A 56,580-nucleotide genomic window follows, 5' to 3' on the forward strand; every position below is an offset into this window, starting at 1 on the left:
TCGATCGTCGTGCCCATGATCGCCTCCCGCTTCGGCGACCAGCGTCCCACCGTGGTCGCGCTCGTCGCCTTCTACGTGGTCGGCTTCCTCGGGTTGTGGCTGGCGCCCGCCTCCACGGCGATGGTCTGGGTGGTGTTCGTGGCCGTGGGCATGGGCTCGTTCCCGCTGGCGCTGATGATGCTGGCGCTGCGCACCCGTACGCCGCAGGTCACGGCCGCGCTGTCGGCCTTCGGCCAGAGCATCGGGTACCTCATCTCGGGCGCGGGCCCGCTGCTGGTCGGCGTGCTGCGGGAGACGACCGGCGGGTGGGCGGTGCCGTACACGCTGATCTTCGTGGTGCTCGTCGCGCAACTCCTCACCGGCCTGTACGCGGGCCGCGACCGCTACCTGGAGGACGAGCGGGGGGCCGCTGCCAGAATGACCGGGTGAAGTCCACCCTTGTCACCTTTCCCAGCGGCCTGACCAGCGGCCGCTCGCAGATCGTCGGGGTCGTGCCGGTGGGGGACCGGCACGGGCTCGTCGTGGCGGAGACGCCTTTCCATCCCCTCGACCACACCTGGCCCGACCAGCCCGCGGACCGCGGCACGATCGGCGGGCTGCCGGTCGTCGACTGCTTGACGGGGGCGCGGTCGGCGGCCGGCGAGGTCTTTCTCGGCGCGGACATCCCGGCGCGGCGCGGCGCCGAGGACTGGGACTGGCTGGTGGTCCACGTGACGCCGGAACCGCTGCCCGTGGGGTCCGAGGTGGACCTGGAGGTCGATGCCGGTTTCCGTGCGGCGCTCTCGGCCGGTCACACCGCCTGTCACCTGGCCGCGCTCGCGCTCAACGCCGCGCTGGCCGATCGCTGGCGCAAGGAGGTCAGGGCCGACGCGCTCGGGAGCCCCGACTTCGACCAGGCGGCGATCACCTCCTCCCGCATCGGCCCGCACCACAGCCAGGACGTCTACCGGCTGGGCAAGTCGCTGCGCAAGAAGGGGTTCGCCGCCGACGGCCTGGACCCGGCGGTGGTCGCCCGGCGGGTGAACGAGCAACTGGCGGAGTGGGTGGCGGCCGACGCCCCGGTCCGGGTGGAGGTGCCGGACGCGGGACTGACCGCCCGCCGTACATGGCACTGCTCGTTGCCCGGGGGTGAGGCGTCCATCCCGTGCGGTGGGACCCACGTGAGCGGCACGGCGGAGCTGGCCGGGATCGGGGTCGAGCTGTCGTTGTCGCCGGAGGAGGACACCCTGACGATGCGGACTGCCGTCAGCATGTGTTGACAAGCGGGTGCTTGTCAGCACATGCTGACACCATGGAAGTCACCAAGCTGGCCGAGGCGGCGGCCGACCGCGACCCCGGGGTGGGGTTGCAGGCGGTGGCCGCGCTCAGGGCCCTGCTGGAGGAGCTGGAGGCGGTGCACGTGTCCAACGCCCGCGCCCAGGGCTGGTCATGGGAGCAGATCGCCGACGCGCTGGGAGTCAGGCGCCAGTCGGCCCACCGCAAGCACGCGCGCAGGACGGGGAGGTAGGAGCGGGTGATGTTCGACAGGTTCACGCGGGAGGCCCGCCGGGCCGTGGTCAAGGCGGGAATCCACGCGCTCGACGCGGGCAGGCCCGCGCTCGACGCCGGCCTGTTGCTGCTGGGCGTGGCGGAGGTGCGGCCGTTCACGCTGCCGGCCTTCACCGCCTCCGCGGCCGACGTGCGCGAGCGCGTGGGGGCGGACGACCGGCGCGCGCTGCTGGCCACGCTCGGGATCGACCTCGACGAGGTACGCCGCCGCACCCGGATCGGCGTGGACGACCCCGCGTCCTGGACCCTGCGCCGCTCCCGCCTGCGCCCCCTGAGGGTGGTCCTGTACGGGCCCGTGGGCGAGATCCCGCTGGCCATGCACGCCAGGAAGGTGATCGAGGTGGCGAGGTGGAAGCCCGGTCCCGTCACCGGCGAGCGGCTGCTGTGGGGGCTGCTCGCCGACGGCGGAAACGGCGTGGGCAGAATCCTGCGCGACACCGGGGTGAACCTGCGGGAACTGGTCCACGAGGCCGGCATCCCCGTCCACCGCCGCGCCGCCTGATCACGGCATGGCGGGATCCGGGGCCGGCCGCGCCGCCTGATCACGGGCTCGCGGTCCGCGGCGCCGGCCCTTCACGGGTTCACACGCTCACGGGTTCACGCGCTCACGGGTTCACGCGCTCACGGGTTCACGCGCTCACGGGTTCACGCGCTCACGGGTTCACACGCTCACGGGCTCGCGGGCGCCAGGTGGCCGATCTTGTCCGGGTTGGCCACCAGGTAGATCTCCTCGATCTTCCCCTCGTTGATCAGCAGCGAGACGACGGCGACCACCCGGCCGCCGGAGGCGAGCACCATAGCGGGGGAGTTGTTCAGCGTCGTCATCCCGAACGACAACTCCGCGTCCTGCGCCATGCCGATCGAGATCATGAAGCGGGCGATGTTCTCCGGCGAGTTGATCGACAACAGGTAGCGGCCGACGTTCTCCGCGCCGGTGATGGCCCGCAGCGCCGCCCTGGCCTTGCCGCCGCCGTCGGAGACCATCGTGACCTGGTCCGCGAGCAGCCCGATCAGCGCGTCGAGGTCGCCGACGGCCGAGGCGCTCATGAACCGTTCGGTGACGCGCCTGCGTTCCTCCGCGTCCACGTCGAAGCGGGGACGCTTGTCCCGCACGTGCTCGCGGGCCCGCCTGGCCAGCTGCCTGGTCGCCGGCTCGGCCCGCCCGATGATCTCCGCGATCTCGGAGAACGGCAGGTCGAACGCCTCACGCAACACGAACACGGCCCGCTCGAGCGGCGACAGCGTCTCCAGCACGATCAGCATCGCCATCTCCACGGTGTCGGCCAGTTCGGCGCGTTCGGCGGCGTCGGGGGCGGTGCTGATCGGCTCGGGCAACCACGGGCCGACGTACGACTCCCGCCGCGACCTCGCCCACCGCAGCCGGTCGATGGCCAGCCGCGAGGTCACCGTGACCAGGTACCCCTTGGGGTCCGCGACCGTCGACTCATCCACCCCCGACCAGCGCAGCCACGCCTCCTGGACGCAGTCCTCGGCGTCGGCGACGCTGCCGAGAATGCGATAGGCGACCGCGATCAGCAGGCTTCGGTGCTCCTCAAAGACCGGCATGAAACCCATGAAATACCACGGGGGTCCGGCGTGACACGGGTGCTCCGGAAGTCCGTTACACTTGTTGATCAGCAAGGGGCTATGGCGCAGTTGGTAGCGCGCCTCCATGGCATGGAGGAGGTCTGGGGTTCGAATCCCCATAGCTCCACCCCTAAAGCTCGCGCGGCGGGCGATGCACTCCCAGCGCCAGCCAGCGATCACCGGTGCGGGCCATCAGGCGCAGCGCGTGACATTCGGCCAGGAACGCGCGGACCTCGTCGGGCTCGGCGCCCGCGGCGGTGCCCGCCTCGATGGCCGCCCGCTCCGCGGTGACCCGGTCGCACCTGTCGTACACCGCCGCCCGCCAGCCCGTCAGACGGTGCGAGACCGTCGCCTCCTCCCGGGCATCGACCAGCACGAAACCGCCCTCGGCGTGCGGCACGAGGCTGAGCGAGCCGCGCGGGCCCCGCTCGACCCACGCGCGCACCGGCTCCACGGCCGTGGCCACGTACGCGTCGGGACGGCGGCCGTCGGCGTGGTCGTAGTCGAAGTAGTAGGCGATGCGCCGCAGCGGCGCCGGGGGGAAGGGATACAGGTACCGGTAGACCTCCATCGGGCGCACGTTCGTCAGGCCGAAGGCGGCCGGGTCGGAGTGGAAGGGGCTGAACCGGTCGAGCCGCACCGGGTCCAGGCCGGAGGGCGGCGCGCAGAAGCCGATCGCGTCCACCAGTTCCCGCGTCTGCTCGTAGTCCTCGGCGCGCTCGCCGGGGAACCCGTACAGGAGGTTCCACTCGGGGCGGACACCGAACTCCGCGCACCACTTGAGCAGCTGCACGTTCTGCAGGGCAGTGGTGCCCTTGCGCATCAGGGCCAGCACGTGGTCGCTGAGGCTCTCGACGCCCGGCTGGATCCTCGACACGCCGGCCCTGGCGAGCAGGCGTACCTGCGCGGCGCTGAGATTGGCCTTGACCTCGTAGAACAGGCGCACGGGCGCGCCCGCGGCGGCGAGCGCGGGCAGCACGGTGGTGAAGTAGCGCATGTCGAGGATGTTGTCGACGACGCCGACCGCCTTGGCGTCGTGCCGCCGGACCAGGCCGTCGATCTCGGCCAGCACCCGCTCGGGGCTCTTGCTGCGAAAGGCCATCGAGCCGCCGTTGAGGCCGCAGAACGTGCAGTGGTGCCTGGCCCCCCACCAGCAGCCCCGCGAGGTCTCCAGCAGCAGCGTGGGCGGGATGCCGGCGGCCGGCGGGCAGCCGGCCAGGTCGGCGAGGTAGTCGTCGAAGCAGGGGACGGGCAGCGAGTCCAGGTCCGCGATCGGGGCCGCCCGCCCGGTGCGCACGCTCGCCCCCGCGCGGCGCACGACCAGGCCGGGCACGTCGCCGCCGTCCCGCCCATCGCGCAGGCCGCGCAGGAAGGCGGGGAAGGACACGTCGGCCTCGCCCGAGCAGACCACGTCCACGAAGGGGAAACGCGCGTGCAGCTCGTGACCCATCTCCTCCTCCCAGTTCGCGCCGCCGAAGACCACCGTGATCTCCGGGCGCAGGAGCTTGATCCGCCGGGCGAGCGCCAGCGAGGCGAGGTTCTGCTCGAAGGTGGAGGTGAAGCCGACCACGTCGTAGTCGTCCCAGCGGATCGAGGCGACGCACTCGTCCACGAACGCCTCGCACCGGGCCCGCAGTCCCCGCAACCGGTCGATCGTCTCCTCCGGCTGGTTCCAGGCGCGGCGCAACACCCGGTCGGCGTACTGCTCGTCGGCGTCCGGGCGGGGGCCGTACAGCGCGGAGGTGAACAGCCACTCCCCGGCGAACGCGAGGTGCGGCAGCTCGTTCTCGACCCAGCGGTAGTCGCGCGCGCCGATGGCCGCGCATAGCGGGAAGCCGAGATAACGCACCTCGCACGGCACGCCGTCGCGCCGCAGCGCGGCCCGCAGCAGGCTCAGGCCGAGCGAGGGACGCTCCAGCGCGTGCCACGGCAGGCTGAGCAGCAACACGCGCGGCCGGTCCGCCATCATGTCCCGCTCAGAACCTGATCGACTTGTACGCGTACGCGGCGGCCGCCGTCGACTGCCCCGCGTCCAGCAGCCCGCCGCCGGTGGCCAGGTCGGGGCGGTCCTGCATGGCCAGGTTGTTCATGCCCTTACGGTCGTGGCCCTGCCCCTGGGCGACGTTGCGCGCATGATCGGTCAGGAACCTCTTCACCTCGGACGGCAACATCGGCGAGTACACCTGCTTGAGCAGCGCGCACGCGCCGGCGACCTGAGGCGCGGCGGCCGAGGTGCCGCCGAGCACCGCCCACCCGTCGTCGGGGGCCGTCCCGTCGCCGTCGGGAGGGGCCGCGCCGCCGTGGTGCCGCTCCCGATCGATCCGGGAGCCCGGAGGCACCGGCAGCATGAGGTACGCGGCCCGCGGCATGAGTCCCACCAGCCCAGCGAGATCGGGCACCCGCCGCCCGGGATAGATCTTGCTCTCGAAACCGCTGGCGTAGTCGGAAGCCTGAACGGCGCCCTGCTCGTCCAGGTAGGCGCCGCCCACGGAGATGACGTCGGGGTGCTGGGCGGGGAAGCCGAAGTCGCCGTTGCCGGCGGCGAACACGACGACGGTGTTCTTCCCGGTCGCCCGCGCGATCGCCGAGGCCAGCACGGAGTCCGCGCCGCTGAGCACCCCCGACTTCTTGTCCCCGCCCCAGCCGCAGCTGATGATGTCGTAGCTCCCGCTCGCCGCCACGTTGAAGGCGGCCGTCGTGTTCACGTGGCTCATCTTCACCATGGTGAGCTCGGCCCTGGGCGCGATCGAAAAGAGGTTGGCGGCCATGGCGGTGCCGTGCCCGACCTCGTCCTCCTCCGGGCGGGCCGCTCCCGGGCCCAGCACGACGGGCGCCACGGGATAATGCCGGTGACGGAAGAAGGCGTGGTCGTAGAACCCGGTGTCGACCATGGCGACGCGCACGCCCCGGCCGTCGTAGGCGTTGCGGTGCGCCAGGTCGGCGTTGCATCCGGTACGCACGCGGTCCGGGACGCTCAGATGCCAGTAGCCCACCGACGGCGGGAAGGCGCTCTCGAACAGGAGGCGGGGCTCCTCGATCGCCACCCCTTCGATGAGGTCGAGGTCGGAGGAGGTGGAGGCGATCTCGATGAGGCCGGGGCGCCGGGCGTGCAGGCACTCCACGAATTTGCCGTCGTCCCCGTCGCGCTGCTCCGGGCGCAGCGCGTGCGGCTCCGTGGTGAGCCGGCAGTCGAAGACGTCCTGGTAGAGGTCGGGCGCGCCGGCGATGTTGATCGTCGTGTCCGACACCTGAAGGATCTGGAAACCCATGCGGCGGAGCTGGTTGACGGTGTCGGTGATCACCTGTGGCTCGGAGACGATGGCCAGGGAGGAGTCGGCGGTGATGGAGTCGTACTCGAACAGCGACCGGCCGCCGCGCGACTTCGGTGAGACCTGGGCGTAGACGAGGCTCGGCAGCGGCCGGCTGGGTACGGACGTGGACATGGCGGAGCTCCTTCTGGAAGGGGTCGGGGAAGGCCATAACGGACGGTAGACGAGCCACTCCGGCCGCGCCCCCGTGAGTGGCCAGGGGAAAACCCTGGGACGGCGCGGGGAAGATCGGGCCGGGCGAGTGAGGCGGGCGGCCGGGCCGGGCGGGGATGTGCCGGGTGTGCTGGGGTCAGGGCAAACCCCTGGTCGTACTCCGAGGCGCGGTCCGCCGGGCGGGGCCTATCTTCGCCGTACACGGCCGGATGTGGGGGTGATCTCGTGGACGGCAAGGTCACGGCGGCGCTGCGCGAAGTCCTCGATCGGCTGGGGCCGGAGGAGGAGGCGGAGGCGATCGTCTACCCGGCGCGGTCGCTGGAGAGCCTCGCGGCGCGGCTGGCGGCGGGCCAGGAGACGGGGCGGCTGCGGTTCACCGTGCTCGCCCTGGCCGGATGCGCCGCGGTGCGGGCCGGGCGCGCGGTGCTGGAGGCTCTGGCCGAGTGCGACGACGTACGCCTCATGACCGCCAACCCCACGTTCGGGCACGACACCGCGGAGGAGAGTCATGTCAGATGAGAAGCTCAGTGACGCCTACAGACAGGTGGTCGCACGGGCGGCGGATGACGAGGTCATCACCGCCCTGATCCGTACGAAGCCGGCGGACCCGAACGGGGAGAGCAGGGAACGGGCCCTGGCCCAGCTCGCCGGCGAGCGCCTGGCCACCCGCAGATCGGAGCTGCTGTCGCTGGTCGGCGAGCGCTACGCGGCCGGCAAGGACTACCAGCGCCGGGCGATGGAGGTGCCCAAGAGGGATGAGGCGGTCATCTCGGCCGCGCCGTCGGCGCACCGGCTGTGGCTGGCCGATGCCATCGCGGTGTCGGGCACCCCGGGCGAACTGGCCGACCTCGCCACGCACGAAAACGTCACCGAGGTGTTCGCCAACCCCCGCTACAGCGTCCCCCGGGTGTTACAGACTCCGCTGGAGGACAGCCCGGAGTCGGTGGACGGCAGCACGTGGGGCGTGGCCAGGATCGGCGCGCCCGAGGTCTGGGCCGGGCTCGGCCGGGGGGACGGAGTGCTGATCGGACACCTGGACACGGGCGTGGACAACAGCCATCCGGCACTCACCGGCAAGGTGTCGGCCTTCCAGGAGTTCAACTCGCTCGGCGGCCTGGTGGTCTCCACGCCGCACGATTCCGGCTCCCACGGCACGCACACGGCGGGCACCCTCGTCGGCAGGACCGTGCGCGGCCTGAACATCGGCGTCGCGCCGGAGGCACGGCTGCTCTCGGCGCTGGTGCTGCCCGGCGGCTCGGGGACGTTCGCGCAGATCGTCGCCGGCATGGAATGGGCGATCAGGCAGGGCGCGCACGTCATCAACATGTCGCTCGGCGGCGACGGCTACAGCCAGGCGTGGAACGTGCCAATCAGGAAGACCGTGTTGTCGGGGGTGGTCGTGGTGGCCTCCATCGGCAACTCGGGGCACGGCACCAGCGGCGGTCCCGGCAACGACCCGCTGTGCGTCGGGGTCGGCGCCACGCATGCCCAGGACCAGGTGGCCGGCTTCAGCGGCGGGCAGTCGTTGTCGGTGCAGTGGTTCGACGAACGGCTCCAGTACATCAAGCCGGACATCAGCGCGCCCGGCGTGCGGGTGGTGTCGTCCGTGCCCGGCGGCGGGCTGGCCGCGTTCAACGGCACCTCGATGGCGGCGCCGCACGTGGCGGGGGCCGTGGCGCTGCTGCAGTCCACGGAGAAGGCGCTGCGGGGCGACCCGTTCGCCACCCGCGCCATCCTGCTGGGCACCGTGGAGGACCATGGCGAGGCCGGTCGGGACCAGCGCTTCGGGTTCGGCAGGCTGGACGCCCAGTCGTCCGCGGAGCAGGCCGTGGCCTTCCTCTGACCCGTGGCCTTCCGCTGACCCTGACCGGAAGACTGACCCTGACTGGAAGACCGGCCCTGACCGGGAAGACTGGCCCTGACCGGGAAGACTGGCCCTGACCGGGAAGACTGGCCCTGACCGGGAAGACTGGCCCTGACCGGGAAGACTGACCTTCACTGGAAGACCGGCGGGTCCGCGTCCGCGCCCGCCGGTCATGGTGAGTTGAGGCGCAGAACCAGCTGGGTCCGGGAGCGGACCCGTAGCTTCAGGTAGACGTTGCCCAGGTGGTATTCGACCGTTTTCACGCTCAGCGCCAGCTCGCGGGCGATCTGCCGGTTGGTGAGCCCGCGGGCGGCGCGGGCGGCGATGGCGGACTCCTGCGTGGTCAGACCCGCGACGACGGGACTCGACTCGCGCGACCCCACTCCGCACGCCGCCAGCTCATGGACGCACCGCCGCAGGTACGCCCGCGCGCCGAACCCCTCGAAGGCGGCGTACGCGCGTTCGAGGCGCTCGGCCGCCAGCCCCCGCTTGCCCGAGCGCCGCAGGCAGGCGCCGTGGTCCAGCTCGGTCTGCGCCAGCGCGAACGACATGCCCAGCCGGTCGAGCAGGGCGGCCGACCGTTCGAAGCAGGCCCTGGCCCGCTCCGGCTGCCGACGGGCCGCGTGCAGGTTCCCGCGCGCCCGCGCCGCCGCCGCGATCTGCGAGGGACGCCGGGCGGCGGCCTCCCAGCGGTCCAGCCGCTCCTCCGCCTCCTCCAGCCGCCCCGTCGCGGTCAGGGCGTCGATGAGCATGTCCGCCCACGGGATGAGGTCCTGCCCGGGAGCCGGGCACGCGAGGACCGCCTCGAAGTCGCCGCGCGCGGTGGCCAGCCGCATGGCCGCGACCTCGGCGTGCGATCGAATCAGCGCGCCGCCGGAATGCGGGGTGCTCTCCCGTGCCAGGCGCAGGTGCGCCTCGGCCGCCTCCCACTCGCCGCGCCCGGCCAGCACCTGCGCGAGGCCGGCGTGGAAGACCGGCGCCAGCAGGACGTGCCCGGCCTCGTCGGCGAGTTTGGCGGCCTCCTGGCAGTGGGCCAGCGAGCCGTCCCAGTCTCCGCGGTGGTAGTCGATCTCGGCGAGCGTCGTGTGGGCGAGCAGGTGCGGCCGCAACGGCAGCCGGGCGCTGGCGGCCAGGATGCCGTGCAGGTCCAGCGCGGCGGCGGGCAGGTCGTCCAGCCAGAGCCGCAGCATCGCCCGGCCAAGCAGCGCCTCCAGTTCGGCGACGGAGGCCGAGGCGGGGGCGGGCAGGTCGGGCAGCCGGGCCAGCGCGTCGCCCGCCCGGCCGGCCAGCCCCAGCGTGTACGCCGACAGGCAACTCGCCAGATCCAGCCCCACCGGCAGGTCCGCCGGCTCCCTGGCCCGGTCGTTCCACGCCGCCGCGGCCCGTACGTCCCCGTTCAGCATGCGCAGCAACGCCTGCTGGGTGGCCACCTTGGCCGCCAGCACGGGGTCGGCCCCGTCCGCCTGCCGCCAGGACTCCTCCAGCAGGGTCCCGGCCTCGTCCGTACGTCCCGACTCCAGCATCAGCAGCGCCAGCACGTAGGCCCGCCACGCCGACGGGGGCAGGCCGCGCACCTGTGACAGCAGCGCTCCCGCGCCGGCGTGCCCCATGATGATCCGGCCCTCCGCCGCCTCCAGGACGAGCCGGTGGCGTTCGCCGGCAGTGGTAGCCAGGCGGGTGGCCGCGCCCAGGTGCGTGGCCGCCTCGCTCCAGGCGCCCTCCGCCGCCCGCTCGCGGCCCAGCTCCGCCAGCTCGGCCGCCAGTTTCCCGTCCGGGCCGACCGAGCCCAGGCAGTGGTGCCGCAGGGCCGCGGGCCTTTCCTGCGTGAGCGCCGCGGCCCTGCGGTGCAGTTCGGTGCGCCGGGACGGGCCGAGATGGTCCTGGTACACGGCCGTACGCACCATCGGGCACGGGAACGCCACCTCACCCGCGCCGATCACTTCCAGCAGCAGCCCCGCCGAGATCGCCTCCTCCAGCGCGGGCAGCGGATCGTCCAGGCGCGCGACCTCGGCGGCGGCGTGCAGGGAGCAGCGCTGGCCGAGCACCGCGGCCGCGGCGACCAGTTCCCTGCCCGCGGGACCGCAGGTGGCGAGGTCGGCCAGCACCCTCAGGGTGAGCGCGGCCGGCGCGGGGAGCGGGGTGTCGAGGTCTTCCAGGGCGGCGTTCGCGAGCCGGCCGAGCAGCGCGCGGATGTGCTGGGGGTTGCCGCCCGTGTGCAGGCTCAGCCGGATGGCGGCGGGCTTCGACGGCCGGCGTCCGGTCAGCTCGGCGCAGAGGTCGGCCACCGCCGCCGTGCCCAGCCCGGCCAGCAGCACCCGCAGGGTGCCCGCCGCGTTGAACAGGCGGTGCACGGCGGGAGGTAGCGCCGGGTCGTGCAGGTCGCGGACGACCATCACCACGACGAGCCTGACCTCCTGCGGCCGCCGCAGGACGAAGGAGACCGCCTCCAGGGAGGCGTGATCCGCCCACTGGACGTCGTCGGCCACGATGACGACCGGCTCCTCGCCTTCGGCGCCCGTCAGCTCGCCGGCCAGCGCCGCCCCGGCCGTCATCGTGTCCCGGGGAGCGGGAGCCCGTGCCGTCAACTGGGTGAGCAGCCCGTACGGGAGCCCGGACTCGGTCTCCGCGCCGGCCGCGCGCAGCACGCGGGGCAGCGTGGCCACCGCCCGCTCGATCAGCGCGGTCTTGCCGATTCCCGCCTGGCCGCTCACGACCATCAGCCTCGGCCTGCCGGGGGCCGGCTTGCGCAGCGCCCGGTCGAGGACCAGGAGCTCTTCCGCGCGGTCCACGAAGACCTCGTCGTGTTCGGCCAGGAGCCGTCCGCTCATGTCATCATCCCCCATCGGCCCTGCCGGTGATCCGTTCCTTCGCCCTCTTGGCGGCGTGCCGCACGGAGGGGTGTTTGTGCTTCTTCGTGGCGTAGGTGAGGGCGTCCAGCGCGTTCGCCGCCGCGCTGTCGGGGGCGTCCGGCGGGGGAGTCTGGGCCAGCACGCTCATCGCGCCGACCATCTCCAGGGCGACCTGCTCGTCGGCCTCCCCTTGCAGGACGTCCCTGAGCGAACCCATGTCTCCGCCGCCTGCTCCTTCGCCGGCGTCGGCCGCTGCTGAGTCCGTCCGCACGGACGTCTCCGCCAAGGCCGCCCACGCGGCCGTGTCCGTCCGCACAGGCGCGCCTGCCGTGTCCGTCCGCACGGGCGCGCCTGCCGTGTCGGTCCCCTCGGGCGCGCCTGCCAGGGCCGTCCACACGAGTGTGTCCGCCGTGCCCGTCCGCACGGGCGTTTCTTCCGGGGCCGTCCGCACGGGGGCGGCCCCTCTGCGGCTCTCCCCCCGCCACAGGTACTTCAGCGCCCGCACCGAGCTGCCGCGCAACTCCGGGTCGGGGGAGTGGACCAGGCTCACCAGCGTGTGCGCCGCCTCCTTGCACCCGAGCGACCCCAGGCACAGCGCCGCGGTCCCGCGTAACGCCGGCTTCTGCTCCTCGTCGTCGAGCAGCCGCCGGGCGATGGCGGTGACCTGCGGGTCGCCGGTGTCACCGAGGGTGCTCAGGGCGGTCAGGACGGGAACGCGTGTGGCGTCGTCCCGTACCGTGTCGAAGAAGCGCAGGAGCGGGCCGATGGCCGCCGGGTCGTGCAGCTCGACGAGCGCCTGCAGGATGATCCGGATGTCGGTCGGCGAGGAGAACTCGCGCGACTTGGTCAGCATCTCGACCAGCCTCGGCACGATGGACCGGCCGAGCGCCGTCAGTTCGAGGGCCAGGCGGCCGGGGGCGGGCGTCAGGCCGACGATGGTGCCGGCGCGGTCCTCCATGACGGAGGCGGCCATCCTGTACAGGTGCCCGTGCATGAGCCAGCCCAGCAGGATCCCGGCGTTCGTGGCGGTCTCGGGATCGGAGCTCGATGCCTTGCGCCGCAGGCCGACCCGGACGACGGGGTCGTCCGGCGTGCTCAGGATCGTCTCCCTGGCGGCCACGTACGCGGACCCGGACTCTCGCACGCAGGAGGCGAACAGCTCCTCGAACTCCTCAACGGTCATGATCGTTCCTTCCGGTGTGGCGGTCGGTGGTCGCCTCCCGCGGCGTGCGCATGACGTTGGTGCCGCAGTGCACCTCACCCTCGTTGAGGTGGAAGGGCGCCCAGGTGTCGATGAAGTACGCGGTCAGGCCGCGCCGGGCCAGAGCACTCGCCGTGTACGCCTCGAACACGTCCACGTCGCCGCCCGGGATCCGGATCCGCGTCCAGCGCGCCGGAGTCTCCTCGTTCGCGTCGAACTGACCGGTGGCCAGCAACGCCTCCTTGGACACCCCGAAGGCGCCGGCCAGATCCCCGGCCCAGGTACGCGAGGTCGCCCAGTGCCGCTGGTCCGTCAGCCGTCCCAGCTGCTCGCCGGTCAGCGCGGGGAGGCGGGGGTCGAGGTCGCGCAGCACCAGGGCGACGCCGTCGGGCCGCATCCGCGGTCCGAGCGCGTGCGGAAGGAAGACGTTGCGGTCGCTCACCAGCGCGTTGACCAGGTTCGGGGTGCGCGCGGTGGCCCGCAGGCGGCCGACGTCGGGCAGCTCGAACTCGTCCGGCTGCCGTTTGACGTCCGTGACGAACAGGACGGGAAGCCGGATCAGATCGTCGTCGCTCAGGGCGAGCCCCTGCATCAGCCGCTGCTCGATCGCGTTGATCACCTTCTCGTCCAGCTCGCCGTTCAGGTCCTCGGCGCTCCTGAGCACCGTGGCCGGATCGGTCAGCTCGAAGGGCAGCCCCTGGCCGCGCAGCATCTGCGTGAGCCCGAACCCCTGCGCCGTCTCGCGGGACAGGGCCAGCTCCAGCAGCCTCAGCGCGCGCTCCGGGGAGGCCAGGAGCAGCCGGAAGGGCGCGGAGGCGTCGCCGGGCACCACGCTCAGCAACTCATCGACGTGCCCGACGTGCAACCAGGAGGTGTCCAGCGGCAGGATCGGCTGCACGCCGCCCTGGGCCTCCAGGAAGGCGCGGTAGGCGGGGCTGACGGAGCGCGTGTAGTGAACTTCCAGACCGTGCGGCTCGGCGACGATCTCGAAGACCCAGGACGCCGGCCACCGGTGGTCCGTCGAGCGGTCCTCCACCAGCCACCGCCGGCCCGCGCGGAGCACGGTGACGCGCATCGTCCTGCGCAGCCCGAACTTGTGGTCCTCGAAGGCCCACCACACTCGCGCCGAGCCGCCCCCGTCGAGGTCCGGCGCGAGTGCGGAGGGCAGGGTGAAGACGTGCCGCCGGCACTCACCGAGCAGGATCTTGCCGTGCGGCGCGACGCCGTGTTCCGGCACCCGGGGTCCGGCGATCCCCGCCTCCTGCTCCGGGGTGACGGACATGACCGGCCCGCTCACCTCAAGGTTGCCGCCGTAGTCCGTCGAGTCGATCGGCAGCGGCGCCGCGAGATCGCCGAACAGGCCCACACCGTGCCTGGGCAACTCGGTACGCACCCAGTCGCGCAGCCCGTCGCCCTTGTTGCGCGGATTGTGCACCGCCACCCGCATGCCCACGGAGCCGGTGCCGCAATAACCGATCTCGAACTCGTCCTGCGGGAAGAAGTCGGGAAACCGGAACCTGCCGCCGTCGATCAGGTGGAGGCGGCCGTTCTCGCCCGGCGTGAAGCCGTCGGCGGACTCCCTGGGCACGGCGTCCTCGCCGTAGGCGAGCCTGAGGGCCTCGGCGAGGTCCGCCACCATGGGATGGGTGCCCTCATTCGTCTGCCTGGCGTAGTAGACGACGTAGATCCGCTCGACCGGGTCCAGGTTCGACAGCAGGAAGAAGGGCGCGATCCTGAGCCGTACCGAGTCGCCGCCGGCGTCGGCGCCGTTGGTGACCCGTACCTCGACCTCGGCGGGGGACCCGTTCAGCCCCGGAGCCCCGCGCAGGGTGACGGCCTCCATCCTGAGCTCGGCCCCGCCCGAGTCGTCGAGCGGGAGGGGGATCCTGACGCTCTCCCCGGCCGGATCCGCGGCGGCGCCCACGGCGCGGACCCAGCCGCCGTCGCCGTCGGAGCGGAAGAGACGGACGCGCCTGGCGTCCCCCGGAGCGATCTGCAGGTAGAGGCTCTGGCCCGGCGACGTCGGATGGACGGCCAGCCGGATCAGGTCGGACAGGTCCCCCGGGCCGTCGATCACGTCGTTGAGCCCGTCCAGCAGGCGGGTGAGGTCGGTGCCCCGAGGGGGCAGGCCGCCGTCGATGTCGAGGTTGGCGAGCAGGACCTCCCCATCGGTCTCGATCCTGGCGAACCGCGCCGGCGCGACGATTTCTTCGCTATGGGACATGAGGCATCCTCCAGCTTCTTGGGCATGGTGAGGATTCGGCGCTTCCCAGCATGGAGGGGCCCGTTGGAGGAACCACTGGACTGGCCACTGGAGTGCCTGTGCCCGTCGGCTATGGGCCGGTGCGGCTCGGCGGTCTATCTTTACCTGAGGATGCGCCAATCGGCTGGAGACGGGATGGGCGACCAGGGGCCACAGACCGTCAGGTTCACGGTCCTGGGAGCACTGCGAGCCTGGCTGGGGGACGACGAGTTGGTGCTCGGCTCCCTCCAGCAGCGTACGCTCCTGGCCGTGCTGCTGCTGCGCGCCAACCGGCCGATGAGTCGCGAGCAGCTCATCGACGCCGTGTGGGGTCCGTCGCCGCCCGCGTACGCGGTGAACCTGGTGCAGAAGCACGTGTCGGCCCTGCGCCGCGTCCTGGAGCCGCACCGTTCGCCCAGGGCGCCGTCCAGGACGCTGACCTGGACCGACATCGGCTACCTGCTCAGCGTGCCCAAGGACCTGCTGGACCTGCACTTGTTCGAGTCGGAGGTGGAGCGGGCGCGCGCCGCCAGGTCGGAGGGCGACCTCGCGCTGGCCGCCCGCATCCTGGCCGCCGCGCTGGAGTTGTGGCACGGTCCAGCCTGTGACGGCCTGAGCTGTCCCCTGATCGACGCGGAACGGGCCCGCCTCGACGAGCGCCACGCCGACGTCATGGAGGACCGCATCGACCTCGACCTCACCCTCGGCCGCGATTTCGAGCTGGTCGGCGAGTTGCGCACGCTCGTGGCCCAGTACCCGTGGCGGGAGCGGCTGCGCGTGCTGCTCATGCTGGCGCTGTACCGGTCCGGCCGTCAGGCCGAGGCGCTGGCCGCCTACCAGGAGGCGCGCAGGCATCTCAACGAGGAGCTCGGCATCGATCCCGGCCCGCAGTTGCGCCGGATGCACGAGCAGATCCTCGCCGCCGATCCCAGCCTGACCCCGGCTCCCGCCGGTCCCGCTCCCGCCGCCAGGTTGCCGGCGCCGGCGCAGCTTCCGTACGGGATGCCGGACTTCGTCGGCCGTGACGCCGAACTCAGCCGCCTGGACGACCTCTGCCCGTCCGGGAGCGTGGGCGCGTTCCGGCCCATCGTCATCAGCGCGCTGGCCGGCATGGCCGGCGTCGGCAAGACGACGCTCGCCGTCAACTGGGCGCACCGCGTCCGCAAGTGGTTCCCCGACGGGCAGCTGTACGTGAACCTGCGCGGCTTCGACCCGAGCGGTTCCGCGATGAAGCCCGCGGAGGCCATCAGGGGCTTCCTGGACGCGTTCGCGGTGCCGCCGCCGCAGATCCCGGTCAGCCTGGAGGCGCAGGCGGCGCTGTACCGCAGCCTGCTGGCCGACCAGCGGATGTTGCTCATCCTGGACAACGCGGAGAACGCCGAGCAGGTCCGTCCCCTCCTGCCGGGCGCGCCCGGCTGCCAGGTCCTGGTCACGAGCCGGGACCAGCTCGCGGGCCTGGTGGCCGCGGAGGGCGCGCGGCTGATGACGGTGGACACGCTGTCGCCGGAGGAGGCGCGGGAGCTGCTGGCCCGCCGCCTGGGCGCCGGGCGGGTACGCGCGGAGCCCGAGGCGGTCGATGAGATCATCGCGCTGTGCGGGCTGCTCCCGCTCGCGCTGGCCCTGGTCGCCGCGCGGGCGGCCACCCACCCCGGCTTCCCCCTGACCCAGCTCGCGGCGGAACTGCGGGTGGCCGACGGCAGGCTGGACGCCTTCCACAGCTCCGACATCTCCACCGACATCCGCTCGGTGTTCTCCTGGTCCCTGCAGCGCATCGGCCATCTCGCGCAGCGGCTGTTCCGGCTGCTCGGGCTGCACCCGGGCCCCGACATCACGTTGTACGCCGCCGCCAGCCTGGCCGGCGTGCGCCCGGCCGACGCGCGTGCCGCGCTGTCCGAGCTGACCAGGGCGAACCTGCTGATCGAGCACGCGGCCGGTCGCTACACCTTCCACGACCTGCTGCGCGCCTACGCCGGGGAGCTGGCCCGCAACGTGGAGAGCGCCGCGTCCCGCAGGGCCGCCGTGCACCGGGACTGCGACTTCCACCTGCAGACGGCCTTCCCCGCCGAACGGCTGCTCAACACCCTGCGCGACCCGCCCGAGGTGGCCGCGCCGAGACCGGGCGTCACCGTGGTGGACATCACCACCCCCGAGGAGGCGATGCGATGGTTCGAGGCCGAGCACCGCGTCCTGCTCGACGTGGTCGCCCAGGCCGCCGAGCTGCGGCTGGACGTGTGCTGCTGGCAGCTGGCCTGGGCGTCGGGCACCTACCTCGACAGGCAGGGGCACTGGCGCGACCTCGCCGACGTCGCCAACACCGGCCTGGCCTCCGCCGAGCGGTGCAAGGACCGGCTCGGGCAGGCCCTGGCCCACCGCGACGTGGCGCGCGCCGCGCTGCGGCTGGCCGACCATGACGCCGCCGACCGGCACCTGCGGGCGGCGCTGCGGCTGTTCGACGAACTGGGCGACCTGGCCGGCCAGGCGTACACCCACCGCAACCTGGCGGCGACCCTCGAACCCCAGGGGCGGGACGTGGAGGCGCTGCACCACGCCCAGCGGGCCCTGGAGCTCTACCGCGCCGTGGACCACGAGGCGGGCACGGCCGACTGCCTCAACGCGGTCGGCTGGTTCCACATCCGGGTCGGCGATCACGAGCAGGGGCTCCTGTGCTGCCAGGAGGCGCTCGTCCTGCACGAGAAGCTCGGCGACGTGGGCGGCAGGGCGGAGACCTGGGACAGCCTCGGCCTGGTACACCACCGGCTCGGCGATCACCGGCAGGCGGTCGCCTGCTACGAGCAGGCACTCCAGCTCTTCCGCGAGCTGGCCGACCGCTACAACGAGGCGTGCACGCTCACCCGGCTCGGCGAGAGCCACGACGCGATGGGCGCGATCGAGGCCGCCGACCGCGCCTGGCACGAGGCGCTGGGCATCTTCACCGAGATCAGGCACGCCGAGGCGCAGCGCACCAGGGCCCGGCTGGAACGCCGCCGCAAGGGCGAGCCCCGTCCGGGCCGATCCGCTCCCTGAGAATCGCCCCGGATACAGTCGTCCGGATGGTGACCCTTGCGCATGAGAGCTCGTTTGACGAGGCCGAGATCTTCAAGCTGTACGACTCCGTCGGGTGGGACGTCTGGACCCGGGACGTCGCCAAGGTCTGCCGGGCACTGGCCGGCTCGCATCTCGTCGTCACCGCCAGGGACGACGACGGGCGGCTGCTCGGGCTGGCGCGGACGGTGTCCGATGATGAGGTGATCTGTTACGTACAGGAATTGCTGGTCGACAAGGAGTTCCACGGGCGGGGCATTGGGCGGCGGCTGCTTGAGCACCTCATGGAACGTTACGCGCACTGCCGCTACTTCATGGTGACCACCGACCACGAGTCCACCTCTGAAGGGCCCGCGAACCACGCCTTCTACCGGCGGCTCGGCATGATCGAGCATCGAGAGCAAGGGCTGTCGGCGTTCGGGCTGCGGGTGCGGAACCCCTGACAGCCGGGGCCGGGCGCAGGGGGCTCTGACAGCCAGGGGCTCTGGTGGTCAGGGGGCTCTGGCGGTCAGGGGGCGAGCAGGCGGGCGAGTGCCTCGGGGAGGTCGTCGCGGTTCTGCGGGGTCACGGTGATCAGCTCGGCGTCCACGCGCGCCTGGAGCGAGGGATGGGTGCGCTGGTGGACCGTGGCCACGATTGGGACGCCGGCCTCGAAGAGCGCCACGCAGCGCGGCAGGAACGCGGGTGAGAGCAGCTCCATGGGGCCGAGCTCGTCGATGAGCGTCACCGTGCCCCGCGCGGCCTGCGCCTGCCGGATGGCCGGCAGCGCGATGCGCTCGAACGCGGGCACGTTGACGCCGTACCTGCCGATTCGCGGGCCCGTGACCCACGAGAGGTGGGCCATCACGGCCCGGCGGCCGGTGAAGTCCTCGACGAAGAAGCCCGCCCGACGGCCGTGTTCGAGTATCTCGTCGCTGAGGAAGCCGCAGATCGGCACGCCCGCGGCCCGCAGGAGGGCGGCGAGACGGCGGACGACGGTGGTCTTCCCCGTACGGGGCGGGGCGGTGAGCAGGATGCGCGGCCTGGACACCGCTCCAGGATCGCAGAAGCGCCACCCGCGGAGAACAGCGGGAGACGAACAGCCGGTGGCGAACGGCGGGAGGCGGGTACTGAGGGCGGGCACTGAGGGCGGGCACTGAGGGCGGGCGCTGGGGGTGGGCGCTGGGGGTGGGAGGCGTTGAAGTGCTCAGCCGGTGAGCGCTTTGGCGGGGATGATGGAGGGCATGCGAGCCGATCGACTGGTGGCCGCGCTGCTCCTCATGCAGGCGCGCGGCCGGGTGACCGCGGCGGAGCTGGCCGAGCGGCTGGAGGTCTCCGTGGCGACCGCGCGCCGCGACCTCGAAGCCCTGTCCGCGGCCGGCATCCCCGTCTACCCCCAGCAGGGGCGCGGCGGCGGGTGGCAACTGGTGGGCGGCGCGCGCACCGACCTCAGCGGGCTCACCGCACAGGAGGCCCGCGCGCTGTTCCTGCTGGCGGGACCGGCCGCGCCGGCCGCCCCCGAGGTCAAGTCCGCGCTGCGCAAGCTGATGCGGGCGCTGCCCCACACGTTCAGGGCCGACGCGGAGGCCGCCGCGGACGCGGTCGTGATCGACCCCGCCCGCTGGGGCGAGCCGGACAAGGAACGCCCCGAGCTGGTCCGGGTTTTGCAGGACGCCACCGTACGGCGGCGCAGGGTCAGGCTCGTGTACGAGGGCCGCCGCGACCACCCACGCACGGAACGCCTGGTGGACCCCTGGGGCCTGGTGGACAAGGACGACATCTGGTACCTGCTGGCCGGGACCGAGCGCGGTCAGCGCACCTTCCGGGTGGACCGGATCGTCGAGGCCGTGGTGACGGAGGCGGAGTTCGAGCGGCCCGGCGACTTCGAGCTGTCACGGGCGTGGGAGCGGGTCGTGGCGGAGATGGAGCGGCGGCGCTCGACGGTCTCCGCGACCGTGCTCATCTCCGTCCGGCTCCTGCCCATCCTGCGCGACCACTTCGGGCGGCACTGCGAGACCCTGGGGGAGACGGCGGACGGGCGGGTCAGGGCGCGGGTGGCCGCGCCGATGGCCCTGACGATCGCCGAGCAGCTCGCCGGGTGGGGCGCGCGGGTGGAGGTCGAGGAGCCGGACGAGGTGAGGGCAGAACTGGCCAGGATCGGCGCAGAACTCCTCGCCCGCTACGGATGACGATCATGGGAGCGTGGCCGACAGGGCGGCGTGTTCCCGGCGGATCTGCTCCCAGGCCCGCTCCACGTGTTGCCGCTCCGTCGCCGCCGTCCCGATGGCCATCCGCAACAGCACCCGGCCGGACACCTTCGTGTGCGTCAGGTACATCGACCCGCTCGCGTTGAGCAGTTCCATCAGCCGCAACGTGGCCCGGTCCGACTCGGCCGCCGGCAGCCCCCGCCACACCGGGCGGAAGCACACCAGGCCCAGGGGATGCGGCTCGTGCAGCCTGAACCCCGGATCGGCGGCGATCCACCCCGCCAGCTCCCGGGCCAGCGCGACGCCCTTGCGGATGTGCTCGCGCAGCCCCTCGGCGCCGTACCAGCGGATCACCGACCACAACTTCAGCGCCCTGAACCGCCGGCCGAGCGGCACCTGCCAGTCCCGGTAGTCCACGACGGAGCCGGTCGTGGTGGCGGCGTTCCTGAGGTACTCGGGCAGGATCGACAACGCGCCGAGCAGCGGGGCGCGGTCGGCCGTCCAGAGCACGGTGCAGTCGAAGTTGGTCAGCAGCCACTTGTGCGGATTGGTGGAGTACGAGTCCGCGTACGCGGCCACCCCGTCGTTCAGCCACCGCAGTTCCGGGCAGACCGCGGCCACCCCCGCGTAGGCGGCGTCCACGTGCAGCCAGACCCCGCGCTCCCGGCACACCTCGCCGATGGCGGGCACCGGGTCGATGGCCGTGGTGGAGGTGGTGCCCACGGTGGCGCACACCATCGCCGGCACGGCGCCGGCGGCCTCGTCCTCGGCCAGCAGGGTACGCAGGTGGCCGGGGTCCATCGCCAGCGTGCCGGGATCGACGTCCACGCCCCGTACGGCCGCCGCCCCCAGGCCCGCGATCCGCGCCGCCTTCTCCAGCGACGAGTGCGTCTGGGACGTCACGTACAGCGTGTAGCGCCGGTCGACGCCCTCGGCGGCGACCCGCCCGCCGCCCGCCCGGTGCAGTGCCGCCAGCAGCGCGACCAGGCAGGCGCTCGACGCCGAGTCCTGGATGACGCCGCCGCCGGCCGCGTCGGTGCGGAAGTGCTCGGGCAGCCCGAGCAGTTCGGCCAGCCAGTCCACCACCACGGTCTCCAGCTCCGTGCAGGCCGGGCTGGTGACCCAGAGCATGCCCTGCACGCCCAGCCCGCTGGAGAGCAGGTCGCCCAGGATGGCCGGGCCGCTGGCGTTGGAGGGGAAGTAGGCGAAGAAGCCCGGATGTTGCCAGTGCGTGATGCCGGGCAGCAGGACGCGTTCGAGGTCGGCCAGCACGTTCTCGAACGGCTCCCCCTCCTCGGGCGGGCGCGACGGCAGGGCGGCGCGGATCTCGCCCGGCTTGACCTGGGACATGACGGGATAGGAGGAGATTCCGGCGAGGTAGTCCGCGATCCAGTCGACGACCTGCTTGCCGTGCCGGCGGAACTCCTCAGGCGACATGTGAGGGCTCATCCGACCACTCTGCATGGGAGCGGCAGGGTCGCGAAAGGGCACGAAAAGGGCGGGGCGGGGTCGCGAAAGGGTGCGAAAAGGGCGCGGCCCGGTCGCGAAAAGGCGCGAAAGGGCGTGAAAGGGCGGGGCGGGATCGCGGAGGGGTGCGAAAAGTGGACGGGCCGGAGGCTTTCGCCCCCGGCCCGTTCTATCTCAAGCGGTCGTGAGACCGCCGAGTGTCAGTAGCGATAATGCCGGTGGCGCTTGCCACCGAAGCTCTTGGCGAGATGGAACCCGCCGGGCAGGTGCACCGAGACGTGCCGCCGGCCGTCGGGCGTGGTCGAGACGTGGAAGCGCCGGTTACCGTAGCTGTGGCCGACGCCGTGCCGTGACAGGTTGATCCGGAACGGCCCCAGTTTGATTGACTTGCGGTAGTGCCAGCCCATGTCCCTCCTCCGCCATTGTGATCCGCACCATCTGCTCATCCAGAACAACGGCCGGGATGGCAGCCGGGTTCCCGGGCCGGTAGGACAAGAACAGGAAGGACCGCGTTCATGATCGTGATCGCTCACCTGAGCGACATCCACATCGGCGCCACGCCCGAGAGCGTGCCCCGCGCCGCCGCCGTCATGCGCTATCTCGACGCGCTGCCCGGCGACCTCGACGCGGTGCTCGTCACCGGCGACATCGCCGACCATGGCGCGGCCGAGGAGTACGAGACGGCCGGCAAGCTGCTCAGCTCGCGCCACCCGGTCCTGGCCGGCCCCGGCAACCACGACGTCAGAGCCGAGTTCCGCCGGGTGCTGCTGGGCGGCGAGCCGTCCGGCGAGCCGATCAACCAGGTGCTGCGCACCGACCGGGCCATCTACGCGATGTGCGACTCCTCCATCCCCGGCGAGGACGCGGGACACCTGGAGGAGGAGACGCTCGACTGGCTGGAGGGCGTGCTGGACGGCGCGGACCTGCCCGTCTTCGTGGCCTTCCACCACCCGCCGGTAACGCTGCACACCCCGCCGGTGGACGGCATCAGGCTGCACGAGACCGGGCGGCTCGAAGCGCTGCTGACCGGCCGCGCCAACGTGCCCGCCGTGCTGGCCGGCCATGCCCACGTGGCCGCCGCGACCACGTTCGCCGGGCTGCCGCTGCTGGTCGGCGGGGGCGTCGTGTCCACCATCACGCTGCCATGGGAGGGCGGCACGAGCTTCGGGAACTGCGTCGACTACGACCTGCCGCCGGTGATCGCCTTCCATGTGCTCGACGACGAGGGACGGATGACCACCCACTACCGCGTGATCCCGTAGAAGAGGGGCGGGCCGCGAAAGGGCCCGCCCCCTCGGGGTCACCGCTCGGTGAGTTCGATGAACGTCACCGAGTACGCGGGGAAGTCGTAGGTGAAGGACGAGGAGAATCCGTTCACCTGCCGCCGCTCCGGCGCGATCCGTTCCGGTTCGGAGATCGAGTTCACGTCCGACGGCGCGCCGGTCAGCGAGGTCACCGTGGCGGCCGGCCGGAACCGCGCGGAGCCGAGGTCCACGCTGCTGCGCACGGCGGTGTCCTGCGCGTTGACGACCTTGAGCGTCACCTTCTTGCCGTCCCTTCCGACCACCTGGTACAGCGGCTCCACCCGGGCGCTGTCCACGAAGTCGTTGATCTGCTGCCCGTCCAGCCAGGTCGTGATCCTGCGCCCCTCGACCCGTACCTTCAGGTGGTAGTCGCGGCCGGTCTGGACCGTGGTGGCGGAGGTGGCGATCGAGGCCTTGCCGCCGTTGACGGCCTTCTCGATGGCGGACTGCGTGTTGCCCCAGCCGCCGACGTTCCACCAGTAGAAGTTGCCGGTGTCACGCACGCCGAACATCACCAGGAAGCCCTCCGCGCCCGCCGTCTTGCGGCCGGTCACCTCCATCGTGTAATTCGACCAGTCGGCCGATCCCGCCGTTGACCTGGCGTCCTCGACCTGCGCCGTCTGCGCGTACGCGCCGTCCCGCACGGCCCAGGTGCCCAGCCCCGGCGTCCACTTCCCGGCCCCCGCGGAGAAGTCGTCGGCCAGCAGCACGGTCCCGTCCGCGGCGGTGACCTTGACGTCGTCGTAGCTGACCGCGGTGTTCCACGCGCCCAGCCCGACCGCGCCCTTGATGTCCTCGACGGGCTTGACCTCGCCCTCGAACGTGCTCGGCACGACGCGCTCGCCCACGTTGGTGGAGAACAGCCGCTGGACGTGGTAACTCGGCGAGCCGTACGCCTGGTCGTTGTCGAACCAGATCAGGTCCGGCGCCCAGTCCACGTAGTCCACGTTGGCCAGCAGCGGCGCGTAGGAGGACAGTTCCACCACGTCGGAGTTGCGCTCGATGCCCGTCAGGTACGACGCCTCCGCCAGGGCGTTGAAGAACGTGTTGCCCCTGGAGGCGTACTCGCCCACGAAGACCTTCGGCCCCTTACGGTCGTAGGAGTCGTAGCGCTTGTTGTTGGCCAGGAACCAGTCGGTGTTGTTGTAGTAGTGCTCATCGACCAGGTCGGCCTTCTGGTCGCGGGCGAACTGCCACATCCGGTCGAACCAGGGCCCCTGCGACGTCTGCCCCGAGTTCGTGATGATCTTGATGTCGGGGTACTTCGCCCTGATCGCGTCCGCGAACTTCGGATAGTTCGCGAAGAACTCCTCGTAGATCTCCTCGTTCCCGAGCCCGATGTACTCCAGCCCGAACGGCCTGGGATGCCCCATCTGCGCCCGCTTCTTGCCCCAGGTCGAGGTGACCGGCCCGTTGGCGAACTCGATCAGGTCGAGAGTGTCCTGCACCCATCGGGCCAGCTTGGCCTCGTCCGTCAGCGGCCGGTTCTCGCCGCAGCCGTTCACGCCCACCGACAACACCGGCAGCGCCTCGGCGCCGATGTCCTCGGCGAACTGGAAGTACTCGTAGTAGCCGATGCCGTAGCTCTGGTTGTAGCCCCAGAAGTTGAAGTTCGTCGGCCGCTCCTCGACCGGGCCGATCGTCTCCTTCCACTGGTAGATGCGGCGCCGGTCGCCGGTCTCCGCGTACGGGTCGTACGTGCCGACGTTGGTCACGCAGCCGCCGGGGAACCGCAGGAACCGCGGCTCCAGATCGGCGATCATCTCGGCCAGGTCGGTCCGCATGCCGTGCCCCTTGAAGGTGTCACGGGGGAACAACGAGACCATGTCCAGGTCGGTACGCCCGGCGGGAGCCTGCACGATCAGGCGGCCCGCGTCGGTGGTGGCCGAGGCGGTGAACGACGCCCTGTACTTGGCCCAGCCGCCCGCCTTGACCCGCACGGTGGCCCTGCCGAGCACACTCGTGCCGTCCTCGACGGTGACGGTCAGCGGCGCGGCCTCCGCGCGCCTGGCCCAGAGCGACAGGTCGTAGCGCTTGCCCTTGACGAGCGGCAGCCCCCGGTTGAACCCGGCGTTGGCCGCCCCGGCCGTGCCCTCACCGGCCACCTCCAGCCGCAGGTAGTTGCGGTTGTTGGAGTTGAGCGGCTCCTCGCCGGTGACGGTCAGGGTGGCGGTGGCGCCGCGCTCGGCCTTGCTCCACGCGGTCAGGCCCGTGTAGGAGGGCTCGTCGGTCGCGTTGAACTCGAACGAGCGGTTCTGCACCAGTTCGGCGTAGAGCCCGCCGTCGGCCGCGTGGTTGATGTCCTCGTAGAAGACGCCGTACAGGTCGGGGCTGACCTTCGTGCCCTTCGCCCTGGTGTCCACGCTCATCTTGCCCGAGGTGTAGTCCTCGATCCGGAACTTGGTGGCCTCCGTGCCCATGACCAGCCTGCCGTCGCTGATCGACAGTTCCCGGCCGCCGGAGGAGACCGTGACCCTGCCGCCGCCGGCGTCCTTGAGCTGGAAGGGCGTGGCCTGCGCGCCGAGCCGGACGGGGGTGGTGGCCTGCAGGTAGGTGCCGCTTTCGAGGTCCTTGAGCGCGCCGCCGGGCTCGGCGGTGAGCACCAGCCCGGTCATGGACGCCTTCGCCGAGGCCCGCACGACCCCCGAGCGGTCGGCCGTCAGGTACGGCAGCGCCGCCGCCCGCAACGTGAACGGCCCCTCCGGCACCACGGCCGCGCCCTCGGCCGCCTTGATCGCGAAGTAGTCGAAGCCGGCCCGCATGGAGGTGCCGTTCTGCGCCGACAACCCGAACAGCCCCACCTGCCCGATCTTGAGCGCGGCGGTCATCCTGGACGCCTGCACCCAGGCCGTGCCGTCCCAGTAGGAGGAGGTGAACTCGTCGCCGGTCCTGGCCAGCTTGAGAATCTCGGCGGCGGAGCCCGGCCTGGCCGCGAAGGCCGAGGTGAAGGCCGCGCCGACCTCGGTGGCCGTCTCGACCACCGGCCCGCCGGCGAACCCGACGTGGGCCAGCCCGGCGCGTACGTAGTTGTCCCAGTCCTGCCAGGCCAGCAGGCCCGCGCTCTGGTAGTCCAGCGCGACGGGGGCGGCGAGCTTGGTGACCACCTCGAAGTCGCCGTCGGGGACGTCCACGAGGAAGAGGTTCCTGGCGTTGTTGGTGGCCTGGTGGGTGTCGCCGGTCAGCGTGTCCAGGCGCAGGGCGCCGTCCGACAGGCTCCAGCGGGAGTCGTCCGGCGAGAGCACCGTCCAGTCCTGCCCGAGCGTGGTGCCGTCGAACTGGTCCACGACGGCCCCTTCGGGGATGGGGTCCGCCGCCGCGACGGCCGGTGGTGCGGTGAGCAGACCGGCCAAGAGCAGGGCGGATAACGCGATTCGCAACATGAGTGGGGGGCTCCTCAGGGGTTGTTAGCGTTAACAATCAAGTGAGCGTTAACAACTGCGAATGGCGACAAGGTAAGGAGCGCTTGCCCTGGTCGTCAAGACCTTTCCCTGTAACCCGACCGTAATGTCGCGAGCTATTGACGACATCCGTTGTTAGCGTTCACAGTCGGGCCAAGCCAGGAAAGGAGCACGGCCGTGGGATCCACCCTGGGGCGCCGACTGCCGGTCATGGCCGACGTGGCCAAGGAGGCGGGCGTGTCGCATCAGACGGTCTCCCGCGTGCTCAACGATCATCCGAACGTGCGCAGCGAAACCCGTACGCGGGTGCTCGAAGCGATCGACAAGCTCGGCTACCGCCGCAACCTCGTCGCCCGCGCCCTGGTCACCAAGCACTCCAGAACACTCGGAGTGGTCAGCTTCGACACCACCCTGTACGGCCCGGCCAGCACCGTCTACGGCATCGAGCGGGCGGCCAGGGCGGCGGGCTACTTCGTCAGCATCGTCAGCCTCAAGTCGATCGACCGGGCCGGTGTCCGCGACGCCCTCGACTACCTGGCCGACCAGGGCGTGGACGGCATCGTGGTGGTCGCGCCGCAGCGCTCGGCCGCCCAGGCGCTGGCCGACCTGCCGCTCGGCGTGCCCACCGTCGCCGTCGAGGGCGGGCAGGCGGGCGGGGTGTCGGTGGTCTGCGTGGACCAGGTCGCGGGAGGCAGGCTCGCCACGGAGCACCTGCTGTCGCTGGGACACCGGACGGTGTGGCACGTCAGCGGGCCCTCCGACTGGCTGGAGGCCGAAGGGCGCGTGGCCGGGTGGCGGGCCGCGCTGGAGCAGGCGGGCCGCGAGGCCCCGAGACCGCTCGCCGGTGACTGGAGCCCGCGCTCGGGATACGAGGCGGGCCGCAGCCTGGCGAGCATGAGGAACGTGACCGCGGTGTTCGTCGCCAACGACCAGATGGCGCTCGGCGTGCTGCGGGCGTTCACCGAGCAGGGGGTGAGAGTGCCCGAGCAGGTGAGCGTGGTCGGCTTCGACGACATTCCCGAGTCGGAGTTCTTCTCGCCGCCGCTCACGACCATCAGGCAGGACTTCGACGCGGTGGGCAGGCACAGCATCGAGGTGCTCGTACGGCAGCTCGAAGGCGGTCCGCAGGAGCGGGAGCGGCTCGTGGTGCCGCCCACGTTCGTGTCCAGGGTCAGCACGGCCCCGGTCTAGAGCCGTACCCGAAGGCAAGGACGCGCTGGCGCCCGACCTGGGTTGTTAGCGTTCACACCAGGAAGGAACCCCCCACGTGTTAAAGAGGATCTCGGCTCTGGTGCTCGCCGGGCTCACCGCGATGTCGGTGGCGGCGTGCGGCGGTGGCGGCGGTACCACCACCGCCGGTACGGGCGGCGGCGGGAACGACGCGATCACCATGGGCTTCTCCCAGGTGGGCGCGGAGAGCGGCTGGCGCACCGCGAACACCAAGTCCGTGCAGGACTCGGCCAAGAACGCGGGCATCACGCTCAAGTTCTCCGACGCCCAGCAGAAGCAGGAGAACCAGATCAAGGCCATCCGCTCCTACATCCAGCAGAAGGTGGACATCATCGCCTTCTCGCCGGTGGTGGAGTCCGGCTGGGACACGGTGCTGAAGGAGGCGCAGAACGCGAAGATCCCGGTCATCCTGACCGACCGCGCGGTCGACTCCAAGGACACCACCCTCTACAAGACCTTCCTCGGCTCGGACTTCATCGAGGAGGGCAAGAAGGCCGGCACCTGGCTGGTGGAGGAGTACAAGGACACCAAGGATCCGGTGAACATCGTCGAGTTGCAGGGCACGACGGGTTCGGCGCCGGCCAACGACCGCAAGGCCGGTTTCGCCGAGGTCATCGCGGCCGACACCAAGTTCAAGATCGTCGCCTCGCAGACCGGTGACTTCACCCGGGCCAAGGGCAAGGAGGTCATGGAGGCCTTCCTGAAGTCCACCCCGGACATCGACGTGCTGTACGCGCACAACGACGACATGGGCCTGGGCGCGATCGAGGCCATCGAGGGTGCGGGCAAGGTGCCCGGCAAGGACATCAAGATCATCACCGTCGACGCGGTCAAGGACGGCATGCAGGCGCTCGCCGACGGAAAGATCAACTTCATCGTCGAGTGCTCCCCGCTGCTCGGCCCGCAGCTCATGGACCTGGCCAAGAAGGTCGTCAAGGGCGAGCAGGTGCCCGCCCGCGTGGTGACCGAGGAGACCACGTTCACCCAGGAGCAGGCCAAGCAGGTCCTGGCCGACCGCCAGTACTGAGACACCGGGCGGCCCGGCGACACAGCCGGGCCGCCTGCGAGGGAGTGCCGTCGCCTGGAGGAGCGCCGGGAGCGTAGCGACCAGAGCGGGGGAAGGCGGCGGCATATGGCGACCGAGCCCGCCTCACGGAGTGAGGCCATTAGACGCAGAAGGGGAAGCGAATGGCTGTACCCGCGCCGGTCCTGACGATGAGCGGGATCGGCAAACAGTTTCCGGGGGTGAGGGCCCTGGACGGCGTGGACCTGCGGCTGCTGCCCGGCGAGGTGCACGCGCTCATGGGAGAGAACGGCGCGGGCAAATCCACCTTGATCAAGGTGCTCACCGGCGTTTACCCCGCCGACGGGGGCACCATCGAGCTGGGCGGCGAGCCCGTCGCGTTCGCCAGCCCCCTGGAGGCGCAGCAGGCCGGGATCAGCACCGTCTACCAGGAGGTCAACCTCTGCCCGAACCTCTCGGTCGCCGAGAACATCCTGCTCGGGCGCGAGCCGCGGCGCCTGGGGCGGATCGACTGGAAACGCATGCGGGCCAGGGCCGGTGAGCTGCTGTCGCGGCTGGAGCTGAGCCTGGAGGTGTCCGCGCCGCTGTCGGCGTACTCGCTGGCCATCCAGCAGATGGTGGCCATCGCGCGGGCCATCGACATCGACGCCAGAGTGCTGATCCTCGACGAGCCGACCTCCAGCCTGGACGCCGACGAGGTCCGGCAGTTGTTCAGGGTGATGCGGCGGCTGAAGGAGGAGGGCATCGCGATCCTGTTCGTCTCCCACTTCCTCGACCAGGTCTACGAGATCTCCGACCGCATGACGATCCTGCGCAACGGGCGGCTCGTGGGGGAGTACCCGACCAGGGAGCTGCCGCAGGTCGAGCTGGTCGCCAAGATGATCGGCCAGGAGCTGGCCGCGCTGGAGCGGATCCACGGCGAGGCCAAGGTGTTCGACCGGCCACTGGTGGAGGCGCGCGAGCTGGGCCGTACCGGGGCGATCGAGCCGTTCAGCCTGACCATCCACGAGGGCGAGGTGGTGGGCCTGGCGGGGCTGCTCGGCTCCGGCCGTACGGAGATCGCCAGGTTGTTGTTCGGCGCCGACCACGCCAGCACGGGAGAGATCGCGGTCGGCGGCGCGCCGGCGTCGTTACGCACGCCCCGCGCGGCGATGACGCAGAAGATCGCGTTCTGCTCGGAGGACCGCAAGGCCGACGGGCTCATCCCGGACCTGACCGTGCGCGAGAACATCATCCTGGCCCTGCAGGCCACCAGGGGCTGGACCAGGCCGGTGCCGCGCGAGCAGCAGGACGAGCTGGTGGACAGGTACGTCAAGGCACTGAAGATCAGCCCGCCCAACCCCGAGCACCTGGTGAGCAACCTCAGCGGCGGCAACCAGCAGAAGGTGCTGCTGGCCAGGTGGCTGATCCTGGAGCCCAGGCTGCTCATCCTGGACGAGCCCACCCGGGGCATCGACGTGGGCACCAAGACCGAGATCCAGCGGCTGGTCGCCGAGTTGTCGGACGGCGGCGTGGCGGTGTTGTTCATCTCCGCCGAGCTGGAGGAGGTGCTGCGGCTCAGCCACAAGGTGCAGGTGCTGCGCGACCGGCGGCTGGTGGCCGAACTGCCCAACGACGACCGGCTGACCAGCGACGTGCTGATGGAGACCATCGCGAGCGGCGGGCGGGCGGATGCGACCCCGAGCGGAGAGCGAGTCCCATGAGACGTCTGCTGTGGCCCCTCGTGGTCCTGGTGCTGCTGCTGGCGCTGAACGTGTTCTTCACGCCCAGCTTCTTCTCGATCGAGGTCAAGGACGGCCACCTGTACGGCAGCCTGATCGACATCCTGCGCTTCGGCGCCCCGCTGATCCTGGTCTCGCTCGGGATGACGCTGGTCATCGCGACCGGCGGCATCGACCTGTCGGTCGGCTCGGTGGTGGCGATCTCGGGTGCGCTGGCCTGCCTGCAGATCAGCCAGGACCAGGGCCTGTTCACGGCCGTGGCGCTGGCGCTCGGGTTGTGCCTGGTGCTGGGGGCCTGGAACGGGTTCCTGGTCGCCGGCATCGGGATCCAGCCGATCATCGCCACGCTCATCCTCATGGTGGCCGGGCGCGGCCTGGCCCAGCTCATCACCGACGGCCAGATCATCACCGTCAACAGCCCCGAGTACAAGGTGATCGGCGGCGGCTACTGGCTGACCGTGCCGGTCGGCATCCTCATCGTGCTCGGCGTGCTGGCCATCACCGCGTTCCTGACCAGGCGGCTGGCGCTGGGCATGCTGATCGAGTCCGTCGGCGTCAACGCCGAGGCCGCCAGGCTGGCGGGCATCAGGGCGCGCGGGATCATCATCATGGCGTACGTGTTCGCCGCCCTGTGCGCGGGCGTGGCCGGGCTGATGATCAGCTCGAACGTCTCCAGCGCCGACGGCAACAACGCCGGCCTGTGGATCGAGCTGGACGCGATCCTGGCCGTGGTGATCGGCGGAACGTCGCTGGCCGGTGGCCGCTTCTCGCTCGGCGGGACCGTGCTGGGCGCGCTCATCATCCAGACCCTGACCACCACGATCTACTCGATCGGCGTGCCGCCGGAGACCACGCTGCTGTTCAAGGCGCTGGTCGTGACGGCGGTCTGCCTCATCCAGTCCCCGTCGTTCCGCGAGAAGGTGTTCCGCCGGCGCACGGCTTCCCCAGAGAAAGTGCGGGTGACCACCGCGTGACCACCATGACGATCGGGCGGGTCGGCGTGCCCGCGAAGTACCTGCCGGTCCTGGTGACCGGCTGCCTGTTCGTGGCCATGTTCGTGGTGGGCGGGATCCGCTACGAGGGGTTCGCCAGCGGGCAGGTCATCCTGAACGTCTTCATCGACAACGGCTTCCTGCTGGTGGTGGCGGTCGGGATGACGTTCGTGATCCTCACCGGGGGCATCGACCTGTCGGTGGGTTCCGTGGTGGCGCTGTCCACGATGATCTCGGCCAGTCTGATGGCGGGCCCCGGGTGGCCGCCGTACCTGGTGGTGCCGCTGGTGCTGGCCATCGGGGCCGGGCTGGGGCTGGTGATGGGCTACATCGTGCACGCCTTCGACATCCAGCCGTTCATCGTGACGCTGGCGGGGATGTTCCTGGCGCGGGGGCTCTGCTACACGATCGGGACCGACTCGATCCCGATCGAGGACCCGACGTTCACGGCGTTCGCGCAGACCAGGATAGACCTGTTCGCCGACATGTGGATCTCACCGAGCGTGATCATCGCGCTGGTGGTCGTGGTGGTGGCGGCGTACGTGCTGCACTACACGCGCTTCGGCCGCTCGGTCTACGCCACCGGCGGCAACGAGCAGTCGGCGTTGCTCATGGGGCTGCCCGTGGGCCGGACCAAGATCACCGTTTACACGATCAGCGGCTTCTGCTCGGCGCTCGGCGGCGTGCTGCTGTCGTTCTACATGTTGTCCGGTTACGGGCTGCACGCCTCGGGAATGGAGCTGGACGCGATCGCGGCGGTGGTCATCGGCGGCACGCTGCTGACCGGCGGCAGCGGTTTCCTGCTCGGGACCGTGCTCGGCGTGCTCGTGCTCGGACTGATTCAGACGATCATCAGCTTTGAGGGGACGCTGCTGTCCTGGTGGACCAAGATCTTCATCGGAATGTTGCTCTTCGTCTTCATCCTGTTGCAGTGGCTGTTCACGGGCCGCTCACGTCGCTGACCTGCATGAATGTTACAGGAAAGTTTCCGTCCAGTTATGTCCGAGCGTTGACATGAACGTTGTTAGCGATAACAATCAGCGGTAACGGGTGCGAACTTTGTTCTAATTCGTCACGTTCGGTGATCGAATTTCGCCACTAAACAACCGGCAGTAGCCGCGTCCAGCGCTGCCGCGACCCCCAATGAAAGGGATGCACATGAGGTTGGGACGGATCGGGGGCGTGGTGTCCGCCATCGCGCTCGCCGCGACCATGACGGCCTGTGGCTCCAGCCAGAAGACTGTCGACGCCGAGGCATCCTCCTCGGCCGCGGCCGGTAACGCGGGCGCCCTCATCGGCGTCACCATGCCCACCAAGTCCTCCGAGCGCTGGATCCACGACGGCGACAACGTCAAGCAGCAGCTCGAGAAGCTCGGCTACAAGGTCGACCTCCAGTATGCCGAGAACGACATCCCGACGCAGGCCAACCAGATCGAGAACCAGATCACCAAGGGCGCCAAGCTCCTGATCATCGCCTCGATCGACGGCACCGCGATCACCTCGCAGCTCCAGCAGGCGGCCGATGCCAAGATCCCGGTCATCGCCTACGACCGGCTGATCCGCAACAGCCCGAACGTCGACTACTACGCCACCTTCGACAACTTCAAGGTCGGCGTGCAGCAGGCGACCTCGCTGCTGAAGGGCCTCGGCGTCGAGGACGGCAAGAAGGGCCCGTTCAACGTCGAGCTGTTCGGCGGCTCGCCCGACGACAACAACGCCACGTTCTTCTGGAACGGCGCGATGTCGGTGCTGAAGCCGAAGATCGACGACGGCACCCTCGTGGTCAAGAGCGGTCAGACGGACTTCAAGCAGGCCGCCATCCTGCGGTGGGACCCCGCCACGGCGCAAAAGCGCATGGAGGACATCATCACCAAGACCTACACGGGCAACACCAAGATCCAGGGTGTGCTGTCCCCGTACGACGGTCTGTCCATCGGCATCCTGTCGGCGCTGAAGAGCTCCGGCTACGGCAAGCCGTACCCGATCGTGTCCGGGCAGGACGCCGAGCTGCAGTCGGTCAAGTCGATCATCTCCGACGAGCAGTACTCCACCATCTTCAAGGACACCCGCAAGCTCGCCGAGCAGACGGTGAAGATGGCCGACGCCGTGCTCAAGGGCGGCAAGCCCGAGGTGAACAACACCAAGGACTACGACAACGGCAACAAGGTCGTGCCCTCGTACCTGCTCGACCCGGTGATCGTCGACAAGACCAACTACAAGGAAGTCATCGTCGGCGGCAACTACTACACCGAGGACCAGCTCAAGTAGGGCCTGCGCCCCGGGGACGCGTTCCCCGGGGCCTCGCCTGAGCGAGGACAATATGACCGAGCACATCTTGCGGATGAGCGGGATCACCAAGACCTTCCCCGGCGTCAAGGCGCTCCAGGACGTCAACCTGTCGGTCCGGAGAGGCGAGATCCACGCCATCTGCGGCGAGAACGGCGCCGGGAAGTCGACCCTGATGAAGGTGCTGTCCGGGGTCTACCCCCACGGCGACTACGAGGGCGAGATCACCTTCGAGGGCAAGGCCTGCGAGTTCGGCGGCATCCGCGACAGCGAGCACGCCGGCATCGTGATCATTCACCAGGAACTCGCGCTCAGCCCCCAGCTGTCGATCGCGGAGAACATCTTCCTCGGCAACGAGCGCGCCAAGCGCGGTTTCATCGACTGGAACCGCACCAACTACGAGGCCGACGCGCTGATGAAGCGCGTCGGGCTGCGGGAGAACCCCACGACGGCCATCTCCGAGATCGGCGTCGGCAAGCAGCAACTCGTCGAGATCGCCAAGGCGTTGTCGAAGGAGGTGCGGCTGCTCATCCTCGACGAGCCGACCGCCGCCCTCAACGACGACGACTCCGCGCACCTGCTCGACCTGCTGCGCGGCCTGCGGGACGAGGGCATCACCTGCGTGATCATCTCCCACAAGCTCAACGAGGTGACCGCGATCGCCGACTCCGTCACGATCATCCGTGACGGGCGCACGATCGAGACCCTCGACATGGCCGCCGACCACGTCACGGAGGACCGCATCATCTCCGGCATGGTCGGCCGGGCACTGGACAACCGCTTCCCGCCGCACGAGTCGACGGTCGGCGAGGAGGCACTGCGGATCGAGGACTGGACGGTCTACAGCCCCAGCCAGCCCGACCGCAAGGTGGTCGACCGGGCCGCGCTCACGCTGCGGCGCGGTGAGATCGTCGGGCTCGCGGGGCTGATGGGCGCCGGGCGTACCGAACTGGCGATGAGCGTGTTCGGGCGCACGTACGGGGTGCACATCTCCGGCAAGGTCTTCAAGGACGGCAAGCCGATCGAGATCCGCAACGTGCAGGACGCGATCAGGCACGGCATCGCCTATGCCTCCGAGGACCGCAAGCGGTACGGGCTCAACCTCATCGAGGACATCAAGCGCAACATCAGCGCCGCCGGGCTCAAGGGCCTGGCCAAGCGCGGCGTGGTCAACGAGAACGAGGAGTACCGGATCGCCGAGGAGTTCCACCGGAGCATGAACATCAAGGCCCCCAGCGTCAACAGCGTGGTGGGCCAGCTCAGCGGCGGCAACCAGCAGAAGGTCGTGCTGTCCAAGTGGATCATGACTGAGCCGGACGTGCTCATCCTCGACGAGCCCACCAGAGGCATCGACGTCGGCGCCAAGTACGAGATCTACACGATCATCAACCGCCTCGCCGACCAGGGCAAGGCCGTGCTGGTGATCTCATCTGAGCTGCCTGAGCTGCTCGGCCTGTGCGACCGCATCTACGCGCTCTCAGAAGGCCGCGTGACCGGCGAGGTGCCCCGCCAGGAGGCTACCCAGGAGAACCTCATGCATCTCATGACCAAGGGACAGGAGTAGTTGAGATGAGCAGCGTCACGCCCGCCGACATGAAGGTCGGCGCCACGGGCGACGGAGGAGCGCCACGGCAGCCGGGCCGGGTGTCGCTCGGCGGCATCTCGCTCAACCTGCGGGCCAGCGGTATCTACATCGCCTTCGCACTGATCATCCTGCTGTTCTCGGTCCTGACCGACGGCGCGCTGCTCACGCCGCAGAACATCTCGAACATCATCGTGCAGAACTCCTACATCCTGATCCTCGCGATCGGGATGATCCTGATCATCATCGCCGGGCACATCGACCTGTCGGTCGGCTCGGTGGTGGCGGTCACGGGAGCGCTGGCCGCGGTGCTCATGGTGAACATGGGCTGGCCGTGGCCGCTGGCGCTGCTGGCCACGCTGGTCGCCGGCGCCCTCATCGGGGCCTGGCAGGGCTACTGGATCGCCTACTTCGGCATCCCGGCGTTCATCGTGACGCTGGCCGGCATGTTGCTGTTCCGCGCGCTGACGCTGACCGTCCTGGGCAACCAGGGCATCGGCCCGTTCCCCGACCAGGTCCGTACCCTGGCCAACGGCTTCACCAGCGGCTACCTCGGCAACATCGGCCTCGGCCCGCTGGGCGGCGCCGACCTGTTCAGCCTGCTGATCGGCGTCGTCGCGGTGGTCGGCATGATCACCGCCCAGTGGCGCACCAGGGGCGCGCGCAAGGGTTACGGCCAGTCGGTCGAGCCGATGGCGCTGTTCGTGGTGAAGATGGCCGCGGGCGCCGCGCTGATCATGTTCCTGGTCATCCAGCTCGCCCGGTTCAAGAACCTGCCGTGGGTGCTGGTGCTGCTGGCGATCCTCGTGCTGGCGTACTCGATGATGGCCAACCGCACGGTCTTCGGCCGGCAGATCTACGCCATCGGCGGCAACCTCCAGGCGGCCGTCATGTCCGGCGTGAAGGTCAAGTCGGTCGTGTTCTGGATCTTCGTGAACATGGGCGTGTTGTCGGCCATCGCCGGCATCATCTTCGCCGGCCGGCTCAACCAGGCGGGCCCGACCGCCGGCAACAGCTTCGAGCTGGACGCCATCGCGGCGGCCTTCATCGGCGGCGCGGCCGTGCAGGGCGGCGTCGGCAAGGTCGTGGGCGCCATCACCGGCGGCCTGATCATGGCGGTGATCAACAACGGCATGTCGCTGATCGGCTCGCCCAGCGAAAGGGTCATGCTGGTCAAGGGCATCGTGCTGCTCGCGGCGGTGGCGTTCGACGTGTGGACCAAGCGCAGGGCAGGGGCCGGTCGTTAGTAGGATCCCCGGAGCTCAGGAAAAGGAGAGACCGTGACGACACCCAAGCGCCGCCCGCCGGTCATGGCCGACGTGGCCAGGGAGGCCGGCGTGTCGCACCAGACGGTCTCCCGGGTGCTCAACGACCATCCCAACGTCCGGGCCGACACCCGCGCCCGGGTCGAGGCGGCGATCACCCAGCTGGGCTACAGGCGCAACCTGGTAGCCCGCGCCCTGGTCACCAAGCGTTCGAGGACCCTCGGCGTGGTGAGTTTCGACACCACGCTGTACGGCCCCGCCAGCACCATCTACGGCATCGAGCAGGCGGCCAGGACCGCGGGCTACTTCGTCAGCATCGTGAGCCTGAAGTCGATCGACGCGGACAACGTGCGCAACGCCATCGAGTACCTCGCCGAGCAGGGCGTGGACGGCGTCGTCGTGGTCGCGCCGCAGCGCTCGGCCGCGCGCGCCCTGGAGAGCCTGCCCGTGGGGCTGCCGGCGGTCGCGGTCGAGGGCACGCAGCGCACCGACGTGTCCGTGGTCTGCATCGACCAGCGGGAGGGCGCCAGGCTCGCCACGCGCCACCTGCTCGCCCAGGGCCACGAGACGGTCTGGCACGTGACAGGCCCGCAGGACTGGCCGGAGACCGAAGGCCGGCTTGAGGGCTGGCGCGCCGCCCTGGAGGAGGCGGGCCGGCCGGTCCCCGATCCGCTGGCGGGCGACTGGAGCCCGCGGGCCGGCTACGAGGCGGGCAAGAGCCTGGCCGCGATGGACGGAGTCACCGCCGTCTTCGCGGCCAACGACCAGATGGCGCTCGGCGTGCTGCGGGCCCTGTCCGAGAAGGGGGTGCGGGTTCCCGACCAGATCAGCGTGGTCGGCTTCGACGACATCCCCGAGTCGGAGTTCTTCTCGCCGCCGCTGACCACGGTCAGGCAGGACTTCGACGTGGTGGGCAGACACTGCATCGAGGTGCTGCTGCGGCAGATCGGCCTGCAGATCGACGGCGGGCCCACCGCGTACGAGCGGCTGGTGGTGCGGCCCAGCTTCGTCGTGAGGTCGAGCACGGCTCCTGTCAGATGATTGCGTCAGGTAGATGATGAGGATGCCCCCGGAAATCCCCTGGAGTTCAATGTGAACGCTAACAAATACGTGGTAGGAGTTGACTTCGGCACCCTGTCAGGGCGTGCCGTCGTCGTGCGTGTGAGCGACGGCGCCGAGTTGGGCAGCGCCGTCCACGAGTACGAGCACCGCGTCATCGAGCACAGCCTGCCCGGCAGCGATGTGCGTCTGGGCCCTGACTGGGCGCTGCAGTCGCCGCAGGACTGGATCGACGTGCTGAGGATCGCCGTTCCGGCCGCGGTCGCCGCCGCCGGCGTACCGGCCGAGGAGATCGTCGGCATCGGCACCGACTTCACCGCCTGCACCGTCATGCCCACCAGGGCCGACGGCACGCCGCTGTGCTTCGAGACGCCCGCCGAGCCGCATGCCTGGCCCAAGCTGTGGAAGCACCACGCCGCCCAGCCGCACGCCGACCGGATCAACGAGCTGGCCGCCCGCCGGGGCGAGAGCTGGCTGCCGCGCTACGGCGGCAAGATCTCCTCGGAGTGGGAGTTCGCCAAGGGCCTGCAACTGCTCGAAGAGGCCCCCGAGGTGTACGCCAGGACCGAGCGCTGGATCGAGGCCGCCGACTGGATCATCTGGCAGCTCACCGGCGCCGAGAGCCGCAACATCTGCACCGTCGGCTACAAGGGCGTCTTCCAGGACGGAAGCTACCCCTCGCGCGACTACCTCGCCGAGCTCAACCCGGGCTTCGCCGACTTCGCGGCCAAGCTCGCCACCGGCGAGGTCGGCGACACGACCGGTGAGGTCACGCTGGCCCCGCTGGGCGGCCTGGCCGGCCGCCTGACCGCGCAGGCCGCGCAGTGGACCGGCCTGCCCGAGGGCGCCGCCGTGGCCGTCGGCAACGTGGACGCCCACGTCACGGCCGCCGCCGCGGACGCCGTGCGGCCCGGCCAGATGGTGGCCATCATGGGCACCTCCACCTGCCACATCATGCCCAGCGACCAGCTCGCCGAGGTGCCCGGCATGTGCGGCGTCGTCCAGGACGGCATCGTGCCGGGCCTGTGGGGCTATGAGGCCGGGCAGTCGGCGGTCGGCGACATCTTCGCCTGGTTCGTCGAGAACTTCGGCACCGACGGCCACGAGCGCCTGACCGAGCTGGCCGAGAAGCAGGCCGTGGGCCAGCACGGGCTGGTCGCGCTCGACTGGTTCGGCGGCAACCGCTCGGTGCTGGTGGACCACAACCTGTCCGGCGTGATCGTCGGCCAGACCCTGGCGACCAAGCCCGAGGACGTCTACCGGGCGCTCATCGAGTCCACGGCGTTCGGCGCGCGGATGATCGTGGAGACGTTCGAGAAGTCGGGCGTGCCGGTCGAGGAGTTCATCGTGGCCGGCGGGCTGCTGAAGAACCGCTTCCTCATGCAGGTCTACAGCGACGTGCTGCGCCGCCCGCTGTCGGTCATCGGTTCAGACCAGGGGCCCGCGCTCGGTTCGGCGATCCACGCGGCCGTGGCGGCGGGGGAGTACGCCGGCATCGAGGCGGCCGCGGCGGCCATGGGCAAGCGCACCGAGAACGCGTACGTGCCCGACGAGGCCCGCGCCGACGCCTACGACCGGCTCTACGCCGAATACCGCAGGCTCCACGACTTCTTCGGAGACGGACAGATGTTGCACGCGCTGCGCGCGATCAGGAACGAGGCCCACGCATGATCGATGTCATCAGGAAGACCGTCGCCGACCTGCACGCCGAGCTGGTCCGTTACAACCTGGTGGTCTGGACGGCGGGCAACGTCTCCGGCCGGGTCCCCGGTGAGGACCTGTTCGTGATCAAGCCGTCCGGCGTCTCCTACGACGAGCTGACCCCGGCCAACATGGTCGTGTGCGACCTGGACGGCAACCTGGTGGAGGGCGAGCACTCGCCGTCCAGCGACACCGCCGCGCACGCCTACGTCTACCGCAACATGCCCGACGTGGGCGGGGTCGTGCACACCCACTCGACCTACGCCTCGGCCTGGGCCGCCAGGGGCGAGGCCATCCCCTGCGTGCTGACCGCGATGGCCGACGAGTTCGGCGGCGAGATCCCGCTCGGGCCGTTCGCCCTGATCGGCGACGACTCGATCGGCCAGGGCATCGTCGAGACGCTGAAGGGCCACCGCTCCAAGGCGGTCCTGATGCAGAACCACGGCGTCTTCAGCATCGGCAAGGACGCCAAGGCGGCCGTGAAGGCCGCCGTGATGTGCGAGGACGTGGCCCGTACGGTCCACGTGGCCCGCCAGCTCGGCGACCCGCTGCCCATCGCGCAGGACGACATCGACAGCCTCTACGACCGCTACCAGAACGTCTACGGACAGAGGAGCCCGCGTTGAACATCTGGTTTCTGACCGGCAGCCAGGGACTTTACGGCGAGGACACGCTGCGCCAGGTGGCCGAGCAGTCCCAGCGCATCGCCGAGCAGCTGCCCATGCCGGTGGAGTGGAAGCCCGTCCTGACCGACGCGGCCGCCATCCGGCGGATCATGCTGGAGGCCAACGCCGACGACTCGTGCGCCGGCGTGATCGCGTGGATGCACACCTTCTCCCCGGCCAAGATGTGGATCTCCGGGCTGGACGCGCTGCGCAAGCCGCTGCTGCACCTGCACACGCAGGCCAACGTCGAGCTGCCGTGGGCGAGCATCGACATGGACTTCATGAACCTCAACCAGGCCGCGCACGGCGACCGCGAGTTCGGGCACATCCAGACCCGGCTCGGGGTGCCGCGCAAGACCGTGGCCGGGCACGTGTCCGACCCGGCCGTGGGCGAGCGCATCCTCACCTGGCTGCGCGCCGCCAAGGGCCTGGCCGAGGTGCGCACGCTCAAGCTGGCCCGCTTCGGCGACAACATGCGCGACGTGGCGGTCACCGAGGGCGACAAGGTCGAGGCGCAGCTCCGCTTCGGCGTCTCGGTGAACACCTACGGCGTCAACGACCTGGTGGAGGTCGTGGACGCGGCCTCCGACGCCGACGTGACGGCGCTGGTCAAGGAGTACGCCGAGCAGTACGCCGTGGCCCCCGAACTGCTCGGCGAGCGCAACGAGTCGCTGCGCTACGCCGCCAGGATCGAGCTGGGCATGCGGAGCTTCCTGGAGTCGGGCGGGTTCAAGGCGTTCACCACGAACTTCGAGGACCTCGGCGGCCTGCGCCAGCTGCCCGGCCTGGCCGTACAGCGGCTCATGGCCGACGGGTACGGCTTCGGCGGCGAAGGCGACTGGAAGACCTCGGTCCTGCTGCGCACCCTGAAGGCCATGGCCCCGGGCGGGACCTCCTTCATGGAGGACTACACCTACGACATGACGCCAGGCCAGGAGCTCATCCTGGGCGCGCACATGCTGGAGGTCTGCCCGTCCATCGCCTCGGGCACACCGTCGTGCGAGATCCACCCGCTGGGCATCGGCGGCCGGGAGGACCCGGTGCGGCTCGTGTTCGACGCCGAGCCCGGCCCCGGCATCGTGGTGGGCCTGGCCGACATGGGTGACCGCTTCCGCCTGGTCGCCAATGAGATCGACCTGGTCGCGCCGCCCCAGCCGCTGCCCAAGCTGCCGGTGGCCCGCGCGGTGTGGAGGCCGCGGCCGAACCTGCGTACCTCCACCGAGTCGTGGCTCACCGCGGGCGCGCCGCACCACACGGTGTTGTCGAAGGTGGTCGGCCGCGAGGAGCTGACGGACCTGGCCGACATGCTGGGCGTGGAGCTGGTCGTCATCGACGCCGGCACCACGACCGAGCGCTTCACCAAGGAGCTGCGCTGGAACCAGGCGTACTACCGCCTGGCCCAGGGCTTCTAACCCTCCTCGGAGGGTTTCTTGGGGGCGTTCCTGCGCTGCTCCTCGGCACGTTCGCGGCAGCGGCGCAGGAACTCCTCGTCGTCGTCGGGGCTGGAGGCGGCGAAGCGGCCCGGGCGGTCGTACTCGGGGAACGCGCTGGGCTGCGTGACGGCCCCCGAGGACCGCTCCGGCCTGCCCGCCACCAGCCAGGCGACCGACCCGATCAGCGGGAACAGCAACACGATCACCACCCAGAAGATCTTGGGCAGGTTGCGGCAGAGCTCGTTCGGCGTGGTGATCGCGTCGAAGAGGCAGTAAAGCCAGAGCACGAGCGTGGCCAGGCCGAGAGCCTGGGACAAATAGAGCACGGCACACCTCTGGTTTCCAGCGTCAGCGGCACCTGAAACTAGCGGTACCCGGCCGGGCTGACAAGGCAACGTTGTGGGAGGGTAAGGCCGTGACGCTGACCAACTGGGCCGGGAACACCACTTTCCAGGCGAAGAACGTGCACCATCCGACCTCGCTCGACGAGCTTCAGGGGCTCGTCGCGGCCGCCGCCAAGGTGCGGGCCCTGGGCAGCGGGCATTCCTTCAACCACGTCGCCGACACCACCGGCGACCTCGTGGTGCTGGACCAGGTGCCGGAGCAGGTGGAGATCGACAGCGCGACGGCCACGGTGCGGGTCGGGGCGCGCATGACGTACGCGCAGCTCGCGCCGCGCCTGCACCAGGCCGGGTTCGCGCTGGCCAACCTGGCCTCGCTGCCGCACATCTCCGTGGGAGGCTCGGTCGCGACGGGCACGCACGGCTCCGGCGTCGCCCGGCCGAGCCTGTCCGCCGCCGTGTCCGGGATCGACCTCGTCACCGCCGACGGCTCGCTGCTGTCGCTCTCGCGCGGCGACGCCGACTTCCCCGGCGCGGTGGTCTCGGTCGGCGCGCTCGGCGTGGTCACCTCGCTGACCCTCGACCTGGTGCCCGCCTTCGAGCTGCGCCAGTACGTACGCGAGGGCCTGTCCCAGGAAGCCCTCACGCACTTCGACGAGATCATGGCCAGCGGCTACAGCGTCAGCCTGTTCACCGACTTCCGCGACACCCGCGTCTGGCTCAAGCGCGAGGAGGAGCTGACCACCCCCGACTGGTACGGCACCACCGCGGCCACCGGCCCCCGCCACCCCCTGCCCGACATGCCGGCCGACACCTGCACGCCGCAACTGGGCGTGCCCGGCCCCTGGTACGAGCGGCTGCCGCACTTCCGCGCCGACTCCCCGCCCAGCGGCGCGGGCGACGAGCTGCAGTCGGAGCTGCTGGTGCCCAGGGAGCACGCGGTCAAGGCGCTGCGCGAGCTGTTCGCCATCGGCGACCGCATCCGCCCGGCCCTGCAGATCTCCGAGGTGCGCTCGATCGCCGCCGACGACCTGTGGCTGAGCCCCTTCCACGGCCGCGACTGCGTGGGCATCCACTTCACCTGGGTCAGGGACGTGGCCACCGTGATGCCGGTGCTGGAGCTGGTGGAGGAGACGCTGGCGCCCTTCGAGCCGATCCCGCACTGGGGCAAGCTGTTCACCCGGTGGCCCGCCTGCCCCGAGCGGTTCCGCTCGCTGGTGGGCCGGCTCGACCCGACCGGCAAGTTCGGCAACGAGTTCACCGGGGCACTTCTCGCCGCGGGTACCTGACACAACCTGACAGGTACGCCTGTCAGGCTCTTCCCCATGACGGCAAAGGGAACCTTCGACACCGCCGGCTGGAGCCCCCAGCCGCCCTTCGACGACCGCGACGGCGTCACGCTCGGGCTCGTGACGCTGACCAAGACCTTCCACGGCGACCTCACCGGCACCAGCGTCGTCACCATGATGGTGGCGACCACGCCGGTGGAGGACTCGCGCTCGTACGTGGCGCTGGAACGCATCGAGGCGACCCTCGACGGGCGCGAGGGCTCTTTCGTCGTCCAGCACGACGCCACGAGTGACCGGGGAGAGCAGGGCCTGCGCGTCAGGATCGTCGCCGACTCGGGAACCGGCGGGCTGCAGGGGATCAGGGGCGAGATGGGCATCACCATCGCCCCGGACGGCATACACTCCTACACCCTCGACTACACGCTCTGACCGTTTTGCGCTCCTTCGGCTAATGTACCGACCAGCCGGTACGTAGTGGAGGTGCGACGTGTGGGACCCCGAACTCGCCGAACTGAAGCGCCGCAAAGAGCTGGCCGAGCGCATGGGAGGCGCGGAACGGGTCGCCCGCCAGCACGCCACGGGCCGCCTGACCATCCGCGAACGGCTCGCCGCGCTCACCGACTCCTGGCAGGAGGTCGGCGCCCTCACCGGCCGTACCTCCGCCGACGGCTTCACCCCCTCGAACGTGATCATCGGCCGGGCCCGGGTGTCCGGCCGGCGGGTCGTGGTGGCGGGTGACGACTTCACCGTGCGCGGCGGGGCGGCCGACGCCGCCATCCACGACAAGCAGGTGCTGGCCGAGCGGATGGCGGGCGAGATGCGGGTGCCGCTCGTCAGGCTCATCGACGGCACCGGGGGCGGGGGCAGCGTCAAGCAGCTTGAGGATCATGGGCGTACGTACGTGCCGCACAACCCCGGCTGGGACCAGGTGGTGGCGAACCTGGGCAGGATCCCGGTGATCGCGCTGGCCCTCGGACCCGTCGCCGGGCTCGGCGCCGCCCGGCTGGTCACCTCCCACGTCTCGATCATGGTGAAAGGGCTGTCGCAGGTGTTCATCGCGGGGCCGGCGGTGGTGGAGGCGGGGATGGGGGAGAGCGTCGGCAAGGAGGAGCTGGGCGGCTGGCGCACGGTCTCGGCGGCCGGCACGGTGGACCTGGTGGCCGATTCGGAGCTTGAGGCGTTCGAGCTGGTCAGGAGGGTGATGGCGTACCTGCCGCAGAGCGCCTGGCAACCGCCGCCGCGCACAGACCCCGCCGACGATCCCGGCAGGACCGCGCCTGAGCTGCGGGAGATCGTCCCAAGGGACCGCCGCCGACCCTACGACATGCGGGCGATCCTGAACCTGGTCTTCGACACGGGCTCGGTCATGGAGCTGGGCCGCCGGTTCGCCCCCTCGGTGATCACCGCCCTGGCCCGCCTGGACGGCTGCCCGGTGGCGGTCCTGGCTTCGGACCCGCACGTGTACGGCGGTGGCATGACGGCCGGCGGCGCCGACAAGACGGCCCGCTTCGTCGATCTGGCCGAGACGTTCCACCTGCCGGTGGTGCACCTGGTGGACCAGCCCGGTTTCGTCATCGGCACGGCGGCGGAACGGGCGGGCACGATCAGGCGGGGCGCACGGGCGCTGGCGGCCGTCTACCAGTCCACGATCCCGTGGGCCTCGGTGCTCGTCCGCCGCGTCTTCGGCGTCGCCGGCGCCGCCCACCGCCCTCATGACCGCTACGGCCTGCGCGTGGCATGGCCGTCGGGCGACTGGGGCTCGCTGCCGATCGAGGGCGGGCTGGAGGTGGCCTTCAAACGCATGCTGGCCGAGGCGGGGCCGGACGCCGTCACGCTGAAGGCCGAGATCGCCGAGCGGCTGGAGGCGGTCAGGTCGCCGTTCAGGACGGCGGAGGCGTTCCTGGTGGAGGACATCATCGACCCGGCCTCGACGCGCCCGGCCCTGACGGACTGGATCCACGACGCCTACGCCGTCCTGACCCCGGGCCCGCACCCCACGGCCCGCCCGTAGCCGTACTCGAAGGCCGTCACTCCATGGCGCTGATCGCCGCCTGGACGGTCGCCAGATCGCCGAGGATCACCTCGTGCCGGTCACGGCCGGCGTGCAGGCTCCAGTGGGTCTCGGCCACGATCTCGGGCGCGGCGGGGGAGCCGGGCGCGACCGCGGCGGCGATGGGCACGTGGCCGACGTGCACACCCCGGCCGGCCAGGACCTCCGCCAGGGACAACACGTAGTTGCGCAGAGCCGCCCCCGCCATGCCGACATTGCCCAGGAACGGCAGCGGGTGCACGGCCGAGATGCCCGAGGTGAACAGCAGGGTGCCGGAGCCGCGCGCCAGCATGCCGGGCAGGACGGCCCTGACCGCCGTGACCGCGCCCAGCACCGCCCCGTCGAAGGCTTCCCTGGCGCTCTCCCTGGTGACCTCCAGGGCGGGAGTGAGCGTCCCGCCGGCGCCCACGCCGTTGCAGAGCAGGACGTCCACCTGGCCGACGCCGTCGAGCGCGCCGGTCAGCGAGGTCTCGTCCGCCAGGTCGCCCACGTGCGCCGTGGCAGTGACGCCCGCGCCCGCCAGGGTCTCGATCAGCGGCGTCAGATGATCCCGGTTCCTGGACACCAGCGCGACCTCGAAGCCCTCCCTGCCGAAGCGGCGGGCCGTCGCCAGGCCGACGCCGGGACCTGCGCCGAGGATAACGATCTTCATGTCACGTGCTCCTTTAAGTCGAGGGATGGCCTCAGGTTAACACGAATATGAGGGTGATCCTCACCTTTACTAGAATGGAGGTATGGACCGTCCTCTCCGCCGCGACGCGCAGCGCAACCGCGACGCCCTCGTGGCCGCGGCCAAGGAGGTGCTGGCCGAGCGTGGGCTGCAGGCACCGCTCGACGCCGTGGCCAAACGGGCAGGTCTGGCGATCGGCACCCTCTACCGGCACTTCCCCGAGCGGGGCGACCTGATCGACGAGATCATGGACGGCAAGGTGACGCGCTGGGCCGAGCTGGCCGGGAAGGCGCTGGAGGCGGAGGACGCGTGGGAAGGGCTCGTACGCTTCCTGGAGCACACGTGTGAGATGCAGGCGCGCGACCGGGCCTTCACCGAGCTGGCCTGCCTGGTCCACCTGGAGGACAAGGCCGAGGTCCGCGGCATGGTGGAACGGCTGGTGGAGCGGGCCCAGCGGGCCGGGGCACTGCGGGCCGACATCGACCACACGGATCTGGCGCTCTTCGTGATGGCCAACTCACGGGTGGCCGAGGTCGCTCCCGGCCAGTGGCGCCGTCACTTCCACCTCATGATCGACGCCCTGCGCGCCCGGGCCGCAGGCGACCCGGGCGCGGACGGCGCCGCCGTCAGGCGACCGACTTCGCCTGGTTGATGAGCGTGACCAGCTCGGAGACCATCGGGTCCTCGGACGCGCTGGCCAGCCGGCCGGCGTGCTCGCCGAGCGCGGACAGGTCCATCCCGTACGCCTCGCGGTCGCGCAGGTAGACCGCGAACGCGGCCACCACGACGTCCACCTGCAGCCGCACCGGCGTCTTGTCGTCCCAGACCGAGTCGGCCAGCTCGTCGGAGCGCAGCGACTCGCTCTCCTCCGAGGCGGCCCTGGTGTCGGGGTCCTGCCAGCGCACCGAGGCCTGGGCGAGCTGGCCGTCCGCGCCGGCCTTGAGCTTGAGCGAGTACAGCGCGGTGACCGAGTGGCCCGGGCCGATCTCGCCGCCGTCGCGGCTGTCGTCGCGGAACTCCTCGGCGGTCAGCGCGCGGTTGTCGTACCCGATGAGGCGGTAGCTCTCGACCACCGCCGGGTTGAAGACCACCTGTGCCTTGGCGTCGCGGGCGCGCAGCTCGATGTTGGCGGTGAGGTGGGTGGTGAACGCCTTGGTGGCCTCCTCGTGGCTGCTGACGTAGACGGCCATGCCGTCGCCGTTGTCGGCGAGCTGCTCCATCAGCTCATCGCCGTAGTCCCTGCCGACGCCGACCGTGAGCAGCGTGACCTGCTTGCCCGCGTACTCCTTGACCCGGTTGAGTATGCCCTGCCACTCCGTGCTGCCCTGGTTGGCCAGGCCGTCGGAGAGCAGGATGACCCGGTTCGTGGCGGCCGGGCGGAAGGCGCCCGCCGCCTCCTGGTAACCGGCCACCACCCCGGCCTCCAGGTCCGTGCCGCCGCCGATGCCGAGCTGCTCCACCGCCGCGTTCAGCTCGCTCCTGGCGGTCAGCGGGGTCATCGAGGCCAGCACCCTGGCCTCGTCGCTGAAGGAGACGATCGAGACCTGGTCGCCCGGCGCGAGCTGGTCGAGCAGCGTCCGCAGTCCCGACTTGACCAGGTCGAGCCGGCCGTCGTCGGCCATCGAGCCGGAGGTGTCCACCACGAACGTGAGGTTGGCCGGCCGCCGCTCGGCCGCCTCGGAGGCACGCGTCTGCAGGCCGACCCGCAGCACGGCCTCGTCGCGGTCGGGCAGCTTCGCGCCGTCCACCTGCACGCTGAACCCGTCGCCTGACGGCTGCGGGTAGTCCTGCCTGAACGCGTTGACCCACTCCTCCGGGCGGATCTCGCCTGGCGAGGGCCAGCGGCCCTCCTGGAGGGTACGGCGGGCGTAGCCGTACGAGGCGGTGTCCACGTCCAGGGCGAACGTGGAGATCTGCGCCGTCGTCGTGTCCTTCTCGCTGTCGCTCTTCTGCTCTTCGGCTTCGGCCCGCTCCTTGGGCATGGCGGACGCCGACGTCCTCGACCCGCCCGACCCCTGGTCCCTGGCGACATTGGGGGCACTTTCCCCGGCCGAGGATCCCGGGCCGCCGCCGCAGGCCGCCAGACCGAGGAGCGCGACAAGACCTGCACCGGCCAGCAATGGACGAAATTTCATCTCAACCACCTCCGAGTCCTACGACGGAAGGCGGTTCGCCTCTGGCCTGGTCGGTGACGTAAGCGAGCGCAAACCGCGATCAACACGTGATCGCTTGTGGCGAATGGGGTAATTGAGGTATGCCTTAACGGCATGCGTATCTATTTAGGCTTGGCCACAAAGGCCCAGGACATTCCCGCATTTGTATTAGGTAGAGTTCGTTCCGGTATCGACATCGCCTTTCCCGTGCCCTCCGACGTCATTCGCGGCCGGGAATGGCACGGCCGTGGCGTCTCGTTGCTCGCCTGGACCAACGAGCCCGACGACTCCCGGCAGCCGCCGCTGATCTCCGGGCACGGCGACCGCGCCATCGGGCTGAACGGCCACCTCGCCGACCCCGCCGACGTGACGAAGCTGCCCGACGACTCGGTGGGCGGCTGCTTCTCGGCCTGGTACGCCCGCGACGGCGAGCTGGGCGCGAGCACCGCGATCAACCGGGTCTGCCCCGTCTTCCACGCCGAGACGCCGGAGCTGCACATCGTCGGCAGCCGGGCCCTGCTCGTGCACCTCGCGGCCCAGACCGGCGACCGCGTCGACTACGACGTGCTCGCACTCCAGACGATGGTCAGGCAGGGGTTCTTCCTGTCGGACGAGACGCCGTACCAGGGGGTCTCCGCGCTGCGGCCCAGCTCACGGCTGGTGGTGCGGGACGGCGTGCGCACGATCACCGAGACCCCGCTGCCGGAGGCGGCTCCCGCGCCCGCCTCGGCGCGGCGCGGGCGGGCGGCGATCGGCGAGCTGGCCGACGCGCTGCTGGCCACCGTCGCCCCGCTGCGCGACCTGGGCGAGCCGGTGAACCTGGCGCTGACCGGCGGGCGCGACACCCGCATCCTGGCGGCGCTGCTGCACGCGGCGCGGGTGCCGTTCCGGGCGACGACGAACGGGCTCGGCACGCATCCCGACGTGATCATCGCGGGCATGATCGCGGACCGGCTGGGCGTCGAGCACAAGGTCATCGCGCCGCCGCAGACCGCCGCCAAGGACGCGGTGCTGGTCGAGCATCCGCTGAGCCGGGCCTGGGAGACGCTGCGCACCTGCGAGGGGATGACCTCGGCGTACGAGTCGATCGTGGGTTATCTGCCCTACTCCGGCAAACCCACCATGTCCGGGCAGAGCGGCGAGACGTTGCGCGCGGGCAGCCTGAACCTGCTGCAGACCGACCTGAGCGACAAGGCGCTGCGACGGCGCATCGGCATCACCTTCTCGAAGGACGCGAAGCTGTTCACCGCGCAGGCGAACGAGCACGCCCGCGAGCTGGCCGAGCCCTGGCTGGCGCGGCCGAACCCGCTGGCGGCGCTGGATCACCTCTACATCTGGTACAAGGTGGGGCGCTGGCAGGCCGGCGCCAGGGCGGGCGCGCTGCGGCGCGGTGACCCCGTACGTCCGTTCCTGGACAACCGGGTGGTACGGGCGGCGCTGAGCCTGGATCAGGGCTGGCGACTCTCCGAAGAGGTCATTTATGCGCTGATATTACGGTTGGCGCCGAAATTATGTGATGTACCGATCGAAGGAAAGCCGTGGCGATTCGCCGCGAGCATGACCAAAAGCAGGTTCCGATGGCCAGGAAGATGGCTGGGTGGTGCGCTGGGACGCCTGCCCGTGCCGCCCGAGCACCTGCCCACGGCCAGGACCGGAGGCGGGTGGAGCTGGCGGACCAGCCCGGGACCCGCGCTCACGGACGTGCTGCGGGAACAGGTGCTCGGCGGCCTCGACGCGCTGGCCCCCATCGTGAACCCGGACGAGGTGCGCGCCCTCTTCGCCGGACCCGTCGTACAGAAGCCCGCCCTGGCCTGGCACCTCTACACGGTCAGCACGCTGCTGACCGGTCTCTATCCGGGCAAACGCCCCGAGGGCCTGCCGGAGATCACGGTCGCCAGGCCGGATCCCGCCCGATGACCCCGAGGAAACGGTCCATCGTGGGCGCGTCGTCCGGCACCGGCACCTCCGCGCCGAACACGCCCCGCTCGCGAGCCGTGGGCGCCGTCTGCTCGGCGAACGCCAGCAGCGCGGCGGCCGTCTCCTCATCCACCTCGTACTCCAGGCCCGTGGCCTTGGACAGGTCCCAGCCGTGCGCCACGAAGTCGGTCAGCGCCATGTTCGCGAGCACGGCCTTGGGCAGGCCGCCCATGGCCTCGCTCTCGCCCTGCCACGCCTCGGGCTGCTCGTAGACGGCCAGCAGGCGCTCGATCCGCTCGGGAAGGTCGCCGGTGTACTCCGCCTTCGGCGGCACGAACTCGCCGCCGAGCGAGACGGACTCGAACAGGGACGCGCCCCACTCCAGGTGGTTGAGCAGGCCCTTGACGTCGTACTCGCTGCACGGCGTGGGCAGGTCGAGCTGGTCTTCCTTTATGTCCTGCACGAGGGCCGTCATCCGCGCGGCGGAGGTCCGCATCTGGGTCAGTGTCGTTTCGTTCACGCGTTCCATTTTGTCAGTGCGGCGTCCTCGGCATGTATACGAACCGTGAGAAGCGCCGCATTCGCCACCGTGAACACCACGGCCGTCAGCCAGGCCGTGTGCACCAGGGGCAGCGCGATTCCCTCGGCGACCACGGCGACGTAGTTGGGGTGCCGCGACCATCGGTACGGCCCCCGGTCCACCGGCGGCATTCCCGGCACCACGACCACGCGCGTGTTCCACCTTCTGCCCAGCGTGCCGATGCACCACCAGCGCAGCCCCTGCGCCAGCACGACGACCGCGAGCATGGGCCACCCCAGCGCGGGCAGGAAGGGCCGGTCGAGCAGCCAGACCTCGGCGGGGGCCGCGACGAGCAGCGCCACGTGGGCCGACACGATCCACCGGTAGTGCCCGCTGCCGCTCTCGACCCCGCCTCTGGACCTGGCCCAGGCCAGGTTGCGCCGGGCCACGAGGAGTTCGGCCAGCCGTTCGAGCACGACCAGCCCGATGAGCAGTGTGTACGCCGTCACCAGTGCAACAGCAACAACTCGGCGGAGAATCCGGGACCCAGCGCCATCATCAGGGCGGGCGTGCCCGGACTGCCACGGGTCTCCTGGAACACGTGCAGCACCGAGACCGACGACAGGTTGCCGTGCTCACGCAGCGAACGCCAGGTCACGTCGAGCGCCTTGGCCGGCAGGCCCAGCGTCTCGATGATCTTCGCGATGACCTTGGGGCCGCCGGGATGGCAGACCCAGGTGGCGACCTGCTCGGGGGTCAGGCCGTAGTCCGCCAGGAACGCCTTGATGTCGCCGGCCAGGACCTGTTCGACGAAGGTCGTCAGGTCCGCGTCCAGCACGATGCGGAAGCCGTGGTCGCTCACCTCCCAGCCCATGAGGTGCTCGGTGCCGGGGTAGAGCTTGCTGCGGGTGGCCACGACCTCGGGCCCGTGGCCGCGCCCCCGCGCCACGACGGCCGCCGCGCCGTCCCCGAACAGGCCGCTGGCCACCAGGTTCGCGATCGAGGTGTCGTCGCGCTGGATCGTCAGCGAGCACAGTTCCACGCAGACCAGCACGGCGACGTGGTCGGGCCAGCCGCGCAGGTAGTCGTGCAGCCGGGAGAGCCCCGCCGCGCCCGCCGCGCAACCCAGGCCGAACACCGGCAGCCGTTTGACGTCGGGCCGCAGCCCCGCCCGCTGGGCCAGCTTGGCGTCGATCGACGGCGTGGACAGGCCCGTCGTCGAGCAGAACAGCAGGTGATCGACCTTCTCCGGGCGTACGTCGGCCTTGCGCAGCGCGCCGGTCAGCGCCTGTTCGCCGAGGTCGAGCGCCAGTTCGACATAGGTGTCGTTGGCGCGGGCGAAGGAGTCCAGCTTGGCGTAGTCGGCCAGCGGCAGTGCCAGGTTGCGGGCCCGTACCCCGGTGGCCTGGTGAAAGCGTTTCAGCAGTTCCTCGTCACAGTCGGTCAGCCGGGAGAACGCCTCGGTGATCTCCGCCTGCTCGTAGCGGTGATCGGGCAAAACGGTATGTACCCCCGAAATGTGCATATATCTCTCCTGCCGCTGAGACGCCCCGGCTAACATGCGGGAATGCCGCTGCCTTCTCCCGCCCGGCCGCACCGCGTGGCCGCGCTCGCCTTCGACGGCATGGCGCCGTTCGAGCTCGGCTGCGTCGTGGAACTGTTCGGGCTGCCCCGCCCCGAGCTGGATCTCCTCTGGTACGACCTCACCGTGTGCGCGCAGACCCGCGAGCCGCTGCGCGTGGTGGGCGGCTTCAGCATGCGGGCCGAGCACGGGCTGGAGGCGCTGACCTCGGCCGACACGGTGATCGTGCCCGGCGTCTCCGACGTCGGAGGCCCCGTCCCCGAACCGCTGGTCACCGCCCTGCGCGTGGCGCACGCGCGCGGCGCGCGCATGGTCTCCATCTGCTCGGGCGCGTTCGCGCTGGCGGCGGCCGGGCTGCTGGACGGCCGCCCGGCGACCACCCACTGGCGCTACGCCGCCCTGCTCCAGGAACGTTTCCCCGCCGTCCTGGTCAACCCCTCGGTCCTGTACGTGGACGACGGCGACGTGCTGACCAGCGCCGGCAGCGCCGCGGGCCTGGACCTGCTGATCCACCTCGTACGCCGCGACCACGGCCCGAACGTGGCCAACACCGTGGCCCGCCGCCTGGTCGTCCCGCCGCACCGGGAGGGCGGGCAGGCCCAGTTCATCCAGGCCGCGGTCACTCCCGTGCGCGACGACGACGCGGTGGCCAGGGCGATGGCGTGGGCCCTTGAGCATCTGGCGGAACCGATCTCGGTGCCCGGCCTGGCCGGGGTGGCGCACATGTCGGAGCGCACGTTCATCCGGCGCTTCAGGCAGCAGACCGGCACCAGCCCGCTGCGCTGGGTGATCTCCCAGCGGGTGGCGGCCAGCCTGCCGATGCTGGAGTCGACGGCCGCGCCGGTGGAGGAGATCGGGGCGGCGGTCGGGTTCGAGAGCCCGGTGACCTTCCGGCACCACTTCACCCGCGCGATGCGCACCTCACCGTCGGCCTACCGCAAGGCCTTCAGCGCCTGATCGTGAGCCGGACATCCACCTCGGGGGCGAGCAGCCATGGACACGTCACCTCGGGGGCGCGCGCCTGAGGGTGAGCCGCCAGAGGGACGTCACCTCGGCGGCCCGTGCCGCGTGCAGGGGGTCGTCGGCGTCGCCCGTGCGGCGGTGCCGGGGCACGACGTCCAGGCGGCCGGCCACGCGCAGGCCCGCCCGCTCGAACTCCGCCAGCAACTCGGCCCTGGTGCGCAGGCCGAGATGCTCGGCCAGGTCGGACAGGACGAGCCAGCCTTCCCCCGCCGGCTCCAGATGATTGCCAAGGCCGCCCAGGAACCCGCGTAGCATCCGCCCGCCCGGGTCGTAGACGGCGTGGTCGAGGGACGAGGCCGGCTTGGCGGGCAACCACGGCGGATTGCACACGATCAGCGACGCGCGGCCCGGCGGGAACAGATCGGCCCGCACGACCTCCACCCGGCCGTCCAGGCCAAGGCGGGCGACGTTGTCGCGGGCGCAAGCGACGGCCCGCTCGTCGAGGTCGGTGGCCACGACGCGCCGCACGCCGCGCCCGGCCAGCACGGCCGCCAGCACGCCGGTGCCCGTGCCGACGTCGAAGGCCAGCCGGTCGCCCGGCAGCGGCGCCTCGGCCACCAGGTCGATGTACTCGCTCCTGGTCGGGGAGAACACGCCGTGGTGCGGATGGATGCGCGCGCCGAGCGCGGGGACGTGCACGCCCTTCTTACGCCACTCGTGGGCGCCGATCAGCCCGAGCAGTTCGCGCAGCGGGCCGACCGCGGGCCCGGTGGCGGGGCCGTACACCTCGGCGCAGGCCGCCCGCACGTCGGGCGCCCTGCGCAGCGGCACGACGTGGCCCTCCGCGTAGGGGATGAGCAACATGCCGAGCGTGTGGGCGCGCTGGGCCTGGGCCTGGCGGTGGCGGTGGAAACCGCTGCCGGGCTCGGCCGGTTTGCAGCGGCGGCCCATGGCCGTCAGCAGCCTGCGGGCGTCGTGGTAGTCGCCGAGCCACAGCAGCGCGGTGCCCTCGCAGGCCAGGCGGTAGGCGGTGGCGGCGTTCACACGTTCGTCGGCGACGATGACGCGCGCCGGGGATGGCGCGCCCAGCGCCGAACGCCAGACGGCCGACCGTTCCTGCCCCGCCTCGGTCCACCGGATCATCCACCCGACCGTTTCACGTACGCCACCACCGGGCCACCGGTTTTTCCTACGGCGTTTCCAGCGGCGTCTCCGGCGGGTTTTCCTACGGCTCCTTCAGCGGCTTCTCCGGCGGCTTCTCTTACGGCTTGTTCGGCGGGCTTTCCGGCGGCAGGAGGCCGCGCACCAGGGCTCGTACCCCCTTGGCGTAGGTGTCCCGTGCGGTCAGCTCCTCCCACCTGGGCCCCACCCCGCTCAACCGCGGGAACTCGGCGGCGTCCAGCTCGGGAAAGACACGATCCCGGTAGGTGGGCCCGCCCTCCGCGCGCCGCCCGCGCGCCGCCGCCCTGGCGGCGATCTCACCGGCCGTGTAGTGCCAGATGATCCGGTACGCGTCCACGGCATCCTCCTCGCCGAGCCCCGCCCGGATCGCGGCATCGACGATCTGCTCCGGATACCACAGCGCGCCCACCGACAGCAGGTCGTCGGCACGCAGCACGTCCACGGCCCACGGACACCCGGCCACCGCCTCGCGCATGGCCAGCGCGGCGGCCACCATCCGCTCGTACGGCTCCGAGGGCAGCTCGGGCCGGGCCAGCCCGGCGGCGTAGTCGTCGAGCAGCAGCAGGAGCAACTCCTCCTTGTCGCGCACGTGGTGGTAGAGCGCCATGGCCGTGCTGCCGACCTCCCTGGCCAGCCGGCGCATGGTCAGCCCGGCCACCCCGTCCTCCTCGATCACCTTGTTGGCGGCGGCCACGATCTCCGCCCTGGAGATCCTGGGCGGCCTGCCCGTACGCGTCGGCATGCCTGTCATGTTACTTTCTATACATGTATAAAAACTCATCGGCCGTGGCGGTGCTCGCCTTCGCGGTGGCCGTGGGGACCCTGCAGATGACGGTCGTGGTGCCGCTCCTGCCGGGGCTCGAACGGCAACTCGCCGCCCCGCCCACCACCGTCTCCTGGGCCCTGACGGCCGGGCTGCTGTCCGGCGCGGTCTCGATCCCCCTGCTGTCACGGCTCGGCGACATGTACGGCCGGCGCACGATGTCCCTGGTCGCGCTCGGCCTGCTGGTCGCCGGTTCGGCACTCGGCGCGGTGTCGGACACGCTGGCCCCGCTCATCGCCGGCCGCGTGTTGCAGGGCGCCGCCGCACCCCTGCTTCCGCTGGCCATGGGCCTGGTCAGGCAGGCCGTGCCCGCGTACCGGCTGCCGGGGGCGATCGGGGTGCTCAGCGCCACCATCGGGATCGGCAGCGGCGGCGGCATGATCCTGGCCGGTCTCCTGGACGGCGACCACCGGGCCGTGTTCTGGACCCTGACCGGGCTGGGCGTGCTGAGCTTCGCCCTGGTGGCGGCCGTGGTGCGGGAGACGCCCACACGCGCCGCCGGACGGCCCGACCTGACCGGCGCGGCGCTGGTCGCGGTGTGGCTCGTCTGCCTGCTGCTGGCGATCAGCAAGGGCGCGGCGTGGGGCTGGACCTCGCCGCCGACGCTGGGCCTGCTGGCGGCGGCGGTGATCGTGGCGGGGGTGTGGGTGGCCACCGCCCGCCGTACCGCCGCGCCGCTGATCGAGATCCCCATGCTCCTGCACCGGGGGACCGTCGGGGCCACGGTGGCGTCGTTCCTGCTCGGGTTCGCCCTGTTCGCGGCCATCACCACGGTCTCGGCGGTGGCCCAGGGCACGCTCGGAGCCTCGGTGCTGCAGGTCGGGATCTACCTGCTGCCGACCACCGTGCTGATGCTCGTGGTCTCCGTGCTGGCGGGCCCGCTGATGCGCCGCTTCACCGCCTCCGCGCTCGTGGCGGGCGGCTCGGCGCTGGTGACCGCCGCCGCGCTCTGGCTGGCGCTGTCCAGGTCCACCGACGCCGACCTGTACGGAGCCGCGACCGTGCTGGGGCTGGGCGTCGGGCTCGGGTACGCCGCGCTCGGCACGATGGCGGTCGAACACGTGGAGCCCGCCAAGACAGCGGCGGCCGGCGGGATCAACGCGCTGGTCAGGGTCATGGGCAGCAGCGTGGCCGGCGCGGTCGGAGCGGTGGTGCTGGCCGGCGGGGGCGCCGGATGGAGCTTCGGCGTCGCGGCGCTCGCCGCCCTGCTGGCCGCGCTCTTCGCCGCCGTACACGGAAACCTCTTGAGAAAGGCACCGGCATGACGGAGCAGCAGCGGCTGATCGCCTGGGGCGATGAGCTCATCAAACTGCATGACGGGTTCCGCGCGGACCTGGCGAACCTGCGGTCGGGCCGGGTGGCGCCGGCGGACCTGCGTACACACTGCCTGGCGTTCTGCGACGCCCTGCACCTGCACCACGAGGGCGAGGACAACGCGCTGTTCCCTCACCTCGGGACGGAACATCCCGAACTGGCCGGGGTCCTGGCGAGGCTGCGCGCGGAACACCAGGTGGTGGGCGGGCTGCTGGCCAGGATCCGGCGGGTCCTCGAAGGGGGCGGTGAGGAGGTCGGCGAGGAGATCGACCAGCTCGCCACGCGGCTGGAGGCCCACCTGGACTACGAGGAGGAACAGCTCGTCCCGGTCCTGAACAAGATGCTCACCCTGCCGGACGACGTCTAGGAGCCCCGCGTGGCCGCCGGGGGATTCCCGGCGGCCATGGGCCTGGCGGTCCGCGAGTGTGCTCGGGCGGTCGCAAAGTCGGATAGACTTTTACCGGCACGAGGGGCTATGGCGCAGTTGGTAGCGCGCCTCCATGGCATGGAGGAGGTCTGGGGTTCGAATCCCCATAGCTCCACAACACGAACGAAGGCCGCTCCCGATCATCGGGGGCGGCCTTCGGCGTTGTCAGGGCTGAAGGTGGTCAGGGCTTATGGCGTTCAGGGGCTCTTTTCCGGTTTGTG

Annotated in this window: 48 protein-coding genes and 2 tRNA genes (1 of these 50 running past the window's edge); 32 read left to right on the plus strand and 18 right to left on the minus strand. The window is 71.0% G+C overall.

Features of this window, described 5'->3' with window-relative positions; genetic code table 11:
- The 4 genes in view from AB0I81_RS37480 to AB0I81_RS37495 are tightly spaced (at most 32 nt apart) and all read left to right on the plus strand, a layout consistent with a single transcriptional unit that may run on beyond the window.
- A protein-coding gene (locus AB0I81_RS37480) for an MFS transporter (RefSeq protein ID WP_360667011.1) crosses the window boundary here: on the plus strand, positions 1–429 show its 3' portion. Its footprint begins 798 nt before the window's first position; 429 of the gene's 1,227 nt are visible here — the last part of the coding sequence; the start codon falls outside the window, past its left edge; it ends in the stop codon at positions 427–429.
- On the plus strand, positions 426–1,259 hold the full coding sequence (locus AB0I81_RS37485; protein ID WP_360667014.1) for a metal-dependent hydrolase: 834 nt from the start codon (positions 426–428) through the stop codon (positions 1,257–1,259). The genes AB0I81_RS37480 and AB0I81_RS37485 overlap by 4 nt, the downstream gene beginning before the upstream one ends.
- 32 nt (positions 1,260–1,291) lie before the next feature.
- On the plus strand, positions 1,292–1,507 hold the full coding sequence (locus AB0I81_RS37490; RefSeq protein WP_360667017.1) for a helix-turn-helix domain-containing protein: 216 nt from the start codon (positions 1,292–1,294) through the stop codon (positions 1,505–1,507).
- 9 nt (positions 1,508–1,516) lie between these two features.
- The gene (locus AB0I81_RS37495; protein WP_360667020.1) at positions 1,517–2,050 is read left to right on the plus strand and encodes a Clp protease N-terminal domain-containing protein; all 534 of its coding nucleotides are present in this window, start codon (positions 1,517–1,519) and stop codon (positions 2,048–2,050) included.
- A 167-nt stretch (positions 2,051–2,217) separates the two neighbouring features.
- Here AB0I81_RS37495 and AB0I81_RS37500 read toward each other — a convergent pair whose 3' ends face one another.
- Entirely contained in the window at positions 2,218–3,114 is an 897-nt protein-coding gene (locus tag AB0I81_RS37500) for an RNA polymerase sigma-70 factor (RefSeq protein WP_360667023.1), read from the minus strand.
- Between the two features lie 75 nt (positions 3,115–3,189).
- Here AB0I81_RS37500 and AB0I81_RS37505 point away from each other — a divergent pair.
- Positions 3,190–3,262: transfer RNA gene (locus tag AB0I81_RS37505), tRNA-Ala, on the plus strand.
- A gap of 3 nt (positions 3,263–3,265) precedes the next feature.
- On the opposite strand, the gene AB0I81_RS37510 is transcribed toward AB0I81_RS37505, so the two are convergent.
- Positions 3,266–5,104: a RiPP maturation radical SAM C-methyltransferase gene (locus AB0I81_RS37510; RefSeq protein WP_360667026.1), complete on the minus strand. Its 1,839-nt coding sequence runs from the start codon at positions 5,102–5,104 to the stop codon at positions 3,266–3,268.
- A gap of 7 nt (positions 5,105–5,111) precedes the next feature.
- Positions 5,112–6,578 (minus strand): S8 family serine peptidase, encoded by a 1,467-nt coding sequence (locus tag AB0I81_RS37515; protein WP_360667029.1) that lies wholly within the window; start codon positions 6,576–6,578, stop codon positions 5,112–5,114.
- Between the two features lie 264 nt (positions 6,579–6,842).
- On the opposite strand from AB0I81_RS37515, the gene AB0I81_RS37520 reads away from it, so the two are divergent.
- Both AB0I81_RS37520 and AB0I81_RS37525 read left to right on the plus strand, forming a co-directional pair.
- Positions 6,843–7,136, plus strand: coding sequence for a hypothetical protein (locus tag AB0I81_RS37520; RefSeq protein ID WP_360667032.1), 294 nt, complete (start codon positions 6,843–6,845; stop codon positions 7,134–7,136).
- Entirely contained in the window at positions 7,126–8,460 is a 1,335-nt protein-coding gene (locus AB0I81_RS37525; RefSeq protein ID WP_360667035.1) for a S8 family serine peptidase, read from the plus strand. Before AB0I81_RS37520 ends, AB0I81_RS37525 begins: the two co-directional genes overlap by 11 nt.
- A gap of 191 nt (positions 8,461–8,651) precedes the next feature.
- On the opposite strand, the gene AB0I81_RS37530 is transcribed toward AB0I81_RS37525, so the two are convergent.
- The 3 genes from AB0I81_RS37530 to AB0I81_RS37540 are packed head-to-tail and all read right to left on the minus strand — an operon-like array spanning position 8,652 to position 14,755.
- Complete coding sequence (locus AB0I81_RS37530) at positions 8,652–11,309, minus strand: AAA family ATPase (protein ID WP_360667038.1); 2,658 nt, start codon at positions 11,307–11,309, stop codon at positions 8,652–8,654.
- A gap of 4 nt (positions 11,310–11,313) precedes the next feature.
- Positions 11,314–12,513: a HEAT repeat domain-containing protein gene (locus tag AB0I81_RS37535; protein ID WP_360667041.1), complete on the minus strand. Its 1,200-nt coding sequence runs from the start codon at positions 12,511–12,513 to the stop codon at positions 11,314–11,316.
- Entirely contained in the window at positions 12,503–14,755 is a 2,253-nt protein-coding gene (locus tag AB0I81_RS37540) for a protein-arginine deiminase family protein (RefSeq protein ID WP_360667044.1), read from the minus strand. The genes AB0I81_RS37535 and AB0I81_RS37540 overlap by 11 nt, the downstream gene beginning before the upstream one ends.
- Positions 14,756–14,929: 174 nt before the next feature.
- On the opposite strand from AB0I81_RS37540, the gene AB0I81_RS37545 reads away from it, so the two are divergent.
- A complete protein-coding gene (locus AB0I81_RS37545; RefSeq protein WP_360667047.1) occupies positions 14,930–17,797 on the plus strand; it encodes a BTAD domain-containing putative transcriptional regulator in 2,868 nt (955 codons plus the stop codon).
- Between the two features lie 26 nt (positions 17,798–17,823).
- A complete protein-coding gene (locus tag AB0I81_RS37550; RefSeq protein WP_360667050.1) occupies positions 17,824–18,258 on the plus strand; it encodes a GNAT family N-acetyltransferase in 435 nt (144 codons plus the stop codon).
- A 65-nt stretch (positions 18,259–18,323) separates the two neighbouring features.
- On the opposite strand, the gene AB0I81_RS37555 is transcribed toward AB0I81_RS37550, so the two are convergent.
- On the minus strand, positions 18,324–18,845 hold the full coding sequence (locus AB0I81_RS37555) for a nucleoside-triphosphatase (RefSeq protein ID WP_360667053.1): 522 nt from the start codon (positions 18,843–18,845) through the stop codon (positions 18,324–18,326).
- Positions 18,846–19,038: 193 nt separating this feature from the next.
- Here AB0I81_RS37555 and AB0I81_RS37560 point away from each other — a divergent pair, with 193 nt between their 5' ends.
- Entirely contained in the window at positions 19,039–19,983 is a 945-nt protein-coding gene (locus AB0I81_RS37560) for a WYL domain-containing protein (RefSeq protein ID WP_360667056.1), read from the plus strand.
- 3 nt (positions 19,984–19,986) lie between these two features.
- On the opposite strand, the gene AB0I81_RS37565 is transcribed toward AB0I81_RS37560, so the two are convergent.
- The gene (locus AB0I81_RS37565; protein ID WP_360667059.1) at positions 19,987–21,438 is read right to left on the minus strand and encodes a pyridoxal-dependent decarboxylase; all 1,452 of its coding nucleotides are present in this window, start codon (positions 21,436–21,438) and stop codon (positions 19,987–19,989) included.
- A 230-nt stretch (positions 21,439–21,668) separates the two neighbouring features.
- Entirely contained in the window at positions 21,669–21,875 is a 207-nt protein-coding gene (locus AB0I81_RS37570; RefSeq protein WP_360667062.1) for a DUF4236 domain-containing protein, read from the minus strand.
- A gap of 108 nt (positions 21,876–21,983) precedes the next feature.
- Between AB0I81_RS37570 and AB0I81_RS37575 the strand changes: the two genes are divergently transcribed.
- Positions 21,984–22,730, plus strand: coding sequence for a metallophosphoesterase (locus AB0I81_RS37575; protein WP_360667065.1), 747 nt, complete (start codon positions 21,984–21,986; stop codon positions 22,728–22,730).
- A 38-nt stretch (positions 22,731–22,768) separates the two neighbouring features.
- Here the strand turns inward: AB0I81_RS37575 and AB0I81_RS37580 are convergent, their stop codons facing one another.
- Positions 22,769–26,152 carry an alpha-L-arabinofuranosidase C-terminal domain-containing protein gene (locus AB0I81_RS37580; RefSeq protein ID WP_360667068.1) on the minus strand — a complete coding sequence of 1,128 codons (3,384 nt, stop codon included), beginning with the start codon at positions 26,150–26,152 and terminating at the stop codon, positions 22,769–22,771.
- A gap of 228 nt (positions 26,153–26,380) precedes the next feature.
- On the opposite strand from AB0I81_RS37580, the gene AB0I81_RS37585 reads away from it, so the two are divergent.
- The 12 genes from AB0I81_RS37585 to araA all read left to right on the plus strand — a co-directional run bounded on the left by AB0I81_RS37585 (position 26,381) and on the right by araA (position 41,107).
- The gene (locus tag AB0I81_RS37585) at positions 26,381–27,361 is read left to right on the plus strand and encodes a LacI family DNA-binding transcriptional regulator (protein WP_360667578.1); all 981 of its coding nucleotides are present in this window, start codon (positions 26,381–26,383) and stop codon (positions 27,359–27,361) included.
- A 76-nt stretch (positions 27,362–27,437) separates the two neighbouring features.
- On the plus strand, positions 27,438–28,427 hold the full coding sequence (locus AB0I81_RS37590) for an ABC transporter substrate-binding protein (RefSeq protein WP_360667071.1): 990 nt from the start codon (positions 27,438–27,440) through the stop codon (positions 28,425–28,427).
- 161 nt (positions 28,428–28,588) lie between these two features.
- Positions 28,589–30,127 carry a sugar ABC transporter ATP-binding protein gene (locus AB0I81_RS37595; RefSeq protein ID WP_360667074.1) on the plus strand — a complete coding sequence of 513 codons (1,539 nt, stop codon included), beginning with the start codon at positions 28,589–28,591 and terminating at the stop codon, positions 30,125–30,127.
- Positions 30,124–31,119 carry an ABC transporter permease gene (locus AB0I81_RS37600; protein ID WP_360667077.1) on the plus strand — a complete coding sequence of 332 codons (996 nt, stop codon included), beginning with the start codon at positions 30,124–30,126 and terminating at the stop codon, positions 31,117–31,119. The genes AB0I81_RS37595 and AB0I81_RS37600 overlap by 4 nt, the downstream gene beginning before the upstream one ends.
- A 5-nt stretch (positions 31,120–31,124) precedes the next feature.
- On the plus strand, positions 31,125–32,099 hold the full coding sequence (yjfF, locus tag AB0I81_RS37605) for a galactofuranose ABC transporter, permease protein YjfF (RefSeq protein ID WP_360667581.1): 975 nt from the start codon (positions 31,125–31,127) through the stop codon (positions 32,097–32,099).
- A 196-nt stretch (positions 32,100–32,295) separates the two neighbouring features.
- Positions 32,296–33,405, plus strand: a complete 1,110-nt coding sequence (chvE, locus tag AB0I81_RS37610; RefSeq protein WP_360667080.1) for a multiple monosaccharide ABC transporter substrate-binding protein — start codon at positions 32,296–32,298, stop codon at positions 33,403–33,405.
- A gap of 52 nt (positions 33,406–33,457) precedes the next feature.
- Positions 33,458–34,987 carry a multiple monosaccharide ABC transporter ATP-binding protein gene (gene mmsA, locus AB0I81_RS37615; RefSeq protein ID WP_360667083.1) on the plus strand — a complete coding sequence of 510 codons (1,530 nt, stop codon included), beginning with the start codon at positions 33,458–33,460 and terminating at the stop codon, positions 34,985–34,987.
- 5 nt (positions 34,988–34,992) lie between these two features.
- Positions 34,993–36,252: a multiple monosaccharide ABC transporter permease gene (mmsB, locus tag AB0I81_RS37620; RefSeq protein ID WP_360667085.1), complete on the plus strand. Its 1,260-nt coding sequence runs from the start codon at positions 34,993–34,995 to the stop codon at positions 36,250–36,252.
- A 33-nt stretch (positions 36,253–36,285) separates the two neighbouring features.
- Positions 36,286–37,311: a LacI family DNA-binding transcriptional regulator gene (locus AB0I81_RS37625; RefSeq protein ID WP_360667088.1), complete on the plus strand. Its 1,026-nt coding sequence runs from the start codon at positions 36,286–36,288 to the stop codon at positions 37,309–37,311.
- A gap of 69 nt (positions 37,312–37,380) precedes the next feature.
- Positions 37,381–39,000, plus strand: a complete 1,620-nt coding sequence (gene araB, locus AB0I81_RS37630; protein ID WP_360667584.1) for a ribulokinase — start codon at positions 37,381–37,383, stop codon at positions 38,998–39,000.
- A complete protein-coding gene (locus AB0I81_RS37635; protein ID WP_360667091.1) occupies positions 38,997–39,656 on the plus strand; it encodes an L-ribulose-5-phosphate 4-epimerase in 660 nt (219 codons plus the stop codon). The genes araB and AB0I81_RS37635 overlap by 4 nt, the downstream gene beginning before the upstream one ends.
- Positions 39,653–41,107, plus strand: coding sequence for an L-arabinose isomerase (araA, locus tag AB0I81_RS37640; RefSeq protein WP_360667094.1), 1,455 nt, complete (start codon positions 39,653–39,655; stop codon positions 41,105–41,107). Before AB0I81_RS37635 ends, araA begins: the two co-directional genes overlap by 4 nt.
- Here the strand turns inward: araA and AB0I81_RS37645 are convergent.
- Positions 41,104–41,454 carry a PLD nuclease N-terminal domain-containing protein gene (locus tag AB0I81_RS37645; RefSeq protein ID WP_360667097.1) on the minus strand — a complete coding sequence of 117 codons (351 nt, stop codon included), beginning with the start codon at positions 41,452–41,454 and terminating at the stop codon, positions 41,104–41,106. The genes araA and AB0I81_RS37645 overlap by 4 nt on opposite strands.
- A gap of 89 nt (positions 41,455–41,543) precedes the next feature.
- On the opposite strand from AB0I81_RS37645, the gene AB0I81_RS37650 reads away from it, so the two are divergent.
- Genes AB0I81_RS37650 through AB0I81_RS37660 form a run of 3 tightly spaced genes read left to right on the plus strand, consistent with a single transcriptional unit; the run spans position 41,544 to position 44,769 of the window.
- The gene (locus AB0I81_RS37650) at positions 41,544–42,758 is read left to right on the plus strand and encodes an FAD-binding protein (RefSeq protein WP_360667100.1); all 1,215 of its coding nucleotides are present in this window, start codon (positions 41,544–41,546) and stop codon (positions 42,756–42,758) included.
- 36 nt (positions 42,759–42,794) lie between these two features.
- A complete protein-coding gene (locus AB0I81_RS37655) occupies positions 42,795–43,187 on the plus strand; it encodes a DUF3224 domain-containing protein (RefSeq protein WP_360667103.1) in 393 nt (130 codons plus the stop codon).
- 58 nt (positions 43,188–43,245) lie between these two features.
- Positions 43,246–44,769 carry a carboxyl transferase domain-containing protein gene (locus AB0I81_RS37660; protein ID WP_360667106.1) on the plus strand — a complete coding sequence of 508 codons (1,524 nt, stop codon included), beginning with the start codon at positions 43,246–43,248 and terminating at the stop codon, positions 44,767–44,769.
- A gap of 16 nt (positions 44,770–44,785) precedes the next feature.
- Here AB0I81_RS37660 and AB0I81_RS37665 read toward each other — a convergent pair whose 3' ends face one another.
- Positions 44,786–45,460 (minus strand): SDR family NAD(P)-dependent oxidoreductase, encoded by a 675-nt coding sequence (locus AB0I81_RS37665; protein ID WP_360667109.1) that lies wholly within the window; start codon positions 45,458–45,460, stop codon positions 44,786–44,788.
- A gap of 82 nt (positions 45,461–45,542) precedes the next feature.
- Here AB0I81_RS37665 and AB0I81_RS37670 point away from each other — a divergent pair, with 82 nt between their 5' ends.
- Positions 45,543–46,130, plus strand: a complete 588-nt coding sequence (locus tag AB0I81_RS37670; RefSeq protein WP_360667111.1) for a helix-turn-helix domain-containing protein — start codon at positions 45,543–45,545, stop codon at positions 46,128–46,130.
- Here AB0I81_RS37670 and AB0I81_RS37675 read toward each other — a convergent pair.
- Entirely contained in the window at positions 46,105–47,613 is a 1,509-nt protein-coding gene (locus AB0I81_RS37675) for a von Willebrand factor type A domain-containing protein (protein WP_360667114.1), read from the minus strand. The two genes, AB0I81_RS37670 and AB0I81_RS37675, sit on opposite strands and share 26 nt — an antisense overlap.
- A gap of 225 nt (positions 47,614–47,838) precedes the next feature.
- Here AB0I81_RS37675 and AB0I81_RS37680 point away from each other — a divergent pair, with 225 nt between their 5' ends.
- Complete coding sequence (locus AB0I81_RS37680) at positions 47,839–49,548, plus strand: asparagine synthase-related protein (RefSeq protein ID WP_360667117.1); 1,710 nt, start codon at positions 47,839–47,841, stop codon at positions 49,546–49,548.
- On the opposite strand, the gene AB0I81_RS37685 is transcribed toward AB0I81_RS37680, so the two are convergent.
- The 3 genes from AB0I81_RS37685 to AB0I81_RS37695 are packed head-to-tail and all read right to left on the minus strand — an operon-like array spanning position 49,517 to position 51,629.
- Positions 49,517–50,068: a TIGR03086 family metal-binding protein gene (locus AB0I81_RS37685; RefSeq protein ID WP_360667120.1), complete on the minus strand. Its 552-nt coding sequence runs from the start codon at positions 50,066–50,068 to the stop codon at positions 49,517–49,519. The genes AB0I81_RS37680 and AB0I81_RS37685 overlap by 32 nt on opposite strands.
- Positions 50,065–50,577 (minus strand): isoprenylcysteine carboxylmethyltransferase family protein, encoded by a 513-nt coding sequence (locus tag AB0I81_RS37690; protein WP_360667123.1) that lies wholly within the window; start codon positions 50,575–50,577, stop codon positions 50,065–50,067. The genes AB0I81_RS37685 and AB0I81_RS37690 overlap by 4 nt, the downstream gene beginning before the upstream one ends.
- Positions 50,574–51,629 carry a 3-oxoacyl-[acyl-carrier-protein] synthase III C-terminal domain-containing protein gene (locus AB0I81_RS37695; protein ID WP_360667127.1) on the minus strand — a complete coding sequence of 352 codons (1,056 nt, stop codon included), beginning with the start codon at positions 51,627–51,629 and terminating at the stop codon, positions 50,574–50,576. Before AB0I81_RS37695 ends, AB0I81_RS37690 begins: the two co-directional genes overlap by 4 nt.
- 6 nt (positions 51,630–51,635) lie before the next feature.
- Between AB0I81_RS37695 and ftrA the strand changes: the two genes are divergently transcribed.
- Positions 51,636–52,607, plus strand: a complete 972-nt coding sequence (gene ftrA / locus AB0I81_RS37700) for a transcriptional regulator FtrA (protein ID WP_360667130.1) — start codon at positions 51,636–51,638, stop codon at positions 52,605–52,607.
- Between the two features lie 45 nt (positions 52,608–52,652).
- Here the strand turns inward: ftrA and AB0I81_RS37705 are convergent, their stop codons facing one another.
- Positions 52,653–53,756, minus strand: a complete 1,104-nt coding sequence (locus AB0I81_RS37705; RefSeq protein WP_360667133.1) for a methyltransferase — start codon at positions 53,754–53,756, stop codon at positions 52,653–52,655.
- Between the two features lie 118 nt (positions 53,757–53,874).
- Positions 53,875–54,537, minus strand: coding sequence for a TetR/AcrR family transcriptional regulator (locus AB0I81_RS37710; protein ID WP_360667136.1), 663 nt, complete (start codon positions 54,535–54,537; stop codon positions 53,875–53,877).
- Between the two features lie 23 nt (positions 54,538–54,560).
- Here AB0I81_RS37710 and AB0I81_RS37715 point away from each other — a divergent pair, with 23 nt between their 5' ends.
- From AB0I81_RS37715 to AB0I81_RS37725, 3 genes are all read left to right on the plus strand, one after another.
- Positions 54,561–55,883: an MFS transporter gene (locus AB0I81_RS37715; RefSeq protein WP_360667139.1), complete on the plus strand. Its 1,323-nt coding sequence runs from the start codon at positions 54,561–54,563 to the stop codon at positions 55,881–55,883.
- Positions 55,880–56,299, plus strand: a complete 420-nt coding sequence (locus tag AB0I81_RS37720) for a hemerythrin domain-containing protein (protein ID WP_360667142.1) — start codon at positions 55,880–55,882, stop codon at positions 56,297–56,299. Before AB0I81_RS37715 ends, AB0I81_RS37720 begins: the two co-directional genes overlap by 4 nt.
- Before the next feature lie 102 nt (positions 56,300–56,401).
- A tRNA-Ala gene (locus AB0I81_RS37725) sits at positions 56,402–56,474 on the plus strand.
- The last annotated feature ends 106 nt before the right edge of the window (positions 56,475–56,580 follow it).

Origin of the sequence: Nonomuraea sp. NPDC050404 (assembly GCF_040655495.1) — a bacterium.
Taxonomy (GTDB): Bacteria; Actinomycetota; Actinomycetes; order Streptosporangiales; family Streptosporangiaceae; genus Nonomuraea.

What these genes read in the sequence shown, in the direction of transcription:
- AB0I81_RS37540 (WP_360667044.1), bottom strand. Translation starts at nt 14,755, where the DNA reads ATGTCCCATAGCGAAGAAATCGTCGCGCCGGCGCGGTTCGCCAGGATC.
- AB0I81_RS37535 (WP_360667041.1), bottom strand. Translation starts at nt 12,513, where the DNA reads ATGACCGTTGAGGAGTTCGAGGAGCTGTTCGCCTCCTGCGTGCGAGAG.
- AB0I81_RS37710 (WP_360667136.1), bottom strand. Translation starts at nt 54,537, where the DNA reads ATGCCGACGCGTACGGGCAGGCCGCCCAGGATCTCCAGGGCGGAGATC.
- AB0I81_RS37715 (WP_360667139.1), top strand. Translation starts at nt 54,561, where the DNA reads ATGTATAAAAACTCATCGGCCGTGGCGGTGCTCGCCTTCGCGGTGGCC.
- AB0I81_RS37695 (WP_360667127.1), bottom strand. Translation starts at nt 51,629, where the DNA reads ATGTTAGCCGGGGCGTCTCAGCGGCAGGAGAGATATATGCACATTTCG.
- AB0I81_RS37635 (WP_360667091.1), top strand. Translation starts at nt 38,997, where the DNA reads ATGATCGATGTCATCAGGAAGACCGTCGCCGACCTGCACGCCGAGCTG.
- AB0I81_RS37720 (WP_360667142.1), top strand. Translation starts at nt 55,880, where the DNA reads ATGACGGAGCAGCAGCGGCTGATCGCCTGGGGCGATGAGCTCATCAAA.
- chvE (WP_360667080.1), top strand. Translation starts at nt 32,296, where the DNA reads ATGAGGTTGGGACGGATCGGGGGCGTGGTGTCCGCCATCGCGCTCGCC.
- mmsA (WP_360667083.1), top strand. Translation starts at nt 33,458, where the DNA reads ATGACCGAGCACATCTTGCGGATGAGCGGGATCACCAAGACCTTCCCC.
- AB0I81_RS37560 (WP_360667056.1), top strand. Translation starts at nt 19,039, where the DNA reads ATGCGAGCCGATCGACTGGTGGCCGCGCTGCTCCTCATGCAGGCGCGC.
- AB0I81_RS37670 (WP_360667111.1), top strand. Translation starts at nt 45,543, where the DNA reads ATGGACCGTCCTCTCCGCCGCGACGCGCAGCGCAACCGCGACGCCCTC.
- AB0I81_RS37575 (WP_360667065.1), top strand. Translation starts at nt 21,984, where the DNA reads ATGATCGTGATCGCTCACCTGAGCGACATCCACATCGGCGCCACGCCC.
- AB0I81_RS37570 (WP_360667062.1), bottom strand. Translation starts at nt 21,875, where the DNA reads ATGGGCTGGCACTACCGCAAGTCAATCAAACTGGGGCCGTTCCGGATC.
- AB0I81_RS37580 (WP_360667068.1), bottom strand. Translation starts at nt 26,152, where the DNA reads ATGTTGCGAATCGCGTTATCCGCCCTGCTCTTGGCCGGTCTGCTCACC.
- AB0I81_RS37495 (WP_360667020.1), top strand. Translation starts at nt 1,517, where the DNA reads ATGTTCGACAGGTTCACGCGGGAGGCCCGCCGGGCCGTGGTCAAGGCG.
- ftrA (WP_360667130.1), top strand. Translation starts at nt 51,636, where the DNA reads ATGCCGCTGCCTTCTCCCGCCCGGCCGCACCGCGTGGCCGCGCTCGCC.
- AB0I81_RS37600 (WP_360667077.1), top strand. Translation starts at nt 30,124, where the DNA reads ATGAGACGTCTGCTGTGGCCCCTCGTGGTCCTGGTGCTGCTGCTGGCG.
- AB0I81_RS37675 (WP_360667114.1), bottom strand. Translation starts at nt 47,613, where the DNA reads ATGAAATTTCGTCCATTGCTGGCCGGTGCAGGTCTTGTCGCGCTCCTC.
- AB0I81_RS37665 (WP_360667109.1), bottom strand. Translation starts at nt 45,460, where the DNA reads ATGAAGATCGTTATCCTCGGCGCAGGTCCCGGCGTCGGCCTGGCGACG.
- AB0I81_RS37565 (WP_360667059.1), bottom strand. Translation starts at nt 21,438, where the DNA reads ATGTCGCCTGAGGAGTTCCGCCGGCACGGCAAGCAGGTCGTCGACTGG.
- yjfF (WP_360667581.1), top strand. Translation starts at nt 31,125, where the DNA reads ATGACGATCGGGCGGGTCGGCGTGCCCGCGAAGTACCTGCCGGTCCTG.
- AB0I81_RS37500 (WP_360667023.1), bottom strand. Translation starts at nt 3,114, where the DNA reads ATGCCGGTCTTTGAGGAGCACCGAAGCCTGCTGATCGCGGTCGCCTAT.
- mmsB (WP_360667085.1), top strand. Translation starts at nt 34,993, where the DNA reads ATGAGCAGCGTCACGCCCGCCGACATGAAGGTCGGCGCCACGGGCGAC.
- AB0I81_RS37515 (WP_360667029.1), bottom strand. Translation starts at nt 6,578, where the DNA reads ATGTCCACGTCCGTACCCAGCCGGCCGCTGCCGAGCCTCGTCTACGCC.
- AB0I81_RS37490 (WP_360667017.1), top strand. Translation starts at nt 1,292, where the DNA reads ATGGAAGTCACCAAGCTGGCCGAGGCGGCGGCCGACCGCGACCCCGGG.
- AB0I81_RS37510 (WP_360667026.1), bottom strand. Translation starts at nt 5,104, where the DNA reads ATGATGGCGGACCGGCCGCGCGTGTTGCTGCTCAGCCTGCCGTGGCAC.
- AB0I81_RS37595 (WP_360667074.1), top strand. Translation starts at nt 28,589, where the DNA reads ATGGCTGTACCCGCGCCGGTCCTGACGATGAGCGGGATCGGCAAACAG.
- AB0I81_RS37585 (WP_360667578.1), top strand. Translation starts at nt 26,381, where the DNA reads ATGGCCGACGTGGCCAAGGAGGCGGGCGTGTCGCATCAGACGGTCTCC.
- AB0I81_RS37525 (WP_360667035.1), top strand. Translation starts at nt 7,126, where the DNA reads ATGTCAGATGAGAAGCTCAGTGACGCCTACAGACAGGTGGTCGCACGG.
- AB0I81_RS37550 (WP_360667050.1), top strand. Translation starts at nt 17,824, where the DNA reads ATGGTGACCCTTGCGCATGAGAGCTCGTTTGACGAGGCCGAGATCTTC.
- AB0I81_RS37655 (WP_360667103.1), top strand. Translation starts at nt 42,795, where the DNA reads ATGACGGCAAAGGGAACCTTCGACACCGCCGGCTGGAGCCCCCAGCCG.
- AB0I81_RS37705 (WP_360667133.1), bottom strand. Translation starts at nt 53,756, where the DNA reads ATGATCCGGTGGACCGAGGCGGGGCAGGAACGGTCGGCCGTCTGGCGT.
- AB0I81_RS37530 (WP_360667038.1), bottom strand. Translation starts at nt 11,309, where the DNA reads ATGAGCGGACGGCTCCTGGCCGAACACGACGAGGTCTTCGTGGACCGC.
- AB0I81_RS37545 (WP_360667047.1), top strand. Translation starts at nt 14,930, where the DNA reads ATGGGCGACCAGGGGCCACAGACCGTCAGGTTCACGGTCCTGGGAGCA.